Annotated in this window: 52 protein-coding genes (2 of these 52 running past the window's edge); 15 read left to right on the forward strand and 37 right to left on the reverse strand. The window is 69.2% G+C overall.

Annotated elements, in window-relative coordinates:
- Window positions 1-608, forward strand: the 3' portion of a protein-coding gene (nagB, locus tag QRN26_RS02810; protein ID WP_285035178.1) for a glucosamine-6-phosphate deaminase. It extends 178 nt beyond the left edge of the window; only the last 608 of its 786 coding nucleotides appear in the window; its start codon lies off the left edge, out of view; it ends in the stop codon at window positions 606-608.
- A gap of 102 nt (window positions 609-710) precedes the next feature.
- Window positions 711-3,566, forward strand: a complete 2,856-nt coding sequence (locus QRN26_RS02815) for an FAD-binding and (Fe-S)-binding domain-containing protein (RefSeq protein ID WP_285035179.1) — start codon at window positions 711-713, stop codon at window positions 3,564-3,566.
- Window positions 3,567-3,743: 177 nt separating this feature from the next.
- On the opposite strand, the gene QRN26_RS02820 is transcribed toward QRN26_RS02815, so the two are convergent.
- The 5 genes from QRN26_RS02820 to QRN26_RS02840 form a co-directional block, all read right to left on the reverse strand.
- The gene (locus QRN26_RS02820) at window positions 3,744-4,493 is read right to left on the reverse strand and encodes a hypothetical protein (protein WP_285035180.1); all 750 of its coding nucleotides are present in this window, start codon (window positions 4,491-4,493) and stop codon (window positions 3,744-3,746) included.
- A gap of 182 nt (window positions 4,494-4,675) precedes the next feature.
- Window positions 4,676-5,377: an NAD(P)H-dependent oxidoreductase gene (locus QRN26_RS02825; protein WP_285035181.1), complete on the reverse strand. Its 702-nt coding sequence runs from the start codon at window positions 5,375-5,377 to the stop codon at window positions 4,676-4,678.
- 39 nt (window positions 5,378-5,416) lie between these two features.
- Window positions 5,417-5,746, reverse strand: a complete 330-nt coding sequence (locus tag QRN26_RS02830; RefSeq protein WP_285035182.1) for an ArsR/SmtB family transcription factor — start codon at window positions 5,744-5,746, stop codon at window positions 5,417-5,419.
- 60 nt (window positions 5,747-5,806) lie between these two features.
- Window positions 5,807-6,529: an HAD family hydrolase gene (locus QRN26_RS18890; RefSeq protein WP_350223902.1), complete on the reverse strand. Its 723-nt coding sequence runs from the start codon at window positions 6,527-6,529 to the stop codon at window positions 5,807-5,809.
- Window positions 6,530-6,634: 105 nt separating this feature from the next.
- Window positions 6,635-6,949, reverse strand: a complete 315-nt coding sequence (locus tag QRN26_RS02840; RefSeq protein ID WP_157579959.1) for a hypothetical protein — start codon at window positions 6,947-6,949, stop codon at window positions 6,635-6,637.
- Between the two features lie 58 nt (window positions 6,950-7,007).
- Here QRN26_RS02840 and QRN26_RS02845 point away from each other — a divergent pair, with 58 nt between their 5' ends.
- Entirely contained in the window at window positions 7,008-7,271 is a 264-nt protein-coding gene (locus QRN26_RS02845; protein ID WP_157579957.1) for a hypothetical protein, read from the forward strand.
- Between the two features lie 347 nt (window positions 7,272-7,618).
- Here the strand turns inward: QRN26_RS02845 and dnaB are convergent, their stop codons facing one another.
- From dnaB to rpsF, 5 genes are all read right to left on the reverse strand, one after another.
- Window positions 7,619-8,992, reverse strand: a complete 1,374-nt coding sequence (gene dnaB, locus QRN26_RS02850) for a replicative DNA helicase (RefSeq protein ID WP_369796480.1) — start codon at window positions 8,990-8,992, stop codon at window positions 7,619-7,621.
- Between the two features lie 575 nt (window positions 8,993-9,567).
- The gene (gene rplI, locus QRN26_RS02855) at window positions 9,568-10,020 is read right to left on the reverse strand and encodes a 50S ribosomal protein L9 (protein ID WP_056780635.1); all 453 of its coding nucleotides are present in this window, start codon (window positions 10,018-10,020) and stop codon (window positions 9,568-9,570) included.
- A 12-nt stretch (window positions 10,021-10,032) separates the two neighbouring features.
- Entirely contained in the window at window positions 10,033-10,296 is a 264-nt protein-coding gene (rpsR, locus tag QRN26_RS02860; RefSeq protein WP_056010351.1) for a 30S ribosomal protein S18, read from the reverse strand.
- Between the two features lie 65 nt (window positions 10,297-10,361).
- Complete coding sequence (locus QRN26_RS02865; RefSeq protein WP_056010349.1) at window positions 10,362-10,880, reverse strand: single-stranded DNA-binding protein; 519 nt, start codon at window positions 10,878-10,880, stop codon at window positions 10,362-10,364.
- A 5-nt stretch (window positions 10,881-10,885) separates the two neighbouring features.
- Window positions 10,886-11,293 (reverse strand): 30S ribosomal protein S6, encoded by a 408-nt coding sequence (gene rpsF / locus QRN26_RS02870; RefSeq protein WP_228506624.1) that lies wholly within the window; start codon window positions 11,291-11,293, stop codon window positions 10,886-10,888.
- Window positions 11,294-11,497: 204 nt separating this feature from the next.
- Here rpsF and QRN26_RS02875 point away from each other — a divergent pair, with 204 nt between their 5' ends.
- Both QRN26_RS02875 and QRN26_RS02880 read left to right on the forward strand, forming a co-directional pair.
- A complete protein-coding gene (locus QRN26_RS02875; RefSeq protein ID WP_162239358.1) occupies window positions 11,498-12,805 on the forward strand; it encodes a heparan-alpha-glucosaminide N-acetyltransferase domain-containing protein in 1,308 nt (435 codons plus the stop codon).
- Complete coding sequence (locus QRN26_RS02880) at window positions 12,802-13,905, forward strand: hypothetical protein (RefSeq protein WP_285035184.1); 1,104 nt, start codon at window positions 12,802-12,804, stop codon at window positions 13,903-13,905. The genes QRN26_RS02875 and QRN26_RS02880 overlap by 4 nt, the downstream gene beginning before the upstream one ends.
- Before the next feature lie 25 nt (window positions 13,906-13,930).
- On the opposite strand, the gene QRN26_RS02885 is transcribed toward QRN26_RS02880, so the two are convergent.
- Window positions 13,931-15,649: a bifunctional 3'-5' exonuclease/DNA polymerase gene (locus tag QRN26_RS02885; protein WP_285035185.1), complete on the reverse strand. Its 1,719-nt coding sequence runs from the start codon at window positions 15,647-15,649 to the stop codon at window positions 13,931-13,933.
- Between the two features lie 95 nt (window positions 15,650-15,744).
- On the opposite strand from QRN26_RS02885, the gene QRN26_RS02890 reads away from it, so the two are divergent.
- Window positions 15,745-16,059 carry a YbjQ family protein gene (locus QRN26_RS02890; RefSeq protein WP_056780626.1) on the forward strand — a complete coding sequence of 105 codons (315 nt, stop codon included), beginning with the start codon at window positions 15,745-15,747 and terminating at the stop codon, window positions 16,057-16,059.
- Between the two features lie 75 nt (window positions 16,060-16,134).
- On the opposite strand, the gene QRN26_RS02895 is transcribed toward QRN26_RS02890, so the two are convergent.
- The 4 genes from QRN26_RS02895 to QRN26_RS02910 all read right to left on the reverse strand — a co-directional run bounded on the left by QRN26_RS02895 (window position 16,135) and on the right by QRN26_RS02910 (window position 21,809).
- Window positions 16,135-17,856 carry a dipeptide ABC transporter ATP-binding protein gene (locus tag QRN26_RS02895; RefSeq protein ID WP_285035186.1) on the reverse strand — a complete coding sequence of 574 codons (1,722 nt, stop codon included), beginning with the start codon at window positions 17,854-17,856 and terminating at the stop codon, window positions 16,135-16,137.
- Window positions 17,853-18,977 carry an ABC transporter permease gene (locus QRN26_RS02900; RefSeq protein WP_285035187.1) on the reverse strand — a complete coding sequence of 375 codons (1,125 nt, stop codon included), beginning with the start codon at window positions 18,975-18,977 and terminating at the stop codon, window positions 17,853-17,855. Before QRN26_RS02900 ends, QRN26_RS02895 begins: the two co-directional genes overlap by 4 nt.
- Before the next feature lie 2 nt (window positions 18,978-18,979).
- Entirely contained in the window at window positions 18,980-20,053 is a 1,074-nt protein-coding gene (locus QRN26_RS02905; protein WP_285035188.1) for an ABC transporter permease, read from the reverse strand.
- Between the two features lie 124 nt (window positions 20,054-20,177).
- Window positions 20,178-21,809: an ABC transporter substrate-binding protein gene (locus QRN26_RS02910; protein ID WP_056010334.1), complete on the reverse strand. Its 1,632-nt coding sequence runs from the start codon at window positions 21,807-21,809 to the stop codon at window positions 20,178-20,180.
- A gap of 304 nt (window positions 21,810-22,113) precedes the next feature.
- Between QRN26_RS02910 and QRN26_RS02915 the strand changes: the two genes are divergently transcribed.
- Complete coding sequence (locus tag QRN26_RS02915) at window positions 22,114-23,403, forward strand: pyridoxal phosphate-dependent aminotransferase (RefSeq protein WP_285035189.1); 1,290 nt, start codon at window positions 22,114-22,116, stop codon at window positions 23,401-23,403.
- Entirely contained in the window at window positions 23,400-23,843 is a 444-nt protein-coding gene (locus tag QRN26_RS02920) for a RidA family protein (protein WP_056780615.1), read from the forward strand. The genes QRN26_RS02915 and QRN26_RS02920 overlap by 4 nt, the downstream gene beginning before the upstream one ends.
- Before the next feature lie 36 nt (window positions 23,844-23,879).
- Here QRN26_RS02920 and QRN26_RS02925 read toward each other — a convergent pair whose 3' ends face one another.
- Window positions 23,880-24,803, reverse strand: a complete 924-nt coding sequence (locus QRN26_RS02925) for a ketopantoate reductase family protein (RefSeq protein ID WP_285035190.1) — start codon at window positions 24,801-24,803, stop codon at window positions 23,880-23,882.
- An 85-nt stretch (window positions 24,804-24,888) separates the two neighbouring features.
- Between QRN26_RS02925 and QRN26_RS02930 the strand changes: the two genes are divergently transcribed.
- Entirely contained in the window at window positions 24,889-25,440 is a 552-nt protein-coding gene (locus QRN26_RS02930) for a TetR/AcrR family transcriptional regulator (RefSeq protein ID WP_056010328.1), read from the forward strand.
- A gap of 31 nt (window positions 25,441-25,471) precedes the next feature.
- On the opposite strand, the gene QRN26_RS02935 is transcribed toward QRN26_RS02930, so the two are convergent.
- The 11 genes from QRN26_RS02935 to QRN26_RS02985 all read right to left on the reverse strand — a co-directional run bounded on the left by QRN26_RS02935 (window position 25,472) and on the right by QRN26_RS02985 (window position 38,237).
- Complete coding sequence (locus tag QRN26_RS02935) at window positions 25,472-26,491, reverse strand: D-2-hydroxyacid dehydrogenase (RefSeq protein WP_285035191.1); 1,020 nt, start codon at window positions 26,489-26,491, stop codon at window positions 25,472-25,474.
- Window positions 26,492-26,559: 68 nt separating this feature from the next.
- Complete coding sequence (locus tag QRN26_RS02940; RefSeq protein WP_056010324.1) at window positions 26,560-27,444, reverse strand: DUF4438 family protein; 885 nt, start codon at window positions 27,442-27,444, stop codon at window positions 26,560-26,562.
- Window positions 27,441-28,349: a DUF4438 family protein gene (locus tag QRN26_RS02945; RefSeq protein ID WP_082498587.1), complete on the reverse strand. Its 909-nt coding sequence runs from the start codon at window positions 28,347-28,349 to the stop codon at window positions 27,441-27,443. Before QRN26_RS02945 ends, QRN26_RS02940 begins: the two co-directional genes overlap by 4 nt.
- Entirely contained in the window at window positions 28,346-29,785 is a 1,440-nt protein-coding gene (locus QRN26_RS02950) for a metallopeptidase TldD-related protein (RefSeq protein WP_082456014.1), read from the reverse strand. Before QRN26_RS02950 ends, QRN26_RS02945 begins: the two co-directional genes overlap by 4 nt.
- Window positions 29,782-31,308, reverse strand: coding sequence for a TldD/PmbA family protein (locus tag QRN26_RS02955; protein ID WP_285035192.1), 1,527 nt, complete (start codon window positions 31,306-31,308; stop codon window positions 29,782-29,784). The genes QRN26_RS02950 and QRN26_RS02955 overlap by 4 nt, the downstream gene beginning before the upstream one ends.
- Window positions 31,305-32,465, reverse strand: a complete 1,161-nt coding sequence (locus QRN26_RS02960) for a Gfo/Idh/MocA family protein (protein WP_056780607.1) — start codon at window positions 32,463-32,465, stop codon at window positions 31,305-31,307. Before QRN26_RS02960 ends, QRN26_RS02955 begins: the two co-directional genes overlap by 4 nt.
- Window positions 32,466-32,537: 72 nt before the next feature.
- Window positions 32,538-33,473 (reverse strand): ABC transporter permease, encoded by a 936-nt coding sequence (locus tag QRN26_RS02965; protein WP_157579953.1) that lies wholly within the window; start codon window positions 33,471-33,473, stop codon window positions 32,538-32,540.
- A 3-nt stretch (window positions 33,474-33,476) separates the two neighbouring features.
- Window positions 33,477-34,409 (reverse strand): ABC transporter permease, encoded by a 933-nt coding sequence (locus tag QRN26_RS02970; RefSeq protein WP_056010316.1) that lies wholly within the window; start codon window positions 34,407-34,409, stop codon window positions 33,477-33,479.
- Window positions 34,406-35,473 (reverse strand): ABC transporter ATP-binding protein, encoded by a 1,068-nt coding sequence (locus tag QRN26_RS02975; RefSeq protein ID WP_285035194.1) that lies wholly within the window; start codon window positions 35,471-35,473, stop codon window positions 34,406-34,408. Before QRN26_RS02975 ends, QRN26_RS02970 begins: the two co-directional genes overlap by 4 nt.
- Window positions 35,470-36,483 carry an ABC transporter ATP-binding protein gene (locus tag QRN26_RS02980; RefSeq protein WP_056010312.1) on the reverse strand — a complete coding sequence of 338 codons (1,014 nt, stop codon included), beginning with the start codon at window positions 36,481-36,483 and terminating at the stop codon, window positions 35,470-35,472. The genes QRN26_RS02975 and QRN26_RS02980 overlap by 4 nt, the downstream gene beginning before the upstream one ends.
- A gap of 128 nt (window positions 36,484-36,611) precedes the next feature.
- Window positions 36,612-38,237, reverse strand: a complete 1,626-nt coding sequence (locus QRN26_RS02985; protein ID WP_056010310.1) for an ABC transporter substrate-binding protein — start codon at window positions 38,235-38,237, stop codon at window positions 36,612-36,614.
- A 143-nt stretch (window positions 38,238-38,380) separates the two neighbouring features.
- Between QRN26_RS02985 and QRN26_RS02990 the strand changes: the two genes are divergently transcribed.
- Window positions 38,381-39,079: a GntR family transcriptional regulator gene (locus QRN26_RS02990; protein ID WP_285035196.1), complete on the forward strand. Its 699-nt coding sequence runs from the start codon at window positions 38,381-38,383 to the stop codon at window positions 39,077-39,079.
- 62 nt (window positions 39,080-39,141) lie between these two features.
- On the opposite strand, the gene QRN26_RS02995 is transcribed toward QRN26_RS02990, so the two are convergent.
- Together QRN26_RS02995 and QRN26_RS03000 are read right to left on the reverse strand one after the other, a co-directional pair.
- The gene (locus QRN26_RS02995; RefSeq protein WP_056011853.1) at window positions 39,142-40,458 is read right to left on the reverse strand and encodes an ABC transporter substrate-binding protein; all 1,317 of its coding nucleotides are present in this window, start codon (window positions 40,456-40,458) and stop codon (window positions 39,142-39,144) included.
- Window positions 40,459-40,543: 85 nt separating this feature from the next.
- Window positions 40,544-41,995: a CCA tRNA nucleotidyltransferase gene (locus QRN26_RS03000; protein WP_056780599.1), complete on the reverse strand. Its 1,452-nt coding sequence runs from the start codon at window positions 41,993-41,995 to the stop codon at window positions 40,544-40,546.
- Between the two features lie 188 nt (window positions 41,996-42,183).
- Here QRN26_RS03000 and QRN26_RS03005 point away from each other — a divergent pair, with 188 nt between their 5' ends.
- Window positions 42,184-43,824, forward strand: a complete 1,641-nt coding sequence (locus QRN26_RS03005) for a stealth family protein (protein ID WP_369796452.1) — start codon at window positions 42,184-42,186, stop codon at window positions 43,822-43,824.
- 63 nt (window positions 43,825-43,887) lie between these two features.
- Here QRN26_RS03005 and QRN26_RS03010 read toward each other — a convergent pair whose 3' ends face one another.
- Window positions 43,888-44,967, reverse strand: a complete 1,080-nt coding sequence (locus tag QRN26_RS03010) for an SDR family oxidoreductase (RefSeq protein ID WP_285035198.1) — start codon at window positions 44,965-44,967, stop codon at window positions 43,888-43,890.
- A 101-nt stretch (window positions 44,968-45,068) separates the two neighbouring features.
- The gene (locus QRN26_RS03015) at window positions 45,069-46,046 is read right to left on the reverse strand and encodes a phosphodiesterase (protein WP_056010303.1); all 978 of its coding nucleotides are present in this window, start codon (window positions 46,044-46,046) and stop codon (window positions 45,069-45,071) included.
- A gap of 140 nt (window positions 46,047-46,186) precedes the next feature.
- Between QRN26_RS03015 and QRN26_RS03020 the strand changes: the two genes are divergently transcribed.
- Entirely contained in the window at window positions 46,187-46,954 is a 768-nt protein-coding gene (locus QRN26_RS03020; protein ID WP_285035199.1) for a DUF1353 domain-containing protein, read from the forward strand.
- A 117-nt stretch (window positions 46,955-47,071) separates the two neighbouring features.
- On the opposite strand, the gene QRN26_RS03025 is transcribed toward QRN26_RS03020, so the two are convergent.
- The 5 genes from QRN26_RS03025 to QRN26_RS03045 are packed head-to-tail and all read right to left on the reverse strand — an operon-like array spanning window position 47,072 to window position 52,238.
- Window positions 47,072-47,851 carry an ABC transporter ATP-binding protein gene (locus QRN26_RS03025; protein WP_285035201.1) on the reverse strand — a complete coding sequence of 260 codons (780 nt, stop codon included), beginning with the start codon at window positions 47,849-47,851 and terminating at the stop codon, window positions 47,072-47,074.
- The gene (locus QRN26_RS03030; RefSeq protein ID WP_285035203.1) at window positions 47,848-48,678 is read right to left on the reverse strand and encodes an ABC transporter ATP-binding protein; all 831 of its coding nucleotides are present in this window, start codon (window positions 48,676-48,678) and stop codon (window positions 47,848-47,850) included. Before QRN26_RS03030 ends, QRN26_RS03025 begins: the two co-directional genes overlap by 4 nt.
- Before the next feature lie 41 nt (window positions 48,679-48,719).
- On the reverse strand, window positions 48,720-49,601 hold the full coding sequence (locus QRN26_RS03035) for an ABC transporter permease (protein WP_056010297.1): 882 nt from the start codon (window positions 49,599-49,601) through the stop codon (window positions 48,720-48,722).
- Window positions 49,598-50,671, reverse strand: a complete 1,074-nt coding sequence (locus QRN26_RS03040) for an ABC transporter permease (protein ID WP_056010295.1) — start codon at window positions 50,669-50,671, stop codon at window positions 49,598-49,600. Before QRN26_RS03040 ends, QRN26_RS03035 begins: the two co-directional genes overlap by 4 nt.
- Entirely contained in the window at window positions 50,655-52,238 is a 1,584-nt protein-coding gene (locus QRN26_RS03045) for an ABC transporter substrate-binding protein (RefSeq protein WP_285035204.1), read from the reverse strand. Before QRN26_RS03045 ends, QRN26_RS03040 begins: the two co-directional genes overlap by 17 nt.
- A 174-nt stretch (window positions 52,239-52,412) precedes the next feature.
- Between QRN26_RS03045 and QRN26_RS03050 the strand changes: the two genes are divergently transcribed.
- On the forward strand, window positions 52,413-52,973 hold the full coding sequence (locus QRN26_RS03050; RefSeq protein ID WP_056010291.1) for an Lrp/AsnC family transcriptional regulator: 561 nt from the start codon (window positions 52,413-52,415) through the stop codon (window positions 52,971-52,973).
- A gap of 33 nt (window positions 52,974-53,006) precedes the next feature.
- Here the strand turns inward: QRN26_RS03050 and QRN26_RS03055 are convergent, their stop codons facing one another.
- Window positions 53,007-53,390, reverse strand: a complete 384-nt coding sequence (locus tag QRN26_RS03055; protein WP_200921069.1) for an avidin-fold protein — start codon at window positions 53,388-53,390, stop codon at window positions 53,007-53,009.
- Between the two features lie 182 nt (window positions 53,391-53,572).
- Here QRN26_RS03055 and QRN26_RS03060 point away from each other — a divergent pair, with 182 nt between their 5' ends.
- Both QRN26_RS03060 and QRN26_RS03065 read left to right on the forward strand, forming a co-directional pair.
- Entirely contained in the window at window positions 53,573-54,985 is a 1,413-nt protein-coding gene (locus tag QRN26_RS03060) for an aminopeptidase P family protein (protein WP_285035205.1), read from the forward strand.
- Window positions 54,986-55,115: 130 nt separating this feature from the next.
- On the forward strand, window positions 55,116-56,282 hold the 5' portion of the coding sequence (locus QRN26_RS03065) for a SulP family inorganic anion transporter (RefSeq protein ID WP_056780580.1). 312 nt of this gene lie beyond the right edge of the window; the window shows 1,167 of its 1,479 coding nt (coding positions 1-1,167); the start codon lies at window positions 55,116-55,118; its stop codon lies beyond the right edge, outside the window.

Consider the following 56,282-nt stretch of genomic DNA (forward strand, 5'->3'; position numbering starts at 1 on the left):
GTGCCCGCGGGTTCGCGCTGGACGAGTACGTCGGCATCCCGGCGGAGCACCCCGAGTCGTACGCCAAGGTGATCGCCCGGGAGGTGGTCGGTCCGCTCGGCTTCGACCCGTCGCGCGTCCGCGTCCCCGATGGCCGCGCAGCCGACCTCGAGGCCGCCGCGCAGGAGTACGACCGGGCCATCGCCGAGGCCGGCGGGATCGACGTGCAGATCCTCGGCATCGGCGCGAACGGGCACATCGGGTTCAACGAACCCACCTCGTCGTTCGCCTCGCGCACGCGGATCAAGACCCTCGCGCCGAAGACCCGCGAGGACAACGCCCGGTTCTTCGACTCGCTCGACCAGGTGCCCACCCACTGCATGACCCAGGGGCTCGGCACCATCCTCGAGGCCCGAGAACTCGTGCTGGTCGCGCAGGGTGCCGGGAAGGCGGAGGCCATCGCTGCCTCGGTGGAAGGACCGCTGAGTTCCTTCGTTCCCGGGTCCGCGCTGCAACTGCACGAGCACGCGACCGTCATCGTCGACGAGGCCGCGGCGTCGCGACTCAAGCTGGCGGACTACTATCGCTACACCTACGACAATCTGCCGGAGTGGCAACGCTTCGAATGATGGTCGGGCGATGGCCGACGACGCTCCATCCAGCTGAGGCATCGCGTTCCCGCACCCGCATCCCCGCACGCCGCTGACGCCCGATCTCGAGAAGGAAGCCTCGTGGCCCACCCGACCACCGTCCCATCCCCCGCCACCCAGGCCATCGGCGAGGCTGTCGGCGATCCGGCCCGCATCCGGACCCGCGCGATCGACCGAGCCGCCTACGCCGGTGACGCCTCGCACTACCTCCTCACCCCGGAGGCCGTCGTCATCGCGGAGAGCGCGGCCGAGGTCGCCGCCATCCTGCGAGCGGCGAGCCGTTCCGCCGCTCCGGTCACCTTCCGGTCTGGCGGCACCAGCCTGTCCGGCCAGGCGTCGGGCTCCGGTTTCGTCATCGACACGAGGCAGCGGTTCAAGTCCATCGAGGTCCTCGACGGCGGCAAGCGTGTCCGCGTGCAGCCCGGGGCGACGGTGGCCCAGGTGAACGCCCGCCTGACGCGACTCGGCTACCGCCTCGGCCCCGACCCGGCGAGCGAGGTCGCGTGCACGATCGGCGGTGTCATCGCGAACAACTCGAGCGGCATGGCCTGCGGGATCGACGAGAACACGTACCGGACGCTCGAGTCGATGGTGTTCGTGCTCCCCTCCGGCACGACGATCGACACGGCCGATCCCACGGCAGACCGTCAGCTGCACGACGCCGAACCGGAGCTCGCCGAGGGCATCGAGCGGCTGCAACGGCGGGTGCGGTCCGATCCGGCGTCCGTCGCGTCCATCGAGCGCCAGTTCTCGCTGAAGAACACCATGGGCTACGGGATCAACGCCTTCCTCGACTTCGACTCCCCCGTCGACGTCCTCCAGCACCTGCTCATCGGTTCGGAGGGCACGCTCGCGTTCGTCGCCGAGGCGACCTTCCGCACCGTTCCCGTCCTGCCGCTGGTGTCCACGGCGTTGGCCGTGTTCCCCTCGCTCGACGCGGCGACGCGCGCGCTGCCGGAGTTGGTGGCGTCCGGCGCGGCGACGCTCGAGCTCATGGACGCGACCTCGTTGACGGTCGGGCAGCGGCTCCCCGGCAGCCCGGCGGAGATCCAGGGGTTCACGCCGCAGGATCACGCGGCCCTCCTCGTCGAGTACCGGTCCGGTGACACCGTGGAGCTCAGGGACCGCGCGACCGCCGGTGGCGCGTTCCTCAACGGTCTCGACGTGCATGCACCGGTGGCGTTCACGAGTGACGCGTCCCAGCGTGCGCGTGCGTGGGCGCTCCGCAAGGGGCTCTACGCCTCGGTCGCCGGTGCCCGCCCCTCCGGCACGACGGCGCTGCTCGAGGACATCGTCGTCCCCACGGCGGCCCTCGCCGACACCTGCGCCAGCCTGCAGGAGCTCTTCGAGCAGCACGCCTATCGCGACTCGGTCATCTTCGGCCACGCGAAGGACGGCAACATCCACTTCATGCTCACCGACCGGTTCGAGGGCGACGCCGCGCTCGGCCGGTTCGTGGCGTTCACCGAGCAGATGGTCGACCTCGTCCTCGACGCGGGCGGCAACCTGAAGGCGGAGCACGGCACGGGGCGCGCCATGGCACCGTACGTCCGTCGGCAGTACGGCGACGAGCTGTACGGCGTGATGCTCGAGCTCAAGCGGCTCGTGGATCCGGCCGGTGTGATGAACCCCGGCGTGCTGATCGACGAGGACCCGGAGGCACACCTCCGCGGGATCAAGCTGCAGCCGACGGTCGAGGAAGAGGTCGACCGCTGTGTGGAGTGCGGGTACTGCGAGCCCGTCTGCCCGAGTCGGGACCTGACGCTCACGCCGCGGCAGCGCATCGTCGTGCGCCGGGCCGAGGAGTCCGCCCGGGCCCGCGGCGACATCGCGCTGGCCGAGGAGCTGGCGGACGACTACGACTACGCCGGCGTGCAGACCTGCGCGGTCGACGGCATGTGTCAGACCGCGTGCCCGGTCCAGATCAACACCGGCGCCCTGGTGAAGCGGCTGCGACGCGAGGATGCGGCTCCGGTCCCCGCGGCGGGGTGGAAGGCGGCGGCTGTCGGCTGGGGGCCGGCCACGAGGATCGGTTCGGTCGCGCTCTCGGGCGCGAAGCTGTTGCCGGCTCCCGTGGTCGGCGCGGTGACGGATGTCGCCAGGGCCGTGCTCGGCGCGGACACCGTGCCGAAGTACTCCGGCGACCTGCCGGGCGGCGGGCGCTCGCGGAAGGCGCTCGGTCGCAGCGTCGGTGCAGTGGACGGTCCCACGGTAGGCATCTACGTTCCGGCGTGCGTCAACAGCATGTTCGGTGCGGCGGACGGGGGCGACGGCGTCATGGGCGCTTTCACGCGGCTCCTGGAGCGGGCGGGCCTGCAGATGATCGTGCCTGACGGTGTCGAGTCGATCTGCTGCGGGACGCCGTGGTCGTCGAAGGGCTTCGCGTCCGGGGCGGCGGTGAACGAGCAGCGCACGGTCGAGCGCGTCCGAGCGGCGGTCGCCGACAGTGGTCTGGTGGTCGTGAGCGACGCGTCGAGCTGCACGGAGGGTTTCGCGAAGCTGCTCAGCGCGGGTGGCGTCGTGGTGGAGGACGCGGTGGCGTTCGCCGCCCGTGAGATCCTGCCGCGGGTCGAGGTCGAAGCCCGGATCGAGCAGTTGGTCCTGCATCCGACCTGCTCCTCCCGGCAGATGGGGCTCGACCCCGACCTCGTGCTGATCGGCGAGGCCGTCGCCGAGCGCGTCCACGTGCCCGACGACTGGGGCTGCTGTGCGTTCGCGGGCGATCGCGGCATGCTGCACCCGGAGCTCACCGCCTCCGCGACGAAGGCCGAGGCCGCTGAAGTCGCGGCCATCGGTGCCGACGCGCACGCATCGTGCAACCGCACCTGCGAACTCGGCATGACCCGAGCCACCGGCGAGGACTACCGCCATGTGCTCGAGCTGCTCGACGCCGCATCCGCCAGCTCGGCGAGTGGGGTGGGAGCACGCCTGCGATGACGCGCTGAGTCGCGGGTCGGCTGAGCGCCTGTCGCCAACTCACTCGCTAGTGACACTTATACGGCTTAAGTGACACTAAGCCGCGCGACCACGACGCGCATGTCGACCCCGGTTGCGGGATGGTGTTCCGACATGTGCGTCACAGCCGATCGCGAGCTGTCACCGACGAGAGACCGGTCAGTGACCGGGGCCTCCGTAGGCGGCGTCGGCGACGGCGCCGCAGGACGCTTCCCACGTGCTCTGCTCCGACTCGGGGTAGCTGGAGTCGTAACCGGACGAGTCGAGTCGCCACTGGTGGGCTTCCTCAGGAGACAGCCCGTCGGGCATCCCGGTCGCCTGCTGACCCTCGGGGTACGGGCCGACCTGCAGCGTGAGGTCGACGTCGCCGACGAACTGGTGTCCGCGGTCGGCCATGCACGAGCGCATCGCATCGATCCAGCCCTGGTACTGGGTCGCGAACGCCAGCGCCGTCGCACGCTCCTCCTCGCTCGGGACGTAGGTCGCCTCGGCTGCAGCTACCGCGGCGTCGCGCACCTCCCGGCAGGGCTCTGCAGCGGTCTGCCACGCGGCCTGGTCGGCCTCGCTGAGTGCAGACGGCATCCCGTCGAACGTGGTCGCGTCGAATCCGAACCCTGCTTCGGCCATGCAGGACGCCATCGCGACCTGGCCCGCCTCGCGGAACCGCAGCCACAGGTCCTGCAGGTAGAACTCGTCGATGTGCGTGGATGCGGCCGGCGTCGTCGTCGGGGTCGGGGTCGCGATCGGCGTTGCGGTCGGTGATGCCGACGGCGTCTCCGTGGAGGTCGCGGTCGATGCCGCTCTGATCTCCGAGGCGTTCGCCACCGCCTGCGCCGCGACGCCGCCGAGTCCGCCGGCGACCACCAGCCCGGACGCGAGCAGCACCAGGATCTTCTTGCGAGTCATCATCTCTCCAACCTCAGCAGAACGTGTTTATAGGAAGATAGCTTCCGTAAGCCGCTCCCGCAACCCTTCCGGGTGGAGGAGATGGCCGTCACCATGGCCGATGGGCGGTGCGAACCTCGAGTCCGCATGGAGATGACGAATGCCGAGGCGGTGCCCCATGCAGGGCGAGCCGCGGGCAGTGAGCATCAGTCGGCCAGACTCTTCCGGGGCCGCGAGGTGGCGGCGCTCGGCCGATGTTCGATGTCCCGGAAGGCGTCCGCCGCAGCACGAAGGGCGTCTGCTCGAGCCGTGTCGTCGAGGTGCGCGGGCCCGTAGGTGATGACTGGCGTGAGGGCGTCGTACCCGACGAACTCGAACACGCCGCGGTGGATGTGGAACAGGAACTCATCGATGTCGCCGAAGGCGCCGTCCGGCGCGAAGGCCGCTGCTGGGCCTCCGGTCGTCACGAGTGCCACTGCCCGTCGTCCTGCGAGCCGCGCGGTCTCGAAGAGGCCGGCGTCACCACCGGCGACGCCACCCATGACGAAGACGCGGTCCAGCCAGCCTTTCAGGATGGCCGGCATCGAGAACCACCACAGCGGGAAGGACAGTACGAGGAGGTCGGCCGCCAGGACGCGGTCGAGGTCGGAGCGCACGTCGTCGGGCAGGGTGCCGTCGCAGACGGCGCTCCACTGCTCGCGCTGCGGCTTGAACGGGCCGTCGAACGCCGGGAACTCGTGGCGATCCAGGACCGGTTGCCAGGCCTGCGCATAGAGGTCGAGGAGGTCGACGTGGAGGCCCTGTGCCTCGAGGGCCCGGCGGACTCCATGAGCCTGAGCGGTACTGAAGGAGGCGGGTTCGGGGTGCGCGTGCACGATCAGCACGCTTGAGATGGGAGTCGTCGTCACCTGCACATCATATCTACAAACCTCGATACGTAAATATGACTACGAGGAACCGATGGCGTCTCCCACGCGTCGCATGCGGTCTTCGTCGAGTCGGTAGTGCGTCCATTTGCCCACGCGGGTGGGGTGGACGAGGCCGGCGCGCTCGAGGGTTCCCATGTAGGAGGAGATCGTCGACTGCGCGAGGCCGCTCTTCGCCTGGATGTGGCTGACGCAGGCGCCGACCTCGGCGCGATCCGCGATGGGCTCGTAGTCGGCGAAGGCGACCTCCGGGTCGCGGAGCCACTGGACGATCTCGAGCCGCACCGGGTTGGCCAGCGCCTTGAGCGCGTCGATCAGCGCGTCCGGTTCGATCGTTCCCGAATCCTGCACCCTGACCACCTCTTCCATCGACGAACCACTCTATGTCGATTCGTCGCGTTCATGCGCCGGTCAGGCGGGGCTCGCCAGGGCGAATGCGCGCCACATCTGCTCGGGCCGGGCGATCAGGCAGGGCATCTCCAGGACGGCGCCGCCGACGTCGTCGTGTTGCGAGTCGCCGATCATCAGGCACTCCGTCGGGTCGACGCCGAGCGCGTCGGCGGCGAGCTGGAAGATCCGCGGGTCGGGCTTCACGTAGCCGACCTCGTAGGACAGGATGACCGCGTCCAGTAAGGAGTCGATCCCCCACCGCTGGAGGGCGGGACGGATGTCGAGCGCAATGTTGGAGACGATCGCCAGACGCACGCCGGCGCCTGACGCTCGGGCGATGAAGTCGAAGGCCCCGTCGTTCAACACCCACTGGTTCGGCATGACCTCGTACAGCGCTTCGGCGAAGTCGGTCGACACAGATCCATCGTGGCTGAGCGCTGTGACGAAGGCGTGCCGGTGGGCGACGGGATCAAGATCCCACGCCTGGGTGGGGAACAGTCGCTTCGCGTCCACCCACACGTTTCGAATCCGCTCGGTGGACGGCGGCGCTTGGCCGGGAGCCACCAGCGCTCGCGCTTCGTCGATCCAGCCGTCGATCGATCGTGGGACGGCCAACGTGTTGTGGAAGTCGAGCAGGACAGCCCTCGGTCGAGTGGCTTGCCGACCGGCCACCTGCCCTTTGGCGAGCACATCCTCTGGCCCAGATCGGAGCAAGCCTGCTGTGTCGCCACGTCGCTCGTTCATCGAACGAACCTAGCGTGGCTAACTCGAGGGAACTCTCATTCAACCGTTTCATCGGCGTTCGGAGGCGGCGAGGACGACAGCACAACTCGGCTCTTGTCACCTGGTTCAGACGCTGTCGGTGCAGCGCACCTCATCGCGACTTTCGCTTGAGACGAAGAACAAGGGGAGTCGATGACGACCAAGCTGGCCTTCAAAGACGAGCAGGAGATCGTCGCTGCGGCGAAAGACCCCGAGGACTGACAGATCTGCACTTACCACGTCAGTGCTTTTCGCCCTCCACACCGAAGCACACTCACCGACCTGTGGATAACTCGCCAGAACTGCACCGAACATATCTGCGTCGAGCTGTTGAGCGATCGTCGCATACGCACGGAAGCTCGACACCGAGCCGTTAGCTTCGCGCTGCTTAGATGAGCTCATGAGCAACCATCCTCTCCCAGCACCTCGGAACGACCTGCCGCCGGAACCCTTCCCGTGGATGAGCACGAATCGACCCTCCGGGCCGTATCGGATGACCCTGAGGACTCCGCTCAGTGAGGCGCTGCTGGGGTCGTTTCTGCTGGTGATGGCTCTCTGCTTCTTCTTGACCGCGATAGGTGGTGACTCCACCGGCGTCGTGGTGGTGGGCCTTGGCATCTTCGTCATCGCGGGCGGCGGCGGAGTATTCATGCTCATTGTCGCGATAGCGCGCGCACGCTGGTTCCGGGCCTTTGAACGAGCCCACGGCCGTCGACCGTTCTGACCGCCTGTCGCCGAACGGGAGTCACTGAGTAAGGATCGCCCGTACGAAGGGTGGTGGGGTGCTAGCGACTGCGCCGGGGGTCGCGGTTCTGCTCCGGGGAGCGGGCTTCGGGTGCAGCGCTTGGCGGGGTGGGCCAGGCGCGCGAACTGCTCCAAACATCGCAGCTCGTCGACGGCGTGGCCGGCGTCTCGGATCCCGTTGACGACGGAGCTGACGGCCGTGTCGAACCGGCCGGCGTCGAGGTCGGAGGTGAACAGGTCGATGTCCTGGGTAGGACGGTCGACGATGCCGTGCTCTCGGATCGCTCCCGAGCCCGCGAGCAGGTCCACCTGGACCCTACACTCGCCCTACTGCCCCGGCGCCATATCCGCGAAGCGGCTGAAGTGGCCGTGGAAGCCGACGGTGATCGTCCGGGTGGGGCCGTTTCGGTGCTTGGCGATGATGAGGTCGGCCTCGCCCGCGCGCGGGCTGTCCTTCTCGTAGGCGGATTCACGGTGCAGGAGCACGACCATGTCGGCGTCCTGCTCGATCGAGCCCGACTCCCGGAGGTCGGACAGCGCCGGCATCTTGTCGGCACGCTGCTCCGCACCACGGTTCAGCTGCGATAGCGCGATGACGGGGACCTGGAGCTCCTTCGCCATGAGCTTCAGCGCACGCGAGAACTCCGAGACCTCCTGCTGGCGGCTCTCGACCCGCTTACCGGACGTCAACAGCTGCAGGTAGTCGATGACGACCATCTTCAGCCCAACACGCTGCTTGAGCCGACGGCACTTGGCCCGAATCTCCACGAGCGTCATGTTCGGGCTGTCATCGATGTAGAGCGGCGCATCGTTGATGCGACCCCGGACCTGGGCGATCTTCGTCCAGTCCTGCGAGTCGACCGTTCCCTTACGCATGAGCTGCAGCGGCACTGACGCCTCCGCACTCATCAGGCGCATCGCGATCTCGCTGCGACCCATTTCGAGCGAGAAGAAGATCGACGGCTGGTTGTAGTGGACCGACGCCGCACGGGCGAAGTCGAGCGCGAGCGTCGACTTACCGATAGCGGGTCGGGCGGCGACGATGATGAGCTGCCCCGGGTGGAGACCGTTCGTCAGTTCGTCGAGCTCACGGAAGCCCGTCGGCACGCCGGTCATCGAACCGTCGGTGTGCTTCGCCGCCTCGATCTCGTCGATCGCCGCACTCACCGCGTCGGTCAGCGGGACATAGTCCTCGACCTCCTGGTTGCCGGAGACGGCGTAGATCTCCGCCTGCGCGGAGTTCACGAGCTCCACCGCCTCACCCTCGGCCGCATAGCCCATCTGCACGATGCGGGTGCCTGCCTCGACCAGGCGACGCAACAGTGCGCGCTCAGCGACGATGCGGGCGTAGTAGCCGGCGTTCGCCGCGGTCGGCACCAGGCTCGTGAGCGTGTGCAGGTAGTCGGCACCACCGGCACGCGACAACTCACCCGTCTTGACGAGTTCGTCGGTGACCGTGATGACGTCCGTCGGCTCACCGTGCGAGTACAGCGTCAGCAGCGCGTCGTAGATGACCTCGTGCTTGGGGATGTAGAAGTCCACACCGCGGAGCGTCTCGACCACATCGGCGACCGCGTCCTTCGACAGCAGCATGCCGCCGAGTGCGCTCTGCTCCGCCAGCAGGTCGTGCGGAGGGACCCGCTCGTTGCTGCGCGGCTCGTCGTACGAACCGCCGCCTTCCGAGCGGTTGAGGTGAGCGATCGACAAGTGGACATCCCTTCTCGATGTGGACTCGGGTGCAGCGGGTGGTGACGATTCAGGTGTATCAGGGGCGGAGGACATTCGGGCCGCCGCGCGGGTCTCGCGAGCCACGGACGAGGGCTTCGAAGCCTGCTCCCCCGGCTGTTCCGAGACGCCGATGACTCACGATAGGGCCACTCGTCTCCACAACCAACTCTGCCTGTGGATAACTCTGTGGAGAGATCGGGGGAAACGCCGCGTGTCGTGTGCACAAGCTGTGGGAAACCCTGTGGACAGAGAAGTATTTTTGTCGGACAAAGCATCTCTGACCAGGGTTTTCCGATTCCACAGGCTGTGTGTGGAAAGTTCTCTCGATCCTGTGTCGAACGTTGGGGAGAACGGGGGTCACCTGTGTACAACTTGCTTGACTCCGAGGCCGAGAACGGTGTAGCGATCGGCCTCGAGACGCGTGTTCCGCCCCCGTTCAGGGCACAGAAAAGCGCGATGGCGGCAGACCTCTCGGTCCACCGCCATCGCGCTTCACGCGACGTGCATGAGGCGCCCCGACCCGAGGGTCAGGACGCCGCACGGCGGTACTACTTGGCCGCGACCACCTGAAGGGTGATCGTGGCGACGATCTCGTCGCGGAGGCTGATGGTGGCCTCGTGCTCGCCGACGTACTTGATCGGGGTGTGGATCTCGATCTTGCGCTTGTCGACCTCGCCCAGCCCGGCTTCCGCCACGGCCTTCGCGATGTCGGCAGGCTTCACGGAACCGAACAGACGGCCTTCGCCACCCGTCTTGACCGTGAGCTTGACCTTGGTGGCCTGGAGGCGAGCCTTCAGGTCCTGGGCCTCTTCGATCGTGGCGTGCTCGCGCGCAGCGCGGGCCGACTTGATCTGCTCGACCTGCTTCTCGCCACCGCGGGTCCACGGGGTCGCGAAACCCTGGGGAACGAGGAAGTTGCGAGCGTAGCCGTTCTTGACGTCGATGACGTCACCAGCGGAGCCGAGGCCGGAGACCTCGTGCGTCAGAATCACTTTGGACATGTGCGGCGCCTCCTAGCGGCCAGAGCCGGCGTAGGGCAGGAGCGCCATCTCGCGCGCGTTCTTGACCGCGCGTGCGATGAGTCGCTGCTCCTGAACGTTGACACCGGTGATACGACGAGCACGGATCTTTCCCCGCTCGGAGATGAACTTGCGAAGCGTGGCGACATCCTTGTAATCGATGACACCAACGCGGATCGCCTTCGCGGGAGCGACGTTCTTGCCGCCCTTAGCACCGCGGGCAGGCTTGCGGCGGTCGCCGCTCGACTTTCCAGCCATGGTTGTTCCTTTGCGTGTAATGGAGTGATCGACTGAGCCGGCAGAACCGGACCGATCGAATCTGTTTAGAAGGGGGTCTCGTCGCTGTAGCTACCCGGAGTGTTCCAGGCATCTGCACCGCCGTTGCCGCCGGAAGCTGCCGGTGCGCTCTGAGCCCAGGGCTCGTTCTGCTGCACCTGCGGAGCTCCGCCGCCGCGCTGTCCACCGCCGCCGCCACCCGAGGGTGCACGGCTGATGGTCGCGGTCGCGTACCGGAGCGAAGGGCCGATCTCGTCGACTTCGAGTTCCATCGAAGTCCGCTTCTCGCCTTCCTTCGTCTCGTAGGAACGCTGCTTGAGACGCCCGGTCGCGATGACACGGCTTCCCTTGGTGAGCGATCCGGCCACGTGCTCGGCGAATTCACGCCAGACGCTCGCGCGCAGGAACAGCGCTTCGCCGTCCTTCCATTCGTTCGCCGCACGATCGAAGTTGCGCGGCGTGGAAGCGATGGTGAAGTTGGCGACAGCCAGGCCGTTCTGCGTGAAACGCAGTTCCGGATCGCTGGTCAGGTTGCCCACCACGGTGATGACGGTCTCGCCGGCCATGAGCCCTAGGCTTCCTTGGTCTCAGCCGCAGCCGGAGCCGCGTCTGCCTTGGGAGCCGCGGCGACAGCGGCAGCGGGCTTGGCGGCAGCCTTGCGGGCGGCCTTCTCTTCGCTGCGCTTCGTCTCGGTGGCGACCTGAGCGATGGCCTCTTCGGCACGCAGCACCTTGGTGCGCATGACGGCCTCGGAGAGCTTCAGCTGACGGTCGAGCTCCTGCGTGGCAGTGCTCGATGCAGTGAAGTCCACGACGGCGTAGATGCCTTCGGTCTTCTTGTTGATCTCGTAAGCGAGACGACGACGGCCCCAGATGTCGACCTTGTCGATGGTTCCACCATCGTTGCGGATGACGTTGAGGAACTTGTCGAGGCTCGGTGCAACCGTGCGCTCGTCAATCTCGGGGTCGAGGATGACCATGAGTTCGTACTGATGCGTCACTAACCCACCTCCTTCGGACTCGAACGGCCACAGACTTTCTGTGGCAGGAGGGTGTAAGCATCGTTGCTACCGGCCGAGAACAGAGCGGACGCGCCCGGGCAACCTTCATAGTGTACCGGACGGGGACTGCGACCGCCACCGCGGGCCTGTCGCGCGGGCCGCGCACGTGGGATGCTGGTCCGGATGAGCACGCCAGCCAGCCGATCCCGAGCCGACCGACTCGTCGGGCTCGACCTCGCCCGCTTCCTCGCCCTCATCGGCATGATGGCCACGCACGTCTGGGCGTACGACATCGCGACCGGCGGCGACACCCCGATCACGCAGGTGCTGTCGGGCAAGGCCGCCGCCCTGTTCGCCGTCCTCGCCGGCATCGGCATCGTGCTCACCAGCCGACGCGACCTCGCCGCCGGCTCCCCCGCCGCCGCGCGGCTCAACCTCTTCGGGCGCGGCTTCACCCTGCTCGTCCTCGGCCTCACCCTCGGCGTCATCCCCGGGGGCATCTACGTGATCATCGCCTACTACGGCGTCACCTTCTGGTTGGCGATCCCGGCCGTCACCTGGCGGCCGCGCACCCTGCTCATCCTCGCCGGGATCTGGGCGATCGTCTGGCCGATCTGTTCCCAGGCGGTCCGCATGCCGCTCGACGGGGTGGACTCACCGGAGATCGGGAGCGCGTCCTGGTTCGATGTCGCGACCGGAGGATTCGCCCGCGGGCTCCTCATCACGGGCGTATACCCGGCGCTCACCTGGATCGTCTACGTCCTCGTCGGGATGGCGATCGGTCGGATGCTCATGGCTGCGCGAGCCGACGGGACGCTCCGCCGCTTCGCCCTGCTACTCGCCGCGATCGGGCTCGGGGTCGCGATCGCAGCCGACCGGATGGCCGCCCTCCTCCTCGGCCCGCTCGGTGGCGTCCAGGGCATCGCCCGCGGCATGACTGGCGGCCTCGAGCCCGACCCGACGACGATCACCGCCGTCGAGGACGCCCTCACGGAGGGGATGTACGGCACGAGCCCGACGGACTCGTTCTGGTGGCTCGTCGCCCGCTCACCGCACTCCGGCACCACGCTCGACCTCGTCTTCACGATCGGCATCGCCGCGGTCGTCATCGGCCTCTGCCTGGCCCTCGGCACCGTGTTGAACCGCGGCTGGTCGCGCGTGCTCATGCCCGCGACCGGGGCCGGCGCAGCGCCGCTGACCGTCTACTCGGCGCACGTCTTCATGGCATCGGTCGGCGCGCTCATCGCCGCGATCATCGGGTCGTACCAGGACACCGCCTGGCTGATCTCGAGCCCCCAGCTCTGGGTCCTCCACGTCGCCGGTGCCCTGCTGCTCGGCTGGATCATCGCGCTGACCCGTCGCCGCGGCCCGCTGGAGACGCTCGTGCACGCGTCGGGGCGCGCGCTCACCGTCCTCGCGAACCGCAGCACACCGCTGCCCGCAACGCCGCCGCCGGCCCCGCGTCCGGCGGAACACCCCGACCTCCGATGACCAGCTCGGCGACGCGAAGCGCGCAGCTGGACACCCGGCCACTCACCGAACAGATCGACCGCCGCGCGCTCCGCGACTACCGCAGGCGGCTTCCCGGCGACGTCCGTCCGCCACTCGTCTCGGTGGTCTGGCCGGCCGTGGTGCTCTTCGTGCTGCCGGTCGGATTCCTGTCCGCCTGGTGGTTCGTACTCAAGGACGGCTCGATCCCGGCCGAACCGTGGGACGCCTCAGCGCTGATCCTCCTGCCCTACCTCTCGCTCCCCATCGGGATGGTGTTCCTCCTGGTCCGCACGATCCGGCGGCGGAGCGGGCTCCGGCAGTACCGACTGGACCGCTTCGCGCGGGCGAACGGGCTGAGCTACCGGCCGACCGCCATTCCCGTCGCGCTGCCGGGCCTCATCTTCACCATGGGCGGGGCGAGCGTGGTCCGCGACCTCCTCTGGCGCGACGGGCGGTCACCACTGTCCGTCGGGAACCAGCGCACGATCATCGGCTCGGGACGGAACCGCAAGGAGCACCGATGGGGTTACGTCGCACTCCGGCTCCCGGTGCCGCTCCCCCACATCGTGCTCGACGCGGTCGGCAACAACTCCCTCCGGCACCCTCGGCTCCCCGTCACCTTTGCGAAGGACCAGCGCCTGTCACTCGAAGGGGACTTCGACCGTCACTTCGAGCTGTACTGCCCGCGCGGGTATGAGACCGACGCCCTGTACCTGTTCACGCCCGACATCATGGCCCGGTTCATCGACACCGTGGCCGAGCTCGACGTGGAGATCGTCGACGACTACCTCTTCCTCTACGCGCCGAAGGACCTCTCGACCCTCGATCCCGAGGTGTGGACCTGGCTGATGTCCGTCATCGACATCCTGACCGAGCGCATCGCGCAGTGGGAGCGCTGGCGGGATCGACGGCTGGACCCCACCGACACGGCGGCCGTCATCGGCTCGTTCCCGCTGCTCCGTCCGCCTCGTGGTGTGGCCGGTCAGGGGCGGCGCCTGTCCCGGCGGACGGGATGGTGGTGGGTCATCGGACTCGTCCTCGCCGTCTACGGGTGGTACCTCATCGTCGGTGACGCGATCCGCGCGATCACCGGCGGCTGAGCGGGGTCGCCCTCGCCCTCACCGGCTACTTGGCGTCGGCGTAGGAGGTGACGACGGCCGTGGTGACCGGGAACTCGACGGGCGCCGCACCGAAGATGAGGCGCCCGGCCTCGGCCGCTGCTTCGCGCACGAGGGCGACGACGCGCTCGGTCTGCCCCTCCGGGCAGTGGACGACGATCTCGTCGTGGAGGAAGAACACGAGGTGCGCCGATCCGGTGAGCGCGGCATTCGCGCCCCCGATCTCTGCGGCGAGCGCCTGCAGCCGCGTGCGGAGGCCGGCCATCCAACACAACGCCCACTCGGCGGCGGTGCCCTGCACGACGAAGTTGCGGGTGAAGCGCCCCCAGCTGCGTGCCTCCATGCGGGCGCGCTGGGTGGCTGCGGCGTTGGCGCCCTCCATCGAGGCGGCCGACTGGATCTCGCGCCAGGTCTCACCGGGGAGTGGTGAGGTCCGGCCGAGCCGGGTGCTCACCCGTTCGCCGCGTTCACCGGCCCTCGCGGCCGTCTCGACGAACTCGATCGCCCGCGGGAACGCCCTCGTCAGCCGGGGCAGGAGGCGACCGCTCTCCCCCGTCGTCGCTCCGTACATGGCTCCGAGCATGGCGATCTTGGCGTGCGGCCTGGTGTCGACCGCGCCGACGTCGACCATGCCCTGGTAGAGGTCGACCCCGCGGCCCGCATCCGCCATCGCCCGGTCGCCGGACATCGCGGTCAGGATCCGTGGTTCGAGCTGCGCGGCATCGGCGACGACGAACCGCCACCCCTCGTCCGCGAGGACCGCACCACGGACCTGGTGCGGGAGCTGCAGGGCTCCCCCGCCGTCCGAGGCCCATCGGCCGGTGACGACCCCACCGGGAACGTACGTGGGGCGGAACCGACCGTCCTTCACCCAGGTCTCGACCCAGGTCCAGCCGTTGGCCGTGAGCAGGCGCGACAGCTTCTTGTAGCGAAGCAACGGCTCGATGACGGGGTGCTCGATCTCCTGCAACTCCCACTGGCGGGTGGAGGTCGCGTTGATACCGGCCCGCTGGAGGGCCTTGAGCAGTTCGCCGGGCGACTCAGGGCTGAGCTCCCGCACCCCGAGCGCGGCCTTCACCTCTTCGAGGACCTCGACGAGCTTGGCCGGCCGGACGCCTGGCGGCACCTTCGGCCCGAGGGCGTCGGCGAGGATGCGGTCGTGCACCTCCGCGTTCCACGGCAGGCCGGCGAAGGTCATCTCGGACGCGATGAGCGCGCCGGCGGACTCGGCGGCCAGCAGGAGTCCGAGCTGCGAACGCCCCTGCGGCGTCGCCCCGTCGACCGCGGCGCGCTGCAAGGCGAACTCGGCGACAGCGTCGCGCTCGCCACCCGGGAGGTCGAGGTCGAAGAGCGTACCGACCGCCTCCGCGCGCTGGGCGACCCGCGGGTCGAGGACCTCGTCCCAGGGGCCGGGCGGTGCCGTGGCGAGGGCTGAGTCGGCGGTGAACGCGGCATTGCGGAGGATGTTGTGGCAGAGCCGGAGGTCGACGCAGCGCGAGACGCGGACACCCGCGGCGAGGAGCGCCGGGTACCAGAGCGAGGTGTCGTCCCAGACCCAGCGCGGCGGGTTCGGGGTGGCCTCGAGGCGGCGGACGAGCGCGGGGAGTTCGGCGCGCGCGATGGTGGTCGCGGGCGTGGGAGCTGCCTCGCCGGGCGACGCCGGGCGGTCCTCGAGGTGCACGACGCGCACGCGGGCGCCGTCGAGCTGCTGGAGGACGATGTGCACCACCCCAGTCTGCCGTCACCCGCCGACCACGACCGACGCGGGAGGGCGGGACATCCCCCCTATGGGGGTCGGCGGGCCGGTGCCAGACTGCGACCATGCTGATTTCGACGATGAACGATGTCCCCGGCCGACAGGTCACCGAGGTGCTGGGCGAGGTGACCGGGCTGACGGTCCGCGCTCGCAACGCCGGCGTGCAGATCGGCGCCAACTTCAAGGCGCTCCTGGGCGGCGAGCTGTCCGGGCTCACCAGGCAGCTCGCGGAGAGCCGCGAGGAGGCGAAGCAGCGCCTCATCGAAGCGGCCACCGCCCTCGGCGCCGACGCCGTGCTCGCGATGCGCTTCGACGCGGCCGAGGTGGGCCAGAACTACCAGGAGGTCGTCGCCTACGGGACCGCCGTCAAGCTCGGCTGATTCTCGACCGGAGAAACGCCCGAGGGCAGGACCGAACGCGACGTTCGATCCTGCCCTCGGGCAGATCTCCTGCTGTCAGGCGCGGAGGCGGCGGAGCTCCTCGCGACGGACGGCCTGCTCAGCCGGATCCGGCACCGGGAGCGACGCGAGCAGGCGACGCGTGTAGACGTCGCTCGGCGCACCGAGCACCGCCGAACCGGGCCCCTCCTCCACGATGTCGCCGCGGTACAGCACGACGATGCGGTCGGCGAGGATGTCGACCACCGCGAGGTCGTGACTGATGAACAACGACGCGAAGCCGAACTCGCGCTGCAACTCGGCGAAGAGCTCCAGCACGCGCGCCTGCACCGACACGTCGAGCGCCGAGGTCGGCTCGTCCGCGACGAGCAGGGCCGGCTCGAGCGCGAGCGCCCGGGCGAGGGATGCGCGCTGACGCTGTCCGCCGGAGAGTTCGTGCGGGAAGCGGTCGCCGAACGCCTTCGGCAGCTGGACCGCTTCGAGCAGCTCGTCCACCCGACGCCGGGCCGCACGTGCGTCGCCGAAGCGACCGTGCACGATGAGCGGCTCGGCGACGCATTCCGCGATCGTGAGCAGCGGGTTGAAGCTCGTGGCCGGGTCCTGGAACACGAACCCGATCTCGCGCCGCTTCGGCGCGAACTCGCGCTCCTTCACCCGGTTCATCTCCACACCGAGCACCGACAGCGAGCCGCCGGTGACCTTCGTGAGCCCGGCGATCGCGCGGCCGATGGTGGTCTTGCCGGACCCCGACTCGCCCACGAGCCCGAGGACCTCACCGGCGTGGATCGTGAAGTCCACACCCTTCACCGCCCGGAAGCCGGCACGACCGAAGCGCCCGGGGTACTCGATCTCGAGTCCCTTCGCGACGACCACCGGCTCGCCGAGCTGCAGCTGCTTGCCGCGCTCGACCTCGGCCGGCGCGGAGCTCTTGCCGCGGCCGACGTGCGGCACCGAGGACAGCAGCTTCTTCGTGTACTCGGCCTTCGGCGAGGAGAACAGCTCCTGCACGGGAGCCTCCTCGACGATGTCGCCCTGGTACATGACCACGACGCGGTCGGCGAGGTCGGCGACGACGCCCATATTGTGCGTGATGAGGACGATGGCCGTCCCGAACTCGTCGCGGCACCGACGCAGCAGGTCGAGGATCTCCGCCTGCACGGTCACGTCGAGTGCCGTCGTCGGCTCGTCGGCGACGATGAGGCCCGGGTCGAGCACGAGCGCCATCGCGATGACGATGCGCTGCTTCTGCCCGCCGGAGAACTGGTGTGGGAAGTAGTCGACCCGCTCCTCGGGCTCCGGGATGCCGACGCGGCGCAGGATGTCGATCGCCTTCGCCCGCGCTTCTGCCTTCGTGTACGTCCCGTGGGCGCGGAGGCCTTCGGCGATCTGCCATCCCACCTTGTAGACGGGGTTGAGCGCCGTCGACGGCTCCTGGAACACCATCGCCGCGTCACTGCCGCGGATGGACCGCAGCTGCTCAGCCGACGCCGTGACGACGTCCTGCTCCGTCGAGCCGTCGCGCGAACGCAGCACGACCGCGCCGGACGCGGTCGCCGTCTCGGGGAGGAGACCGAGGATGGTCTTCGCCGTGACCGTCTTGCCCGATCCGGACTCGCCCACGATCGCGACGATCTCGCGCGGTGCGACCGACAGCGAGATGTCGTTGATCGCCTTCACCGCGCCGGCGTCGGTCGAGAACGAGACGCCGAGGTCGCGGATGCTGACGATGTCCTTGGTGCCGAGGTCGCGTGGACCGGTGGTCGGCTTCGACAGGCTCATGAGCGCTCGTCCTCTCGTCGGTTCTCCAGATCGCTGTCGGCCGCGGCGTCGCTGACGGCTCCCAGCGACTCGGCGTCCATCATCCCGGCCCCGCCGGGGCTGTCCGGCGTGCCACCGGCGGTGGTGATGCTCGAGGTCGCGGCCACGGAGCCACTCGAGGCGCCGACCCGACGACGGCTGCGCAGACGCGGGTCGGAGAGGTCGTTGAGGCTCTCGCCGACGAGCGTGATGCCGAGCACGACGAGCACGATCGCGAGACCGGGGAACAGCGCGGTCCACCAGATACCGCTCGTGACGTCGGAGACGGACCGGTTGAGGTCGTACCCCCACTCGGCCGCCGCGGTCGGCTCGATGCCGAAGCCGAGGAAGCCGAGGCCCGCGAGCGTGAGGATCGCCTCGGAGGCGTTCAGCGTGATGATGAGGGGCAGGGTCCTCGTCGCGTTCCGCAGCACGTGGCGGAACATGATGCGCGAGCTGGACGCACCGATCACCTTCGCCGACTCGACGAACGCCTCGCTCTTGATGCGGACCACCTCAGAGCGGATCACCCGGAAGTACTGCGGGATGAACACCACGGTGATCGAGATCGCGGCGGCGAGGATGCCACCCCAGAGGCTCGACTGGCCGCGGCTGATCACGATCGACATGACGATCGCGAGCAGCAGCGACGGGAACGCGTAGACGGCGTCGCACACGACCACGAGCACGCGGTCGAGCCAGCCGCCGAAGTATCCGGCGACGAGGCCGAGCAGCACGCCGATGAAGATCGACAGGATGATCGCGGACACGATGACGAAGAGCGCGGTCTGGGCACCCCAGAGCACGCGGGACAGGACGTCGTACCCGCCGACGGTCGTGCCCAGGAGGTTCGTCGCGTTCGGCGCCTGCTGCGTGCCGAACGACCCGTCGTCGCCGCGCAACTGGTTGAAGCGGTACGGCGCGACGAGGGGTGCGAGGACCGCGATGAGCACGAAGACGCCCGTGACGACGAGACCGATGACGAGCATCGCGCGCTGCAGCCCGACGGACTGGCGGAACTGCTTGACGACTGGCAGGCGTTCCCGCAGGGGACGCTTCGCGGGTGCGGTGTGCACGGCGGTGGTGGCTGTCGGAGCACTCATGCTCAGTACCTCACCCTCGGGTCGATGATCGCCGCGATGATGTCGACGATGAAGTTGGTCAGGGCGACGATCACCGCGAGGAGCGCGACGATGCCCTGGACGGCCACGAAGTCACGAGCCTTGAGGTACTCGCTGAGCATGAAGCCGAGGCCCTTCCATTCGAACGTCGTCTCGGTGAGGACCGCGCCGGCGAGGAGCAGGGCGATCTGCAGCCCGATGACGGTGATGATCGGGATGAGCGCCGGACGATAGGCGTGCTTCGTGACGAGTCGGAACTCGCTGACGCCGCGCGAGCGGGCCGCGTCGACGTAGCCGGAGCCGAGCGTGCCGATGACGTTCGTGCGGACGAGACGGAGGAAGACACCCGCCGTCAGCAGGCCGAGGGCGATGGCAGGGAGTACGGCGTGCGCGAGGACGTCGCTGATCGCCGTCGGGTCACCGAGCCGGATCGCGTCGACCAGGTAGATGCCGGAGGGGCTGGAGATGGTCTGGAGCGTCAGCTCCGTGCCGGTGCTCGCGCGACCGGCGACCGGGAGGATCCCGAGCCACACGGAGAAGATGAGCTTGAGCAGCAGACCGGCGAAGAACACGGGAGTGGCGTAGCTGAGGATCGCGAAGACGCGGAGGCCGGCGTCCTGCCAGCGGTCGCGGCGGGCGGCGGCGAGCATGCCGAGCGGGATGCCGACGATGAACGCGACGATGAGCGCGTAGATCGCGAGTTCGAGGGTCGCCGAACCGTAGGTGAGGAGGACCTCGATGACGGGCCGGTTGTCGGAGATCGTCGTGCCGAAGTTGCCGACCGCGATCTGTCCGAGGAACTCGAAGTACTGGACGAAGAGCGGCCGGTCATAGCCCGCGGCACTGATGCGTTCCGCGAGCTGGTCGGCCGGGAGCCGTCCTCCGAGCGCCGCGGTGATCGGGTCACCGGTCAGGCGCATCAGGAAGAAGACCATGGTGACCAGGATGAACACCGTCGGGATGATCAACAGGAAGCGGATGACGAGGTACCGCCAGAGTCCGCCACCTTCAGACCGTCTGGCCGCCTTGGGGGGTGGGGTTGCGACAGCTGCCGTCATTGCAGTGGATCCTCCTCGATCACCGACTCGGTAGAGCCCGGACACACGATCGGGGCGGCTCTGTGGAGCCACCCCGATCGCGACGTCCGACTCACCATAGTCGGATATCAGTTGGTCAGGCTACTCAGCCCTTGCTGATGGGTGCGTAGCGGAACTTGAACGACGCGTCGAGGACGGTGCCCTCGACATCCTTGCCGACGACCGCCACCTGAGCGCCCTGGAGCAGCGGGATGGTCGACAGGTCGGCCGCCTCGAGGTCCTGGATCTGCTCGATGAGCTTCGTCCGTGCGTCGGCGTCCGTCGTCGAGCGCTGCTGGTTGATCAGGTCGTTGACGGCCGGGTTGTCGTAGTGGTTCGCGAGGAAGTTGTCCGTGGCGAAGAACGGCGACAGATAGTTGTCAGCGTCGGAGTAGTCCGGGAACCAACCCAGCTGGTAGGCCGGGTAGACGTCCGTCGTACGGTCCTTCGAGTACTGCACCCACTCGGTCTGCTGCAGGTTGACGGTGAACAGACCGTCCGCCTCGAGCTGGTCCTTGATGAGCGCGTACTCGTCGCCGGAGCCGGAACCGTAGTGGTCACCGTTGTACTGGAGGTTGAGCGCGACCGGAACGGTCACACCGGCTGCCTCGAGCGTCTCCTTGGCCTTCGCCGCGTCCGGGCCGCCGTCGCCGTCGCCGTAGAGGCCCTTGAGGGACTCGGTGGCACCGGTCAGGCCGGCGGGCACGTAGGAGTAGAGCGGGGTGTAGGTGTCCTTGTAGACGTCCTTGGCGATCGCGGCGCGGTCGATGAGGTCGGCAGCGGCCTGGCGGACGGCGAGCGACTTGGCGGGGTCGGCGTCGGCGGTGGTCGCACCGTACGGCATGGTGTCGAAGTTGAAGACGAAGTAGCGGATCTCGCCACCGGGGCCGTCGATGACCTTGACGTTCTTGTCCTTCTTCAGGTCTTCGATGTCGGTCGCGGAGAGGCTGCGCGACGCGACGTCGATGTTGCCCTGCTTGACGTCGAGCTTCAGGTTGGACTCGTCGGTGTAGTACTTCACGTTGACGGTGTCGTTCTTCGCCTCGCCGAGGAGGCCCTGGTAGTCCGCGTACTTCTTGTACGAGATGAGCTCGTTGAACTTGTAGCTGTCGATCGTGTACTGCCCGGCGAAGGCCTTGCCCTTGACGATGTCGTTGTCCGGCGTCAGCTCGGTGGCCGAGAAGACGTCCTCGTCGACGATCGGGCCGACGGGGCTCGAGAGCACCTGCGGGAAGGTCTGGTCGTTCTCGGTCTTCAGCGTGAAGACGACGGTGAGGTCGTCGGGCGCGTCCGTCTTCTCCAGGTTGCCGAGGAGCGACGACGGGCCGTTGTCGTCGGCGATGGCGAGCTGGCGGTCGAAGCTGAACTTCACGTCGGAGGAGGTGAGCTCGTTGCCGTTGGCCCACTTGAGGCCTTCCTTGAGCTTCACCGTGTACTCGGTCGGCGAGGTGAACTCGGCCGACTCGGCGATGTCGGGCTCGACGTCGGGGCTGTTGTACGGCGTGTTCAGCAGGAAGGGGTAGATCTGGTTCATGACGGCGAACGAGCCGTTGTCGTAGGAACCGGCCGGGTCGAGCGTGGTGACCTTGTCGGTCGTACCGATGACGATCGTGCCGCTGGCACCGCTGCTGGAGCCGCTGCCGCCACCGGCGGCGCAGCCGGCGAGGGCGAGAGCGGAGATGGAGAGACCCGCGAGCGCGACGGCGCTCTTCCGGAATCCACTACGTGGGGATGACATTGATGTCGACCTCATTTTCTGTGTGTGAGAGACGGCACGGCTGTGTGCAGGTTCTTCGCACGTGCTTGTAGAGGATTACAGCACGGTCCGAACAACTCCCTCAAACTCAGGAGGCTTCCGGTGCAGATTCGTTACGAGCACGAAACGTGCGCGCGCGGCTGTCGCGACGCAACGACTGCGCGTTTCCGCCGATCCCGACGAGTGTCGGCTTCGAGACGGATCATGGATCACCGGTTGTCGATAGTATACAGTCTACAGATGACAGGTCCGGATGAGGCGGACCTCATCGTTCTGAGGAGCTCGTATGTCTGTGCACCCGCCTGCGGCCACCACCGCTCAGCTCGGCGGCGACACGCCCGCCGCTCCAGGCCTGCGCCCCGCCCAGAGCGCCCGCGTGGCGCGAACACACCTCACCTACCGGGATGCCGCGCCTGGGCTCTCGGTCCGCGAGGCCGACCTCTCGCTCCGCCTGGACGGCGGTGGCCACGGGCTCCTCGACACGACCCACTTCGACACGGTCCGCTTCCCGCCACCGGCCTGGGCGGACGAGGCCATCCGTGAGGCGGTCGCGACCGGCGCCTGGGCGTACACCCCCTACCGCGGCGACCCCGGCGTGCTCGCCGACCTCGCGACGGCGATCGGCGGTTTCCTCGGCAGCCCGGTGGGCCCCGGCAACCTGGCGCTGACGCCAGGCACGCAGGGAGCGCTCTTCACCACGCTCTCCTCGCTCGTCGACGAGGGCGACCTCGTCCTCCTCGCCGACCCGGACTACCTGTTCTGCGAACGCATCCTCGCCTTCCTGGGCGCGCGGGTCGAGCGCATCCCGCTCATCCTGGACGGAGGACAACCGAGCCTCGACCTCGAGGCAGTCGAACGGTTCCTCCCCGAGCAGCCGAAGCTGCTCATGTTCTCGCACCCCAACAACCCCACCGGCGCCGTGTACCCCGCGGACATGATCTCCCGGGTCGCCGACCTCGCCCTCGCCGGCGGGTTCCGTGTCCTCGTCGACGAGCTGTACAGCCGACTCCTGTACACAGATGTCCCGTTCCCGCACCTCCGCTCGGAGCCCGGCATGGCGGATCGCACCATCACGCTCCTCGGCCCCTCCAAGACCGAGTCCATGAGCGGGTTCCGGATCGGCGTCGTCGTCGCCCCGGAGGACGTCATCGCGTCGGTCGAGCAGACGCTCGCCATGACCTCGCTCCGCGCGCCCGCCTACGCCCAGCGCATGCTCGCCCGGTGGCTCGTCGACGACGACGACTTCCTCCGGGAACGCATCGCCGACCTCGAGGCGATCAAGCGGACCACCGTCGAGAGCCTGTCGCGGGTGCCGGGGCTGCGGATGACGCCGCAGGACGGGACGGCCTATCTGTTCCTCGACGTCTCCGCCTTCGGGGTGTCGGACGTCGAGGTGGCCGGAGCCCTGCAGCGCGAGGCTCAGGTCGTCGTGTCTCCCGGGTACCAGTTCGGCCCCTCCGGAACCGGCCACTTCCGGATCTGCTACGCCCGCGACGAGACCGAGTGGGCGGCGGCGCTCGAGCGGATGGTCGCCTGCCTGACCGGACTCGCGACCGCGGCCGGCATCGAGGCATGATCGATGCGACGGTCCGGCCGGCCGGCGCCTACTCGGTCGCCCGGCTCGTCGACGACCTGGTGCACACGGCCGGCATGACCCCCCGCGTCGACGGCGCGCTCCTGGCGACCGGGCGGATCGGCCGTGAACTGGACGACGTCGAAGCGCTGGCAGCCACCCGAGTGGCAACGGAGCGAGCCCTCGCGGCCGCCGCGAGCGTCGTACCCGAGGGCAGAGCGCTCGGAGAGGTCGTCTCACTGACGGTGTACCTCGCGGTGGCCGACGGGTTCGTCCGGCTGAGCGAGATCGCCGACGCGGCGAGCGCCGTCGTCGTCGAGCGTTTCCCGGACGCCGCCCTGCCCGTCCGGGCCGCACTCGGTGTCGCTGCGCTTCCCGGCGATGCGCCCGTCGAGATCCAACTCATCGCCCGCTTGCAGCCGGGTTCGGACGCCTGGGACTGAGGCTGCCCTCCACCGGGAATCGGGCCATGCCGACGCTCAGGGTTCGAGACGCGGGATCGGGACGCCGAGCCGGCGCGCCTCCAGGCGGGTGTCCGCCAACACGGCGAGTGCTTCCGCGGCGCGAGGGTCGGTGTGTGCGGCGAGGCTTCGACCGGCCATCGGGACGAGCTTGGTCACCCACGCCGATGCGGCCGCCATGGGGCCGGGGAACCTGAACGGCAGGGTGGCGCTCCGATGCCGTCCGAGGTCGACCCCTCTGGCCTCGAGGATTGGGAGCAGCGCACGCGCGGTCGCGAACGCGGTGCGGAACGCCTGGCGGTCGCCGATCATCCGGGCGAGCGATCCACTCCGAAGCGCCTGGGCGAACATGCCGGCGTCGGCCACGAAGTGCAGCCACAGCCATCCGCGCATGTCCGGCTCCCGACGGACCGAGAGGCCCGTCTCCCGCAAGGCGGCGACGACCGCCGCCTCCCGCATCGAAGCGGATGCGCCGTCGGTGCCGACGACGACCGAGGGGAGCGACGCCACCTGGAGGACGCCGTCCTCGCCGAATCCGCCACCCGCCTGCGGGAAACCGAACACGACCTGATCTGCGGGCAGTGGTGCGACCGCGTCGAGTGGTTCCTTCCAGACGTTGCCGAACACCAGCACGCTCGCCTCGCCGATGCGTGGGGCCAGGAACGCCGCCGCTTCGGCGAGCCGATGGTGGCCGACGCTGAGCACGATCAGCTCGAACCCGTCCACAGCATCGAGCGTCTCGCGCAACGACGTCCGGAACGTCTCCTGCCGTCGCCGCCCGAAGGGCTTCCGCCGTCCGTCGATCCAGTCCAGCCGAACCTCGTCGCCATACTCCTCGGCGCGTCCCGGCCGCACGTAGAACTCGACGTCGTGCCCGGCCTCGTCGAGCATGCGGCCGTAGACGGTGGCGATCACCCCTCGCCCGAACATCAAGATCCGCATCGTCGACTCCAGTCATAAGATGGAGATCGTCTCCATGTACACAAGATATGGAGATTACCTCCACTTGTCAACGGAAGGCGGCCCGATGCCGGAATCACGCCCGCTCCGGGCCGACGCACGTCGGAACCGCGACGCGATCGTCGCTGCGGCCCGGGAAGCCTTCGACCAGGACGCGCAGCTGCGGTTCGACGACTTCGCAGCACGGGCGGGCGTGGGTGTCGGCACGCTCTACCGGCACTTCCCCACCCGGGCGGCGCTGGCAGCCGCGGTCTACGAGGGCGAGGTGGCGACCCTCTGCGCCGAGGCCCAGGACCCGGCACGGACCTCCGCAGACAACCTGGTCGCCTTCCTGCGCGGGTTCGTGGAACACGTCGTGGCCCACACCGGCCTCGCCCGCGCTCTCGCGGCCTTCGTCGACCCGGACGTGCAACGGACCGGTGGCGGCGAACTCGAGCGCACCGTCGCCGAGCTCCTCACCCGCGCTGTCGCCGACGGGGACATGCGCGACGGCGTGCCCGTCGGTGCCGTCATGGTGGTCCTCCACGGCATCGGCTCATCGACGGACCGCCCCCACTGGCCGTCGGAAGCCCGGGCGGCCGTCGAGGTGCTCGTCGCCGGCCTGCGGAACGTCGCCTGACGAACGGTCCGACCGGCTGCGGATCCGCCGGTCAGTACCCCCGCTCGGCGTCGAAGCGGTTGAGCAGGGGTTCCCCCGCGCGATATCGGGCGAGGTTGTCGATGAACAGCGCCGTGAGGGTCGCGTTCTCGCTCTCCACCGTGGACGCCGAGTGCGGCGAGATGAGCACGTTGTCGAGGTCCCAGAGCGGCGAGTCCGCGGGCAGCGGCTCCTCGCGGAAGACGTCCAGGGCCGCACCGCCCAACCGGCCCGAACGGAGGGCGTCGATGAGGGCGTCCTCGTCGATCACCTGTCCGCGCGAGATGTTGACCACGGCGGCCCCCTCGGGGAGGAGCGCGATCCGCTCGGCGCTGATGAGGTTCTCGGTCTCCGGCGTGAGCGCCGTGCACAGCACGAGCACCTCGGTGCCCGGCAGCACCTCCTCGAGGCGGTCCACATCGCTCAGCTCGACGCCCTCGGGCAGCTCGTAGGAGCCGCCCACGCGACCCACGGCGGTCACCCGGGCACCGATCGCGTCGAAGGTCCGCACCACGTTCGATCCCATGCCACCCACGCCGACGACCGTGACCCGCATGCCGGCCAGCTGCCTGGTGGTGTAGCGCTCGAACCGGTGCTCGCGCTGCCGACGCTGCAGATCCGGCAGGCCCTTCACGACGAAGAGCGCCCCGGTGAGGGCGAACTCGGCGAGCGGCACGGCATGGACGCCACCGGCCGTCGTCGCGACGATGCCGCTCCGGTCGAGGCCGGTGCGACGCATGAACGCGCCGATGCCGGCGCTCGTCGCCTGGATCCACCGCAGCTTCGGAGCGCGCTCCGGCAGCGCAGCGGGATCCTGCCAGTCGAAGTCGAACGCGACCTCCGCCCGCGCGAGCATGTCGTCCCACCGTTGCTGGTCCGCTGGGGACAGCTCGGGGGTCGGGCCGTGATGATCGGCGACGTATTGCGGGACACCGATGAGCGACGGGTCGTAGAGCACCTCGACGTCCGGGTGGGAGGCTGCGATGGCCTCGACGTGCTCCGGTTCGAGGTAACTCGTGATGAGGATCTGCATGATGGTCCATCCTGCCGCGGGCGCGGCGGTGCGTTGGTCGTGACGCGGCGTGCCGCGATGTCGTCCGGTCAGGCGGTCGGCCAGGGGGCCACCGCTGCGAGCCGTTCGGCGGTGAGCGCGGGCCGGACGCCGTCCGTCCCCTCGGTCACCGCACGAACCCGCAGGACCGAGCTCGGTCCACACGCGATCGGGACGAAGCCGGGCCCGTGACCGGGCATGGGTGAGCCACCGTGCACGATGATCCCGACGGTGATCCAGTCGCGCCGGTACCCCATGTTGTGGCGGACGTCGAGGTGCTCGACCGCGAACAGGTCCCCGAGCCGCATGTCGATCCCCGCGAGTTCGGGCGAGTCCGGGACGACGGCGAGGTCCACGTCCCACTGGTGCGCAGGCCGACCGATACCGTTCCCGGCCACCTTGCCCGGCAGCACACCGACCACGTCGAAGCCCATGACGCCGTCCTCGACCGTGAGTGGGAGGACGGCGAGGAGCGCGGGGTCGATGTTCAGCAGGACGATCTCCTCGGGCAGGTCCTCGCGTCGCAACCCCTGGCCCATGGCGTGCACCGCGACCCGGTCCCCGGGCAGCAGGGCCGCCATCGTCTCGTCGTCGAAGGACACGATGACCCGTCCCGCCTCGCCGCGTTTGCCGATGACGGACCCCGTCGCCCCTGCCGCCGCGCCCGACCGAACGGTCGCACGGTTCCCGATGCAGGCGAAGGAGGTCAGTCCGAAACGCGACCCGGCGTCCGGGTGCACGAGGGTGACCCCCGGGGCGACGTGGTCGGTGTCGGTGCCGAACACCGAGTCCCCGAGGTGCACGCCGAGCACGACCCCACCGTCGCCGATCGGCACGTAGGGGTGCCCGTCGCGGTCGATCCGATACGACACCATCGGGGTGAGGCCGGCGTGCTCGACGAAGCCGAGCAGGTTGTTGGCGATGATCGAGCTCATGCGTCCGTCTCCGTCGTGGTCGTGGTCGTGGTGGTCGCGCGGCCCATCCCTGCGAGCGCGACGCCGAGGTTCGCGGCCCGGTCGTCGACGACGGTGAACGCCGACGCCGGTCCGGACAGCAGGGTCGACGGCCCCGGACCGTGCCCGAAGAGCCGACACTCGCCCGTGGAGATGACGCCGATCGTGATCCAACCCGGCCGGTAGCCGCGGCCGTAGGAATGGTCCTGATCCTCGAGGACGACGATGTCGCCGATGCGGAGCGACTCGAGGCCGAGCGAGAGGTCCTCACTGAGCCCGGGGTAGGCGCCCATCAGGTCGGTGTTGGCGAACTCCGAGAGCATGCCGCCTCCTGCGCCCGCCGCCTCCGCCGGGACGCGCATGGCGACACCGACCTGGAGCGTCCCGTCGGTCGCCGTCGAGAACGGCAGATGCGGGAGCAGCCGCGGGTCGAGGTTCTTCACCCGGACGTCCGGGTGGTCGAGGAGGCGCAGGCCCTGACCGCGGGCCTCCACACTCACGGCGTCACCGGTGGTCACCTGGCGGAGCGAGCCGTCGGCGAAGTCGGCGAGGACATAGGCATGCTGACCGATGACCACACCCTCCGCTCCGACGGCGGCACCCGAACGCACCGTCACGACGTTGCCGACGCAGCTGAGGAACTGCAGTGCGGCGTTCGCCTCACCGCCCGCATGCCGGATCGACAGCCCGGGTTCGAGGTGGTCGCTCGCGTAGCCCGTGGCCGCCTCGCCGACGTGCGCACCCATCGTCACCCCTCCCATGCCGGGCAGGATGAAGGGGTGGCCGTCGGGGTCGACCCGGTAACCGTGTCGGTCGGCCTGGGGCGGCCAGACCTCGCCGGTCAGGATCTGCGTGACCAGGCGGTCCTCGTTCGTCCTGAGACTCATGCCGTCGTTCCCTTCGGGACCGGTGCGGTGCCGAGGGCGAAACCGCGGATACGGAGCGGCGGCGCGGTGGCGGCACCGTTGAACACGTTCATGAGCGGCTGGCTCAGGGAGACGGAACCGACGCCGTCGACCCGGGCGAGACTCTCGAGCACGCTCACCGTGAACCGCTGCGACTCGACCGGGCGCGTGATCCGACCGTTCTCGATGAGGAAGCACGCATCGCGCGTGACCCCGGTGATCGTCGAGCGGACCGGGTCGACGGTGCGCGTGTACCAGAAGCGCTGCAGGTAGACCCCGCGCTCGACACCCGCGATGAGGTCGAGCTCGGTGGTGTCGGCGGCGCGGAGGATGACGTTCATCGGGATCGCATGCGGCGCCTCCTCCCGGGCGATGTGGAAGTTGCCGCTCGACGCCGTCCCGAGGGCGAACGCGGTCTCGCGGTCGGTGACGACCTCGGCCACCCGCCCCTGGTCGAGGAACGGGACGTCGCGCTTCGTGGTGCCCTGGAAGTCGAACGGGAACGGGAGACCGAGGTCGGCCGTCGCGTCGTCGTGCACGGAGACGAGCGATGAGGCTGCCTGCTCGCCTGGGCGGGTCGCTGCCGTGCCGAAGCCGGATGCCAAGGCTCCGCCCGTGAAGCCGAACGCTCCGAAGAAGTCGAGGAACTCACCGGCGGCGAGCGCCCCGAGCACCACGTCGTACTCACCCGGGGCGAGTGGAGCACGGCCCCGCGCGGCGGACGCCTCCGCAAGCGTCCGCTCGACCGACTCCGCCGCGAGCAGACGGTCGGAGGATCGGGAGAGGTCCTTCCAGTGGGACGAACCGTCCTCGATGCGGACCGTGAGGGAGCCCTGCGCCTCGGTCGCCGCGGCGTACCGGGAGGTGCCGCGCTCGCGGTCGTGGAAGGCGACCTCGGTGACCGCGCGGCCGAACATGCCCGCAGCAACGCCACCGGCCCGGTCGGCCTCAGACATCGCGCGGTCGGCGAGGGCGACGTGTTCGCCGACGTCCCAGGCCGCCGTGTCCTCACCCCAGAGCAGGGCGCCGGACGCGGTGCGGCCGGACACCTCCGGCTCGTCGACCGGACCGGGATCGGCTCGAGGAGCAGCGGCGGGGAGTCCTCGCTCGGCCTGCTCGCGCGCGGCGGCACTCGCGTTCGCGACCGCCCGACCGAGCCCGGCGATCGAGCTGGCGGCAGCGAGTGACGCCCGCCCGTCCACCTCGGCGCGGACCATGATCTGCACCTCGTCGATGGCCTGGCTCTGGTGCACCCGGCGGCCGGCGAAGCGGGTGAAGTCCCCGCGCCGACCGGTGAGGAAGGCTTCGATGCGGTCGGCCGGGGCGTCGCGCAGGGCGGCCTCGAGCGCCTCCGCGGCTCGCTCGCCGCCCACGACGGGCCTGAACGCGGTGGTGGTCGTGCTGTCGGTGTCGCTCATCGGTCCACTCCGATCCGGAGGTTCCGCACGAGCGTCGGCGAGGCGCCGTGCCCGAGGAAGCCCCATTGCTTGGGTTCGCCCTTGCCGCAGGGCATGCCGAAGGCCTTGAACTCCTCCGGCCCGGCGACCGCCTCGACGGACTGCCAGAACTCGGGCGTCGTGCCGCCGTAGGAGAAGCCACGCAGCAGGCGACCCCGCCGACCGTGCTTCACCTCGTACGCCACCTCGGTGCCGAACTGGAAGTTGTGGCGCCGTTCGTCGATGGACCAGCTGCGGTTGTCGTCGATGTAGTACCCGTCGCCGAGGCGCTCCTGCAGTTCCTCGGTCGACCCACTGCCGGGTTCGAGGAACACGTTCGTCGCGAAGCACACGGGGGTGTAGCCCCAGCCGTCCGAGCGGGCTGCGCCGATCGACGGCACCCCGATCCGGGCGGCCGAGTCCCTGGTGGAGAGGAAGTTGCGGATGATGCCCTCGGAGATGAGCGGCTGACGGGACGCCAGGACGCCCTCGTCGTCGAACGCGAAGGAACCTCGCGTGCCGGGCACCGTCGGGTCCGAGGTGATGTTCACCGCCTCGGAGCCGTAGCGGAGCGAGCCGACCGCGTCCGGTCCGATGAAGGAGGTGCCCGCGTAGTTCGCCTCGTCGCCGAGGATCCGGTCGAGCTCGAGCGCGTGACCCGTGGACTCGTGGATCTGCAGCGCCATCTGGGCGGGGCCGATGATGACGTCGGCCGTGCCCTGCGGCGCGAGCGGGGCGGTCAACAACTCGACGGCCTCCCGACCGATGCGGTCGGCCTCCTCGACCATCCGGAGCCCCTCGACGTACTCCCAGCCCGCCTGCGCGGTGTTGCCGTGGAACGAGTTGGGGAAGGAGCGACGTTGCATCGTGCCGTTGCCGACCGCGTTCACGAGCGCCATCGCGCCGCTCTCGATGAGGTGCTGGTGCTGCATCGAGCCCTCGGTGTTGGCGAAGTGCCGGTGCTGCCGCTTCGCGTTCAGGCCGGCCTGCGCCATGACGACCTCGACGGGGGCGCTGGCGGCGCTCAGGATGTCGCCGAGCAGGGCCTGGCGCGTCGACGCCGAGACCGCGAACGGGTCGAGGACGACGTCGGTCGCGTACCGGCCGCTCACCGGTGGCATCGGCGGCAGCTCGGTGCGGTGGGCGTCCGAGACCCGGTCGGCGTTCCGCGCGTTGGCGAGGGCACGATGGGCGGCGAGCGTCAGGTCGTCGTCGTCGTCGATCGGCACGGAGGCGAACCCCCAGCTGCCGTTGAAGAGCACACGCACACCGACGCCGAGGTTGTGCTCGATCCGCTCGTCGAGGCCGGACTCCAGCGTCGAGTACAGGCGGACCTCCTCGGCTTCGATCAGGCGGGCGTCGGCATAGCTGACGCCCGGCACGTCCACCGCGGCGAGGACCGTCGTGAGCATGGTCGCGGCGGCCTGGTCGTCCGCGAGCTCGCCCCACGCATGAGCCGCAGCGTCGACCGCGGCGAGCGGCGCGACCGTGTCGGCGCTCGTCACGCGCGGACCGCCTCGGTGTCGTCCGCGTCCGACGGGGCGAGCGCGAGCGGGAAGTCGCACCATGCGCGGGTGCGGAACGACAGCTCGAACGCGTTGATCGTCTCCTGGACGAGCGCGCCCTGGTCGAAGTTGCCCTGGTTGAAGTCCTCGCCGGACAGGATCTCGGTGGCGAAGTCCTTACAGAGGTTCGAGTAGAAGAGGAACGGCCACGGCTCCGTGGACGCCCCGCCCTCGGGGAAGAACTCCTGCGGGATCTCGAGCTCCTCGAACTCGACCTGGTCCTTCTTCGCGACCTTGATCGTCTGGCAGATCCCCGCCTCCTCGACCAGGCGGACGATGATCGCACCCTCCGAGCCGTAGATGCGGGCCTCGATGCCGGGGAAGTTGCCGACGGTGACGTAGGACGACTGGATCGATGCGAGACGACCCTGCTCGAACTCGGCGATCCACATGTCGCCGTCGTCGATGTTCATGCGCTGCATGGCGCCCGTGTCGCGCACCATCCGCTCGGGGACGAAGTTGCGCATGGTGCCGACGACACTCGTCATCGGGGCGTCGAGCCACCAGTGCATGATGTCGATGATCGGTGCACCGTAGCCCTCGATGGAGGACACGGCGATGACGTCGGGGTCGGCGTCCGGGTCCACCTGGCGCAGCGGCGTCTTCGGGTCGATCCACTGGCTGTTCTGCTCATAGCCGTTGAAGATGTAGGGCTCGCCGATGAAGCCCTGGTCGATGAGGTGCTTCGCGTACTGGATCGCCGGGGCGAAGCGGAAGGTGAAGCCGAGCTTCGTCTTCACGCCCCGTTCGGCGGCGAGCGCCGCGGCACGCCGGGTCTCGGTGTAGTCGCTGTTGACGGGCTTCTCGCAGAGCACGTGCTTGCCCGCGGCGATGGCCGCCATCGAGATCTCGAAGTGCATGGCGTTGCCGGTCGCGACGTCGATGACGTCGATGTCGGGGTCGTCGATCAGTTCGCGGTAGTCGGTGACGGCGCGCTCGATGCCGAACTCCGCGGCCGCCGAGGCGAGCGCCTCCTCGTCGATCTCGGCCAGCGCGACGACCTCGACGCGCGGGTCGCGCTGCCAGCCGGGGATGTGGGAGCGGACGGCCCATCGGCCGGCACCGACGACGGCGACTCGGAGCTTGCGATCGGACATGGTGGTTCTCCTTCTGCGGGTGCCGGCATCGTGCGATGCGCGGACGGTGGTGGGATCGGTCGGAGGTTCAGGTCACGCGCGCTGCAGGCGGACGCGTGGGTCGATGACGGAGTAGAGGAGGTCGACGATGAAGTTGACGACCACGATGAAGAGGGCCGAGAAGAGCACCGTGCCGACGATCATCGGGGTGTCGAGGTTCGAGATCGCGTCGAAGGCGAGCCGGCCGATGCCGTTCAGCCCGAAGACGGTCTCGACGATGACGACGCCGCCGAGGAAGTAGCCGAAGTCGAGCCCGATCATCGTGACGAGCGGGATGGCGACGTGTCGGAAGCAGTGGCGCCAGAGGATGGTGCGCTCCGGCATGCCCTTCGCCCTGGCCATACGGACAAACGGCGAGTCGAGGGTCTCGATCATGTTGGTGCGCGTCATGCGGGCGTACCAGGCGCCGCCGCCCGAGCCGAGGGTGAAGGTCGGGAGCACGAGGTACCAGATGATCGGATCGCCGAGCCCGTTGAGCGGGAACAGTCCCCAGCTGAAGGCGAAGTAGTAGATGAGGAGCAGGCCGAGCCAGAAGGACGGTGCCGAGAGCCCGATGAGCGAGACGAAGGTCACCGTGCGGTCGACCCAACCACCGCGACGGTAGGCGGCGTAGATGCCGGCCGGGACGCCGAGGATGATCTGCCAGATGAGCCCGCCGATCGCCACGAGCACCGTCGTCGGCAGGGCGGAGACGATCCGCTCGAACACGCTCGTCTCCCGCAGGACGTAGGAGGTGCCGAGGTCGCCGCTCAGGAGCCGCCCGATGAATCCCAGGTACTGCTCCCACAGTGGGGCGTCGAGGCCGAGCTGTGCGCGGATGGACGCGATCGTCTCGGCGCTCGCGTTCGGCCCGGCGAGCGTGGCCGCGGGGTCCGCGGGCACGGCGTAGACGAGGAGGAACGCGAGGCTGACCACCCCGAAGAGGACGAGGGCCATCTGGCCGAGTCGTCGTGCAAGCCACCAGAACACGGTCTACCTCGCCATCGGTGCTGCGGAGTCGAGCATCTCGGACAGCCAGTCGCCGACCAGGTTGAACGCCATCACCGTGACGATGAGGCAGATGCCGGGGATGAAGAGCATCCAGGGTGCGATCTGGAAGTAGGTGCTGCCGTCCGAGATCATCTGGCCCCAGGAGGCTTGCGGGATCGGGACACCGATGCCGAGGAAGGACAGCGCGCTCTCGATGAGGATCGAGGACGCGACGCCGAGGGTGGCGTACACGATGATCGCCGGCAGCAGGTGGGGAATGATGTGCTTCCACATGATCCGGAGGTGACTGACGCCGAGCGTGCGGGTCGCGACGACGAACTCGCGGTGCTTCAGCGAGATGACCATGCCGCGGATGATGCGGGCGAGCGTCGTCCAGTAGATGAGGGCGATGACGATGATGACGTTCGTGGTGCTCCGGGTGGTGACCGCGATGAGCGCGGTGCAGAGGAGCAGGATCGGGAACGAGATGACGACGTCGGTGATCCGCATGAGGACGGCCTCGACGATGCCGCCGAAGTAGCCCGCGATGACACCGACCGTCACTCCGACGATCGTCGCAAGCCCGTTGGCGACGATGCCGATGACGAGCGAGACCTGCGTCCCGGAGATGAGTCGTGAGAGGACGTCGCGGCCGAGGGCGTCGGTGCCGAGCAGGAAGCCGGGCGTGCCGGGCGGGAGGGGCTGCCCCTGGGGCCCGAGCCCGATGTCGTTGTAGGTCTGGAGCGGGTCGTGCGGGGTGATGAGCGGCGCGAGCACGGCGATCAGGGCGATGAGCAGGAGCACGACGAGCGACACGAGGGCCGCGGGGTCGCGTCGGAGACTGCGCAGCACCTCGCGGGCGCGCATGGGCCGGTCGTCGTCGGTGGCCGCCAGGTCGACGCCCTGGCCGATCACGGGCGGGAGTGCTTCGCTCATGCCTCGGCTCCGATCCGGACGGGTTCCGGCACCAGCACCGGATCTGCGAAATGACAGGCAGCGTCCTGGCCCGAGCTCGTCGTCCGCAGCGGCGGGGCGACCGTGCGACAGACCTCCTGGGCCATCGGACACCGCGGGTGGAAGCTGCAGCCGCTCGGCGGGTTCGCGGCGCTCGGCGGTTCGCCGGTCAGGCGGACCCGCGGGAGGCGCGTCGAGCGGTCGCGGACGATCGGCTCCGGCACGGCCGACAGCAGCGCCTTGGTGTACGGGTGCTGCGGGTTGTCGAAGATCTCGTCGCGCGTCCCGATCTCGACGAGGCGACCGAGGTACATGATCCCGACGTGGTCCGCCATGAAGCGCAGGGTCGACAGGTCGTGGGAGATGAACAGGTACGCGAGGCCGAGGTCCTCCTGCAGGTCCTTCAGCAGGTTGAGCACCTGGGCCCGGACGGAGACGTCGAGGGCGGAGACCGCCTCGTCGCAGAGGATGAGGCGTGGGTCGACGCAGAGTGCCCGCGCGATCGACACGCGCTGGCGCTGACCGCCCGACAGCTCGCGTGGACGCCGCTCGATGAAGCTCCGGGAGAGGCCGACCTGGTCGAGGATGCCCTCGACCGCCCGTCTGGGATCGGTCGCCTTCGTGGTCCGGAGCGAGATCGCCTCGAGCAGCGTCTCCCCCACCTTCATCCGCGGGTCGAGCGAGTCGTACGGGTCCTGGAAGATCATCTGCATCGTGCGCCGGTACTCGGCGAGCCGACGTCCGCGCAGCGCTCCGACGTTCTCACCGTTCAGGCGCATGCTGCCGGCGGACGCCTGGTTGATGCCCATGAGCGTCCTGGCGATGGTGCTCTTTCCGGAGCCCGACTCCCCCGCGATGCCGAGGGTCTCGCCCGCTCGCAGCTGGAAGCTGACACCCTGCACGGCGGGGACGCGCGTGGCACGGCGACCGATGCCACCGGAGCGTCGGAAGGTGACCTCGAGGTCCTGCACCTCGAGCAGCGCCTCACCGGTCCGCGACCGGCTGCTCGGACCGTTGACGAGGTCCGAACCGTCCAGCCGGCTCATGCGGCCGACTCCTGCTCGACGGCGAACGCCTCGGGGGCGACGACCCCGCACGCGACCCGCTGTCCGGTTCCGCCGAGTGGCGCTTGGACGAGCGCCGGGTCGTTCGTGAGGCACGTGTCGATCGCGGCCGGGCAGCGCGGCGCGAACGAGCAGCCTCGCGGGCGGCGGCCGGCGGTGGGCGGGGCGCCGGAGATGGTGCGGAGGCGTGGCGGGATCGGCTCCGAGAGCTTGAGGATGGAGCCGAGGAGTGCGTGGGTGTACGGGTGCTGCGGGTCGCCGACGATCTGCTCGGCCGTGCCCTCCTCGACGATGCGGCCCGCGTACATCACGAGGATGCGATCGCAGAAGCTCGAGATCACGCCGAGGTCGTGGCTGATGAGGATGACGCCCGTGTCCTGCTCCGAGACCATGTCGTCGAGCAGGTCGAGCACCTGGGCCTGCACGGTCACGTCGAGCGCGGTGGTCGGCTCGTCGGCGATGAGCAGCTTCGGCGAACAGGCCGTGGCGATGGCGATGCAGACGCGCTGCCGCATGCCGCCCGAGAACGCGCCGGGGAAGTCGTTCATGCGGGCCTCGGCGTCCGGGATGCCCACGCGGCGCAACAGGTCGACGGCACGTGCCCGGGCGGCGACCCGTCCCATACCGAGGTGCGTCTCGAGCGACTCGGTGATCTGACGACCGACCCGCATGAGCGGGTTGAGGCTCGACATGGGGTCCTGGAAGACCATGGCGACCTGCGAGCCGCGCCACTGCTGCAGCGCCCGATCCGAGTACCCGAGCACGTCCTCGCCGCCGAACCGGACCGAGCCACCGGCGATGACCCCCGGGTCCGACACGAGCCGCATGATGGCCTGCGAGGTCAGGGACTTGCCGGAACCCGACTCCCCCACGATGCCGACCCGCTCACCGGCCGAGACCTGGAACGAGACGCCGTCGACGGCGTGGAACGGGTCTCCCGACGAGGTCGGGAAGTCGACCACGAGGTTGGAGACGTCGAGCAGCGCACTCATGTCGCGTCCTTTCGGTGGGGGCGCCGCGGGTGGTCCGTCGAGGGACCACCCGCGGTTCGGGTGCCGTGGTTCCGTGGTGCGGTGATGCGGTCGGCGCGCCGGTGCGCCAGGTGCTGCTGGACCGGTGACTACCGCTTGGCGGTGCCGTCCGACTTCCAGTACTCAGCCATGTCCCAACCCCAGATCGGCTGCGGGAAGTACCCCTCGATGCCGGTGCTGTGGAGCTCGGTCTTGGTGCCGAAGTACAGCGGCACGATCGGGTTGTCGGCGAGCATGAGCTTCGACGCCTCCTCGTACTTCGCGGTCGCCGCGTCCGGATCGGTCTCGGCGAGCGCCTGGGCGACCAGCTCGTCCATCTCCGGGTTGCAGTAGTACGCGTAGTTGTGGCCCTGCGGGACCGCCGACGCACACGACATGAGTGCCTGCAGGAAGTCCGAGCCCTCCGGGTAGTCGGCCACCCAGAAGGTCAGGGCGAGCGGGGCCTTGCCGGCTCCGGCCAATTCGCTGAAGGTGTTCGGGGCGAGCGTCTGCAGGTTCACGTCGATCCCGATGGCCTTGAGGTCCTGCTGCATCTGCGGCGCGAGGGCCGAGAAGGGCGGGACGTTCCAGGCGTACATGTCGGTCGAGATGCCGTCGGCGAAGCCCGCCTCCGCGAGCAGCTTCTTGGCCTTCGCGACGTCCTGCTCGTGGGTCATCTCGTCACCCGTGTAGCCGAGGACCTTCGGCGGGATGAACTCGGTCGCCGCGGTGCCCTGCCCGTTGACGAGCTTGAGCAGCGCCTTCCGGTCGAAGGCGAGGGAGACCGCTTCACGGACCTTCGGGTTGTCGAAGGGAGGCGTGTTGACGTTCATCGTGAGGTAGTAGGTGCTCGGCTTCTCGATCTCGACGAGCTGGTCCTTGAGCTTCGGGTCCGAGGTCACCTGGATGAACTTCGCGGGCGGGATCGGGCTGCCCATCAGGTCGATGTCGCCCTTCTGGAGCATGAGGACCTGGTTGTCGGGGTCGACGCCGAGGATCATGCGGATGTGGTCGGCGTAGGGACGCGGCGAGTCCCAGTAGTCCGGGTTGCGGTCGAGCGTGATCTCCTTGCCCGCGCTGAAGGTGTCGAGCGTGAACGGCCCGGAGCCGACGGGCTCGGTCGCGACGGTCCCGCCGCTGCCCTCGGGGATGATCGAGCCGGCGGGCATGGCGAGGATGTACTTGAACGAGGAGTTCGGCGTCGCCAGCGTGATCTTCAGGGTCTGGTCGTCGACGACCTCGATGCCGCTCGGCAGTCCGGTCGGGTTGGCGGCGTACTCCTCGGCACCGGCGATGCCGCGCCAGAACTCCGCGAGGCCCGCCTTCGTGGCGGGGTCGAGGACGCGGGCGTAGGAGTAGGCGACGTCCTTCGCGGTGAGCGGGTCACCGTTGCTGAAGGTGAGCCCCTGCTTGAGCTTCATCGTGTAGGTGAGGCCGTCGTCGCTCACCTCCGGGAAGGACTCGGCCGCCTGGAGCTTCAGCTCGCTGGTGTCGCGGTCGTAGTCGTAGAGGCGGTCGAACATCATCCGCATCATGTTCCAGCACGTCGCGCCCGTGCAGACGGCCGGGTCGAAGGTCTCCGGATCGGATGCGGCCGCGGTCGTGATCGTGCCGCCGTACTTGGGGTCGCCGCCTGCGGCGGACGTACTCCCGCCGCCCGCACCGCCAGCGCTGCACGCGGTCAGGGCGACCGCGAGCGCTGCTCCGAGCAGCGCGCCTCGCAGTGTCTTCTTCACTGAGTACTCCTGTCAGGGTTGTGCCGGACCTCCTGAGGAAGCGAGCCGCCGACGGAACGTTCATGTGCTGTTGGTGGACAATATCACAGACTGCACACTGTCGACAATCGACAACAAGGAATGGCTTGAGCTAGGATTCGGGCATGGAAACTCTCGAACGAACCGGGTTGACAGGGGCCGCGGTCAACGAGCTCCGGGAGGCGATCCTGGAGGGTCGTCTCGTCCAAGGGGAGCGTCTCAGCGAGGTGAACCTCTCGACCACGCTCGGTGTCAGTCGCGCGCCGGTCCGAGAAGCGCTGCTCCACCTCGAGCAGGAGGGTCTCGTCGTGTCGCTGCCCTACAAGGGCGCGTCCGTCGTCACGCTGTCACCGCAGGACTTCCTCGAGCTGTCCACACTGCGGACCGCGCTCGAACGACTCGCCTGGTCACGCGCGATCGAGCGAGCCGGCGAAGACGAGGTGAGCGCCATGCGCGCCATCATCGAAGAGATGCGCGTCGCCGTGGAGACGGATCAGAAGGCCAAACTCGTCCGCCTCGACATCGACTTCCATGATCAGGTGTTCCTGCTCGCCGACCATTCGCGTCTCTACACCGCCTGGCAGGCCATCAAATGGCAGGTCGCGCTCTTCCTCCTCACGCGACGCGTCAAGGTCGACGACTACCACAGCATCATCGTGCAGGAGCACACCGAACTCCTCGACCTGCTCCTCGAACGACGGGCGGCCGAGATCGACGAGACCGTCGAACGCCACATCGGCTCCGGCTACGGGCGCGTCAGTGAGCGGCTCGCCGGAGACGCCCGAGCCGCGCAGCACGACGACCCGGCCGCCGGAAGGGCGTGAGGCCCCGAGCGCGCTGACCGCTCCGCGATGCGGGTGGCGTCACGCGCCTGCGGGGCGCAGGCTCAGTCGTTCATGGCGGCGTTGGCCGCCTCCTGCGCCTTCTTGAGTCCGTCGGCCACGGGCGTCGTGCCCGCGAAGATCTCCTTGAAGATCGGGTCGTACGCCGCGAGGCCCTTGGCGTAGCTGGCGCCCGTCGGAGGTGCGATCGTCTTCGCGTCGTCGTCGATCACGTCGAAGAAGGGCTGCACGTCGACGTCCTCACCCTTCCAGTACGAGAAGTACTGCTTCTGGGCGGCGGTCACCGCGGGGACGGCCGCGCCGGACGAACCGACGGGCGCGTTGCCCTCGGTGCTGCCGAGCCAGGCGAGCACCTTCTTCACCTGGTCGCGGTGTTCCGTCGCCGCGTTGCCCGCTGCCGCAATGCCGTTCGTCACGCTCACCCGACCGGCGGGACCGGACGGGAGTTCGGCCACGCCCCAGCGGAAGTCGGCGCCGTCGTGCACGGCCTTCAGGCTGTAGAGCCCCGACTGGAACATCGCGACCTTGCCCTGGATGAACGCGTCGCGCGCGAAATCACCGTCGGCGTTCGTCGACGCGGCCGGCGGAGCGACCTTGGCACCGTTGATCGCGTTCACGAGGTAGCTGATGGACTCACTCGTCTTGGGGTCGTTGAAGGCGAAGTCGTCACCGTCCTGGTACGTGCCGCCGTTCGAACCGATGAAGGGCAGCAGCACCGCCTGCAGGTCGTAGCCGAGGCCGGTGCCGTAGGTGGCCGGAGCCGCCGGGTTGAAGCCAGGCTGGTCGGCCGAGACACCGGCCGCGTCCTTCGTCAGCTTCTTGGCCAAGGGCAGGAACGTGTCCTTCGCCGTGTCGGGTGACCAGGTCGCCTTCGTGAGCTCCTCGGGCTTCACGCCGGCCGCGTCGAGCAGGTCGGCGTTGTAGTAGACCGCGATCCCGGCGTCCGACAGCTGGGGCACCGCCCAGAGCTTGTCGTCGCGGGTGAACTGATCGACGACGCTCGGCGCCCACGCCTTCGAGGCGTCGTCCCCGAGGGTCTGCCCGACGTCGAGGAGGCTGCCGCTGTCGGCGTACCCGGCGAGGTAGGTGTTGTTCAGCCAGAAGACGTCCGGTGCGGTGTCGGCCGCGACGTCGGTGCGGAGCTTCGTCCAGTAGTCGGCCCACTCCACGACGTCCACCCGGACGCGGATGTCGGGGTTCTCGCGCTCGAACGCGGCGAAGGAGGTCTCGTAGGCGTCGGCGACGGCCGAGTCCCAGACCCGGACCGTCACGGTCGTGCGTTCCGTCGACCCGGCGGCACACCCGCTCAACAGCAGGGCCGAAGCGCCCGCGATCGCAAGGGCGGCGTGTCGCTTGTGCATGAGCATCCTTCGTTCCGGGGACCTCAGGGAGGCTAGCAGTTCAGTCTGAAGGCCCGCGAAGTGCCAGGGACGGGCTGTGACGAGGTCAGCGTGAGGACCACCACTCGAGGAGCCGACGCGTGGCCTCCTCCTCGCCGAGCGGGCCCTCGTCGAGGCGCAGCTCCAGCAGCCAGCGGTAGGCCTCGCCGACCTCGCGACCGGGCGCGATGCCGAGCACCTCCTGGATGCGGTTGCCGTCGAGGTCCGGGCGGACCGATTCCAGCTCCTCCTGCTCCTGGAGCTCGACGATGCGGTGCTCCAGGTCGTCATAGGCGAAACCGAGCCGGTCGGCCTTGCGGCGGTTGCGGGTCGTGACGTCGGCCCGGACGAGCATGTGGAGCCGTTCGAGCAGCGGGCCGGCGTCGCGCACGTAGCGCCGCACCGCCGAGTCCGCCCACACGCCCTCCGAGTACCCGAAGAACCGCATGTGCAGCTCGACGAGCCGCGCGACGCTCTTGATGGTGTCGCCGTCGTAGCGGAGCGCGGTGAGGCGCTTCTTCGCGAGCTTCGCACCCACGAGGTCGTGGTGGTAGAAGGTCACCGCGGCGCCGGGGCCGATCTTCTTGGTGGCCGGCTTGCCGATGTCGTGCAGGAGCGCGGCCCAGCGGAGGACGAGGTCCGGCGCCTCACCGGGGTGGCGCGCGTGCTCGTAGCCGATCGCCTGCTCGAGCACGGTGAGCGAGTGCTGGTAGACGTCCTTGTGGTGGTGGTGCTCATCGGGCTCCAGCCGGAGCGCGGGCAGCTCGGGGAGGACGAGGTCGGCGATGCCGGTGTCGACGAGCAGCTCGAGGCCGGCCCGCGGACGGTCGGTGGCGAGCAGTTTGCCGAGCTCGGCCTGGATGCGCTCGGGGCTCACGATGGAGATGGTCTCGCGACGCTCCTCCATCGCCTGCACGACGTCGTCCGCTGGGTGGAACCCGAGCTGCGAGGCGAACCGTGCGGCCCGGAGCATGCGCAGCGGGTCGTCGCCGAAGGAGACCTCGGGGGCGCTCGGCGTCCGCAGCAGCTGAGCGACGAGGTCCTCGACCCCGCCGGAGGGGTCCACCAGGGTGATCTCGGGCACGCGGAGCGCCATCGAGTTGACGGTGAAGTCGCGTCGCCGCAGATCGTCCTCGAGGGTGTCGCCGAACGCGACGACGGGCTTCCGCGTCACGCCGTCGTACGCGTCGGCCCGGTAGGTCGTGATCTCGACCGTGTCGGCGTGCTCGACCCCGGCGTCGTCGACGACGGACACCTTCGCACCGATTGTGCCGAAGTCGCGGCCGACGTCCCACCACGCGCTCGCGATCGGCTTGAGGACGGAGAGGATCTGATCGGGTGAGGCGTTCGAGGTGAAGTCGAGGTCGCTGACCTGCCGACCGAGCATCGCATCGCGGACCGGACCGCCCACGAGGGCCAGCTCGAAGCCGGCTTCGGCGAACACCGTCGCGACCCGGGCGACCACGGGCGACGAGGCCAGGTCCCGCAGGCGCACCAAGGATTCCGCCACGCTCACCATGGGATCAATCGTAGCCGGACGGCACCGGAGGCCCCGTCGCCGACAAGCTGACGCCGCGAGTGGACGACGGCCGTACAATAACGAGGAACCCACTCCCCAGCAGACCAGAGGCGGACACGATCACGAACGAACTCGACGACCAGCGGATCACCGTCGGCACTCAGGCACCGACGGCCTTCACCAGTACCGTGAAGGACTCCAATCCGCCGGAACTCCCGTTCACCACGGCTCCGGAACTCGTGCTCGTCACCGGCGGCTCCCGCTCACCGCGGTTCGAGCGCCCCGACGTGGTCCAGCGCAAGGGCATCTACACGCTCATCAACGGGCACCTCACTCCGCAGCAGTCGATGGTCGAAGACCTCCTCGCCGTCGCCGAGGCGCTCGACGCGGCGGAGATCGAGTACCTCCTCATCCGCGGGGAGCACGACCGCCCCGTCATCGTCATCGACCGCTCGCTCCGGAAGCGCCTGCAGGCCGCCCTCGCCGAGGCGTTCGCCGACGAACCCTTCTACAGCGTCCCGATTAAGGCGCGCATGGACTCCATGAAGCCCGCCGGCGAACCGCACCTCCTCTCCGACGGCCTGCTCGCCGGCTCGCGCAAGGCCGAGGTGTTCCGCCTCTACCGACCGCGCATCGAACCGCTCGGCCGCCTCCGCTACGGCATGGAGACGGCGCTGCAGCTCGAGTTCTGGCGGTTCGGCGACGAGGAGATCACCGCTCCGGTCGAGAACGTCCTCATGCGCACCTACATGCCGCGCACGGAGGCGGTCGAGACCACCGTCGAACGGTACGGCCGCACCTGGCGCACCCTCGAGCACATGTTCGGCGCGCTCGCGAGCGACGTCACCTTCGACATCGACCTCGTGTTCTCGTGGGTCGACGGCTCGTCGGAGGAGTTCCAGCGCGCCAGGGCGAAGCGCATGCAGAGCTACGTCGTCGGCGACGGCGATGACTCCGACGCCCGGTTCCGCCAGATCAACGAGCTGAAGTACGCGCTCCGCAGCGTCCACACCTTCGCCCCGTGGATCCGGCGCATCTTCATCGCGACCGACTCCCCCGCGCCCGAATGGCTGGCGGAGCACCCCAAGGTCACCATCGTGCGCAGCGAGGAGTTCTTCGCCGACCTCGATGCCCTCCCGACGCACAACTCCATGGCCGTCGAGAGCCAGCTCCACCGCATCGAGGGGCTCTCGGAGCACTTCCTGTACTCCAACGACGACATGTTCCTCGGCCGGCCGATCAGCCCCGAGCTGTTCTTCTCACCCGGCGGGATCAGCAAGTTCGTCGAGGCGACGACCCGTATCGGTCTCGGCGCGAACGACCCGTCCCGCAGCGGCTTCGAGAACGCCGCCCGCGTGAACCGTCGCCTCCTGCACGAGCGCTTCGGACGCGTCACCACGAGGCACCTCGAGCACTGCGCCGCACCGCTCCGCCGCAGCATCATGGCGGAGATGGAACAGGAGTTCGCCGAGGAGTTCCGTTCGACGGCCCACAGTGCCTTCCGCGCGGCCGACAACATCTCGGTGACGAACTCGTTCTACCACTACTACGGCCTCATGACCGGGCGAGCGGTGCAGCAGACCCAGGCGAAGGTCCGCTACATCGAGACCACGCTCAAGCAGTCGCTCGGACAGATGGAGCGGCTCCTGAAGCGACGCGACCAGGACATGTTCTGCCTGAACGACGGCAGCCGCCCGGAGATCTCCGTCGAGGAGCGCACCACCGCGGTGATCGACTTCCTCGACCGCTACTTCCCGTTCCCGGCTCCGTGGGAGCGCGAGGCCGCCGTGCCGAGCACCCTGGAGATCGAACCCGCCAAGCTCAGCTGAGCGGGCGCCCGCCCTTCGACAGGCTCAGGGACCGACGCGGTCACCGAGCCTGTCGAACCGGACTCACGGGACGATGCGCTCCTCGCGGAGGCGGTCGAAGATCGCCGTGAACGCGTCCAGGGTGCGCCGGTAGCCGGTGAACCCGGCGAGACGGCTCTTGCTCATGTCGGTGACGACCTCGATGTCGCGCCCCAGGTCGCCGTCGGTGTGCCACCAGGACGCCACCCGCGCGAGGTCGGGCTCGACCAGACCGTGTTCGGCCACCAGCTCGGCCCACTCGCCTTCGAGCCCGACCATCTGCTGCTCGAGCGGACGCGGTGCGTCGCGGAACCCCTCCGCCTCGACGCCGAAGTACGCGGCGAGGCGAGGCCACATCCAGCGCCAACGGAAGACGTCGCCGTTGACGATGTTGAACGGCTCGTTCGCTCCGGCCGGCGAGGTCGCCGCCCACAGCATCTGCTCGGCGAGGAGTCCGGCGTCCGTCATGTCGGTGAGCCCGTTCCACTGGGTCTCGGAGCCGGGGAACACAAACGGCCGGCCGAGCCGCTTGCAGAGCGCAGCCTGTACGGCGATCGTCGACGCCATGTTCATCGCGTTGCCGACGGCGTGCCCGATCACCGTGTGCGAGCGGTGCACCGACCAGGTGAAGCCCGACCGCGCGGCCGCCGCGAACAGCTCGTCCTCCTGCTCGTAGTAGAAGTTGGGCGTGTCGAGGCGCGGCTCGTCCTCGTGGAACGGGGTGTCGGGCATCTCGCCCGCCGCGTAGGCCTCGAACGGGCCGAGGTAGTGCTTGAGGCCGGTCACCAGGGCGACGTGCTGCACCGGCTCGTCCGACAGCGCGGCGAGGAGGTCGCGGACCATGCCGCCGTTCACCCGGATGTTCTCGGCCTCGGAGTCCTGCCGCGACCAGGCCGTGAAGAACACGTGGGAGACCCCGCTGCCACCGAGGACCCGACGGAGGTCGTCCGCGTTCCGGAGGTCGGCGGCGACGTGCTCGACCTGCGGGTGGGACACGGGAGCACTGCGGGAGAGGGCCAGGATGCGCCAGTCGCCGTCGGCCAGAAGGTGTGACACGATCGCGGCGCCGGTGATGCCACTGGCGCCGACGACGAGTGCGGTGCGACGGTTCGGTGAAGAAGTCATCCGTCAACGATAGGCGCGTCCGCGCGACGGTCCTCCCGCAACGGCGAGGTCGCAGCCCTTCGGCAGGCTCGGAAACCAGGGGCGTCGCGGTCCGGAGGGGCCTAGGCCATCACGCCGATCGGCATCGTGAGCGGCGGCTCCGGCTCCACGCGGACCGTGTCCGACACCGGGAGCTCGACGCCCGCGAGCGCGAGGCGGCGGGCGCTCTCCTCGGGGTCGATGTAGTGGAGCGGGGGCGTCTCGCCGAGCGGGACGACGGAGTGCAGCACCGTCGACCCGTACACGTGCACGAGGTTGAACGCCCGGGCACCGTCGCGTCCTCGGGTCCCACCGACGGGCACGTTGAGGTCCTGGGTGTAACACGTCGCCGATGCGACCGAGACGGGGATGCCGGCGAAGGTCGCGGTCGAGGAGTAGTGGAGGTGTCCGGCGAGGATGCTGCGGACGTCCGAGCCCTCGAGGACCTCGGCGAGCTTCGGCTGGTCGCGCAGCTCCACGCTCACGGCCAGGTCGAGCACGCTCGGCACCGGCGGGTGGTGCATGGCCAGGATCGTCCCGTGCGGAGCCGTGGTCGCGAGCTCCTCGGCGAGCCAGTCGAGCTGGGCGTCGGACACCTCGCCGTGGTGGTGGCCGGGCACGCTCGAGTCGAGACTGATGACCCGGAGGCCGTTCACGTCGTAGACGCGGTCCACGGGGCGGGTCGTGGGGACCTCACCGAACAGCCCGGCGCGGAACGCCTGGCGGTCGTCGTGGTTGCCCATGACCCAGATGATCTGGGAACCGAGACGCGCGGCGACTGGTTCCACGATCGCGCGGATGCGGTCATACGCGTCGGGTTCGCCCTTGTCGGCGAGGTCGCCGGTGAAGATGATCGCCTCCGGACGCCCGCCGGACGCCTCGAACTCCGCGAAGAGCTGCCGCAGGTGCGTTTCACTGTCGACCGCTCCGTACAGGCTCCCCCCGCCGGCGAGGAGGTGCGTGTCGCTCACATGGAGCAGGAAGTGATCAGGCCTCGGGTACTCGGCCGTGCGAAGACTCACGTGACAACTCTCGTTCGAGCGATGCTCTCCGAACCGCATCGCAGCTGTTCGACCATCTGACCAGACTCTGTTGAACGGCAACGGAACGCCACGCTACGACGTGGGAAACGCAACGGCAAGCGGAGGGGCCGACATCCAGGTGACTCACACCTGACGGTGGGCTGCGGGATGATGTCCGCATGCCGTATCTCGACGACGACGAGCAGCCGCTGCAGCGGATCGACCTCGCGCAGATCCCCCCGACCGGCCGCCTGTTCCGGCTCGAACGTCGGATCGGGTTCCAGGAGCACGCACCCGACGGCCCCGTCGTCTGGGCGCCGGCGCACGACGACGCGCGTGACACGGACGACGCGCGTCGACGGACGGACCTCGCGTCCGTACCCGGGGTGCTCTGGAGCTTCATCGGCAGCTACGGCCGCCAGTCCGCCCCCGCGATCGTGCACGACCACCGGGTGTCCCTCGCACTCAGGCTCCCGTCGGAGGAAGCGCTCACGCAGCGCTTCGAGGACGACCGGCAGTTCCGGGTCGGTCTCCGGCAGCAGCGGGTGCCGCTCCTCCGCGCCTGGCTGATGTGGGCCGTGGTCTCCGTGGAACGGTACCTCCGGCACGCCCCGCGCCTCGCCTCGGTGCTCATCGGGCAGTCGGTCCTCGGCGTGCTGGCGATCGCGACCGCGACGATCGGCCTCGTGACCCCGCTGCTCGGCGTGCAGAGCCCGGCTTGGCTCGCCCTCGGGATCGCACCCGCGGTCCTGGCGGTGTTCTGGCGCGAGGAACGCAGGCTGCTCGTCTGGTTGCCGTATGCGGGCGCACTGCTGGCACCGCTGCTGCTCGTCCAGCTCGTCGCCGTCGGCGCGTTCCGCCTGCTCGAGCTGCTCGTGCGGGAGACGATCGACCGCCCGTTCCTCGACGACTCCCCCGGCCCGGTCGTCTCGCCGACCCTTCGCTGACCCGCGCCGGGCGAGGGTCGCTCCGAAGGTGCAGTGCTCCCTGTCTCAGGAACGCCCCGGCGTGTCGGAGAGGGGGGGTCCGACACGCCGGGACGCACCTGAGACAGGGAGCGCTGCCTAAACGCCCGGGAGCGTACCGAGCCCGTCGACGACCGGGATCGCGGCCAGGAGGCGCTGCGTGTACGGGTCCTGCGGGTCCGACCAGACGCGGTCCACCGGGCCGTGCTCGACGATGCGTCCAGCACTCATCACGGCGACGTCGTCGGCTATCACCCGCACGACGGACAGGTCGTGGCTGATGAACAGCAGCGCCGCGCCGGTCTCGACCGCCAACGTCCGCATGAGCTTCGCCACCCGCGCCTGCAACGAGGCATCGAGCGAGGCGATCGGTTCGTCACCGATGAGCAGCTCCGGCCCCGCCGCGATTGCCCTGGCGATCGCGATGCGCTGCCGCTGCCCTCCGGAGAACTGGTGGGGGTAGCGGGTCCGGCTGGCGGCGTCGAGCTCCACGTGTTCGAGGAGCTGACCGACGTCCCAGGCGTCGCGGACCGGGTTCACCCGGAGGCCGTCCTCGATCTGGCTCCCGATCGTCCGTCGCGGGTTGAGCGAGGCGTAGGGGTTCTGGAAGACCATCTGGATCCGCAGGAGCTCCGGCGGGCGCTTGCGGAGACCGAGCTTGCCGATGGGCGTCCCGTTGAACGTGATCGATCCACCCGAGGTGGGTTCGAGCCCGCACACGGCACGGGCGAGCGTCGACTTGCCACAGCCCGACTCCCCCACGAGCCCGAGGACCTGGCGCGGCTCCAGCTCGAAGCTCACGCCGTCGACCGCGTTGAGCGAGCCACGACCGGGCAGCTTGTACGTCACACGGACGTCGTCGAGGTGCAGCAGCGTCATGACGCCGCCTCCGTTCCCGTGTCGGGCAGCGCGTCGATGAGCGCCTTCGTGTACTCGTGCTGCGGATCGGTGATGACCTGGAAGCGGGTGCCGTGCTCCACGATCTCGCCGAGGCGCATGACCGCGATCGTGTCGGCGAGGGCGGACATGACCCCGAGGTCGTGGGTGACGAGGATGATCGCGATGCCGAGCTCGTCGCAGAGCTTGCGCAGCAGCCGCAGGATGCCGGCCTGCACCGTCACGTCGAGTGCCGTGGTCGGCTCGTCCGCGATGAGGACGGACGGGTCGCACATGAGTGCCGAGGCGATCGCGATGCGCTGCAGCTGTCCGCCCGAGAACTGGTGCGGATACCTGCGCAGCGCCGCCTCCGGATTCGGGACCGCGACCAGGCCGAGCATCTCGAGCGCCCGCGCACGCGCCGCCGCCTTCGACGCTCCGGTGTGGTGCCGGTAGTGGTCGACGAGTTGCGCCTCGACGGTCAGCATCGGGTGCAGGCTCGCGGTGGGGTCCTGGAAGATCATCGCGATCTCCGTGCCGCGGTACCGGTTCATCGTGCGCTGCTTCAGCCCGACGAGTTCGGTGCCGTCGAAGCGGATGCTCCCGCCGAGGTCGGCGCCCGCGGGCAGCAGGCCGCAGATGGCGAGGCCGGTCATGGTCTTCCCGGAGCCGGATTCACCGGCGAGTCCGGTGATCCGCCCGGCGGGGACCTCGAGGTCGATGCCCCGCAGGATCTGCTTGGCCGCGGCGCCGCGGCCGAAGCCGAGGGTGAGCCCCTCGATCACGATGCCGCCGCCCGTTCCGCCTGCCGCGCTCGCTCCGGGTGTCATGTCGTGTCCCTTCGGTGCGTCGGTCCCGCCGTGCCGGCCGCTCACAGGGCACGCCCCTGGACGGCTTCCTGCGAGCGCGGGTCGAGGGCGTCGCGGAGGGCGTCGCCGAGGAAGTTGAAGGCGAGCACCACCGTGAGGATGGCGAGTCCCGGGAAGACCGCGATCCACCAGGAGGAGAAGTTCTGCACGCCGTCTGACACCATCGCACCCCAGTCGGGCGTCGGCGGCACCGCGCCGAGACCGAGGAAGGACAGGCCGGACAGCAACAGGATGGCCGTGCCGACGTCGAGGGTCGCGAGGACCACGACGGGCGAGACGACGTTGGGCAGGATGTCCTTGCCGAGCGAGGTGAACGGCCCGTTGCCGAGCAGCCGGCCAGCGATGACGTATTCGGCACCGCGCGCGCCGATGACGAGCGAACGGGTGACGCGGGCGTAGGCCGGCCAGGAGACGATGAGCATCGCGATGACCGCGTTCGTGAGGCTCGGGCCGAGCGAGGCGGCGATGACCATCGCGAGGATGATCGTCGGGAACGCGAACACCAGGTCGGCGATCCGCATGATCGTCTCGTCGAGCGCCTTGCCGAAGTATCCGGCGATCGCCCCGAGCAGGGACCCGATGAGCATGGCGAAGACCACGAGCATGAGGGCGAGCGGGATCGAGACCTGGGCACCGCTGATGACCCGCGACAGGACGTCACGGCCCACCTGGTCGGTGCCGAACCAGTGCTCGGCACTCGGCGCCTGCAGGCGGTCGAAGTCCTGCGCGAGCGGGTCGAACGGGCGGATCCACGGCGCGAGCACCGCGACGAGCAGCCAGAAGAGCACGATGACGCCACCCGCGACGGCGAGCGGGGTGCGCAGCTGCTTCGAGACGCGGAAGCGGCCCTTGCGCCTGGTCTGGACGGCGAGGACGTCGGTCATGCCACCCTCACTCTCGGGTCGATGAAGCCGTACAACACGTCGACGAGGAAGTTCAGGCCGATGTACACGAAGCCGACGATGAGCCCGACGCCCATGATCGCGGGCAGGTCGAGTTTGGTCGCGGCCGAGTACGCGTACTCACCGAGGCCGTGCCACGAGTACACCTTCTCGACGAGCACCGTGCCGGACAGGAGCGAGCCGAAGGCCACACCGAGCACGGTGATGATCGGGACGAGCGCCCCGCGGAGGACGTACCTGGTCACGACGACGTGCCCCGGCAGGCCCTTCGCCCGGGCCGCCCGCACGTAGTCGAGGTCGAGCACCTCGAGGATCGCCGACCGCGCGAAGCGGGTCAGCAGACCGATCGTGTAGAGCGCGAGCACGGACGCGGGCAGGATCAGGTGGGCGATCGCGTCACCGAAGGTCGACCACTGCCCGGCGAGCAGGGCGTCGATCGTGTACATCCCCGTGACCTTGGGCGGCGGGATCGCGGCGGGCGAGAGGCGGCCCGAACCCGGGAACCAGTGCAACTGCGAGAAGAAGACGAAGTAGACGACGAGCGCGAGCCAGAACGACGGCACCGAGATGCCGATGAGGCTCACGACGCGGATGACCTGGTCGGTGATCGTCTTCCGGCGGAGCGCGGCCCACATGCCGAGGCCGACGCCGATGATGATCGAGATGACGATGGCCGTCAGCGCGAGCTCGGCGGTCGCCGGGAAGGCCCGCCCGAGTTCGTCCGCGACGGCGCCGCGGGTCTGCTGCGAGGTCCCGAGGTCGCCCTGGAACAGGTTCGCGACATAGGTGACGTACTGGACGGGCAGCGGCTTGTCGAGGCCGGCGTTCTCGCGGAACTGCGCCACGATCGCCGGATCCGCCGCAGCCTGCTCACCGAGGGCCGCCTGCACCGGGTCGGCGGGGACGAGGTTGGTCAGCGTGAAGGTGACGAGCGTCACCCCGAACATCAGGAGGACCGTGAGTCCGAGCCGGATGCCGAGGTAGCGCGCGAGCGGGTGGAGACCCGCTCGCGCGCTGGACGTCGTCGGTGCGACGCTACTTGATTCCGGCAAGATCGACGGTCCACGTCGGGTTCAGCGGAACCTCGGTGATCGTGGTCGCGGTGACCACGTTCTGCGCCGGCTGCAGGAGCGGGATGAACGGTCCGCTCGCGTTCTGCGCCTTCTGGAGCTCCTGGTACGCGGCGGCACGGGCATCCGTGTCGGTCGCGGCGAGCGCGGCGTTCGCCAGGTCCGTCACGGTCGGGTCGGCGCCTGCCGCCCAGCCGGCACGGAGGCCGACGAGCTCACCCGGGGTGAACGCGAGGTAGTTGGACGGGTCCGGGAAGTCCGGGCCCCAGTACCAGAGGCCGACGGTCTCCTTGCCGTCCCGGTAGGCGTCGAGCTCGGTGGCGACCGGCGCCGGGGCGAGCGTGACGGTGATGCCGACCGACTTCAGCTGCGCCTGGACGGACTCGGCGATGCTCTGGAGTGAGAGGCCCTGCACGGTGATGTCGTTGGGGAAGTTGAGGGTGACCGCCTCCCCCGCGTAGCCGGACTCCTTCAGCGCCGCCTTCGCGGCGTCGGCGTCGAACTGGTTGCCGTCGGCCGCGTCGAGCGCACCGTTGAAGATCGACGGGATGAACCCGCCGGGGCGGACCGAACCGTCACCGGCGAGGTCGACGATCTTGTCGTAGTCGATGCCGAGCTTGACGGCTTCGAGGAACTTCGGGTTGCTCGTGATGTCGCTGACCGCGGGGTCCTGGTTGAGCAGGAGGAAGATCATGTACCGCGAGGGGTTCGCGATGATCTTGACCTTCGAGTCGTCGAGTTCGGCGACCTGGTCGGGGTTGAGGTCGAGGGCGACCTGCGAGTCACCGGCCTCCACGTTGAGCTTCTGCGTGGGTCCCTGCACGTTCCGGAGGACGACGCGCTCGTAGGCGGGCTTCGTGCCGGTGTACTCCGGGTTCGCCGTGAAGACGACCTGTGAGGCGGCGTCGAACGACTCGAGCTTGTACGGACCGGAGCCGGCGGACGTCGTGTTCAGGAAGGATTCGGCGTCGTCGTCGGCGGTGGCGGTGCCGCCGTTCTCCTCGACGACCTTCTTGTTGACCACACCGAGGGCCGGGTTCGGGAGGATGAACGGCAGCGCAGGGTTCGGCGTCGCCGAGGTGAGCGTGAGGGTCGTGTCCGAGGTCTTCTCGATCGTGACGCCGTCGAGGAGGAAGGACGGGTTGCCCTTCACGCCCTGGACGCGCTGCAGCGAGAACACGGCGTCGTCGACGGTCACGTCGGATCCGTCGGAGAACTTCTTCCCGTCCTTCATCGTGAGCGTCATCACCGTGTTGTCGGCGTTCATCTCGTAGCTCGCGAGGCCGTCGACGGGAGCGGTCACGTCGTCACCCTTGAAGGTGAGCAACGTCTCGTAGAGCGCCTTGGCGACGATCGAGCCGGTCGTCTCGTACTCGCGGTTCGGGTCGGCGGTCTTGAGGTCGAAGGACGCGTCGACGACGAGCGACTTGCCTGCCGAGGAGTCGGAGCCACCTGAGGGGGAGCAGGCGGCGAGCGCGAGGCCGGCGGCGAGGGCGAGGCCGAGGGCCGCCATGCCGCGCCGACTGGTGCGGCTGAAGGATCGTGACAAGGTGGAGCTCCTTATCTGCTTGGAGGGATGAGCTGAAAGTAGTGTCATCAGCGATCATTCGTCAATCTACAAGCCGTTACCAAAGAAGAATTGTCTCGATCTCGCGCGCGAATTGGCATATCCTCTCAATCAGCCGCCAGGACCACCGCTGAATCTGGACGTTTGGAGCATTCGATGCAACTCGACGACACCCACATCCGCATGTTGGAGCTCCTGCGCGAGGACGGCCGGGCCTCGGTCGCCGCCCTCGCCGAGCACCTCGGGATCTCGCGCTCGAACGCCTACGCGCGGTACGAGGCGATGGTCAGGGCAGGCGTGCTGAAGGGCGTCCACGCCGACATCGAACCGGCGACCGTCGGGCTCGGCGTCGCGGCGATGGTGTTCATCACCCTGCGGCAGAGCCAGTGGGCGGACTTCCGCGCGCGGCTCTCCTCGGTCCCCGAGTTGGAGTACTTCGCGGTCACCACCGGCGAGCACGACGCCATGATGCTCATCCGCGCCCCCGACGTCGCGGCGATCCACGAGCTCGTCGCCACGAGGCTGGCCCAGTGGCCGTCGATCAAGGCCACGACCACCGTGTTCCTCATGGACGAGGAACGCTCGGACGTGTCGCTCCGCATGGCGCGGTCGGAGCGGACGAGCGTCGAGGACTCCGGCGAGCGCTTCGGCATGACGCGGTTCGTCCGCACGAGCGACGAGCGGGCTCAGCGGGTTCCTGAGCGACGCGGCCGCTGACGACCGGAGCCGCGCCGACCTCGCGCGGAGTCGTCAGGCCGCGACGATCTCCCGGCACACACTGACGTGGGCCTGGCCGTCGGGGCCGATGAAGTCCTCCGTGAGGATCAACGCGCCATCCTCGCCACGGGAGATGATCGAGCTGGCCTCGCCCCTCGTGGTGCGGTCTCCGGCACGGTTGCGGTGGACGAACGAGATGTCGATCCGCTCGCCCGTCCGGACGCCGCAGAACCGCCCGACGGAGACCGTGTCGCCGACGTACTCCCCCCACAGCACCCCATGCGCCTCGTGGTAGACGAAACGGGTCGGGGCGTCGGCGTCGACGACACTCGCCGACGAGGACACCATGTCGAACACCCGCGCATCGAGGTCGACATCGAGCGGGGTGGTGGTGCCGGCATCGGCGGTTCCTGTCATGCCGATCATTGTGCGGAGGGGCCCGAACAGGTGTCAATCCGTCGACGATCCGTCCACTGACACCACGGTCGCCGCCCGAGCTTCGGGACGAAACGTCGGTTCCGGCCGACCGGACAGGATGTTCCGCTGCGTGGTACCGCGTCGCCTTGACGCCGTCCACCCACGGTGGCTAACTGATCTCCATGTGTCCAGACAGCATCGAATTCCGTGACCCTCGCACGCAGCCACTCCCCCAGGACGACGTCTTCCGGGACTTCCTGGCGAGCGGCTGGGGCGAGGTCGACCGCTCCGTCGACCTCGCGGAGGGCGCCGGTGCTGCCGCCGGACGACACCGCGCGATCCTCGGCGCCCAGTTCGCCGGTCGTTGGATCGTGGTCACCGCCGGGCGCGCCGTCACCCGTGCGAACGACACCGAGTTCCCGTTCCGTCCGGACAGCGACTTCGTGTGGTTGACGTCCTGTCAGGCCGAGGGCGCCGTCCTGATCATGCGCCCGACCGCGGGCGGTCATGACGCGACGCTGTTCCTGCCGGAGCCGGTCGGCCCCGGTGAGGAGGCGTTCTACGCGGACGCCATGCGCGGCGAGCTCTGGATCGGGCCGTCCGCCGGACTCCGGCAGTGGGCCGAGGCACTCGAGGTCGAGGTGCGGTCCCTGGAGGCCCTGGACGAGGCGCTCGCGCTCGTTCCGAGCGAGGCAGCCAGGGCAGGAGCAGCGGAACCCCGTGTCGACGGTCGCTTCGGCGCCTCCCGCGAACTGCTCGTCGCCCTGTCCGCGGCGAAGCTCGTTAAGGACGAGTGGGAGATCGGGCAGCTGCGGGCGGCGGTGGACGCGACGGTCGGCGGGTTCCGCTCGGTCGTGCACGAGCTGCCCGCCGCGATCGACTTCGGTGGCGAGCGCTGGCTGCAGTCGACCTTCGAGCGCCATGCCCGCACCTTCGGGAACGGCGTCGGCTACTCCACCATCATCGGCAGCGGCCCCCACGCCCCCACCCTGCACTGGACCCGGTGCGACGGGCCGGTGCTGCCCGAGCACCTCATCCTCATGGACGCGGGGGTCGAGGCCCGATCGCTCTACACCGCGGACGTCACGCGCACCTTCCCGGCCGGCGGTACGTTCACCACCGCCCAGCGCGAGGTGCACGACCACGTGGAACGCGCCCACCGGGCGGCCATGGCCCAGGTCGGCCCGGGACGCTCGTTCCTCGAGATGCGCAACACCGCCTACGAGCACATCGCGACGAGCCTCGTCGAGCTCGGGATCCTGCAGGTCTCGGTCGACGAGGCGATGTCCCCGAACGGTCAGCAGCATCGGCGCTACCTGCCGAGCGGCACCGGGCACCACCTCGGTCTCGACGTCCACGACTGCGCCCGCATCGGCGACGAACGCTACCTCGACGAGCCGTTGCAGCCGGGGGCAGTGCTGACCGTCGAGCCCGGGCTGTACTTCCACGCGAACGACCTGACGGTCCCGCCCGAGCTGCGCGGGATCGGGGTCCGCATCGAGGACGACCTGCTCGTGACCCCGACGGGCCACGAGGTGCTCTCGTCGGCACTGCCGATCAGCGCGGACGGACTCGAGGCCTGGCTGCGGGGGTGACCCTCGGTTCACAGCTCAGGACCGTCGCCGCGGGTCGCGGCCCGTCCGGCCACATCGGCGGCGACTCGCCCGGTGCGTCCTGAGCTGCGAACGAGCCTAGGCTGGCACGGTGAGTCAGCCCGACGCGCCCATGCGCACCGCCGTCCGCCCGAGCCCCGGCGTCATCGCGACCCTGCGCAACCCGAAGGCGTTCAGCGTCGAGATCCTCGCGGGGATCGTGACCACGCTCGCGCTCATCCCCGAGGTCATCTCCTTCTCCATCATCGCCGGAGTCGACCCCAAGGTGAGCCTCATCGCCTCGGTCGTCCTCGCGATCTCGATGTCGATCCTCGGTGGTCGCCCGGCCATGATCACGGCCGCCGCCGGAGCCGTCGCGCTCGTCGTCGCACCGCTCGTGAAGGAGCAGGGCGTCGAGTACCTGCTGCCCGCGGTCGTCCTCGCCGGGCTCATCCAGATCCTCTTCGGGGTCACCGGGCTCTCGCGGCTCATGCGCTTCATCCCCCGCTCCGTGATGATCGGCTTCGTCAACGCGCTCGGCATCCTCATCTTCGTCGCCCAGGTGCCCCACCTGCTGGGCGTCCCGTGGCTCGTGTACCCGCTCTTCGTCGTCACGGTGCTCATCGTGCTCCTGCTGCCGAAGCTCACCGCGGCGGTGCCCGCGCCCCTCGTCGCGATCGTCGTGGTCACCGCGATCACGATGATCGCCCACGCGGCCGTGCCGACCGTCGGTGATCAGGGTGACGTCTCCGGCGGGCTGCCCGGCCTCACGGCACTCCTCGTCCCCCTGAACCTCGAGACGCTCGGGATCATCTGGCCGACCGCCCTGAGCGTGGCGTTCGTGGGACTGATGGAGACGCTGCTCACTGCGAAGCTCGTCGACGACATCACGGACACGACGTCGTCGAAGGGGCGCGAGTCGTGGGCGCTCGGCGTCGCCAACATCCTCGCCGGTTGGTACGGCGGGATCGCCGGGTGCGCCATGATCGGCCAGACCGTCGTCAACGTGAAGCTCGGTCGGGCCAGGACCCGGATCTCGACCTTCGTCGCCGGGATCTTCCTCCTCCTGCTCGTGACGGCGCTCAGCCCCGTGATGGCGCAGATCCCGATGGTCGCCCTCGCTGCGGTCATGATGATCGTCGCGATCAAGACCGTGAACTGGCACAGCGTGCGCCCGGCCACCCTGCGGCGGATGCCGATCCCCGAGACGCTCGTCATGGTCGTGACCGTCGCCGTCGTGGTGATCACGCACAACCTCGCGATCGGCGTCGCCGCGGGCGCGGTCCTCGCGATGGTGCTG

It is taken from the genome of Plantibacter sp. ME-Dv--P-095, assembly GCF_030209365.1.
Taxonomy (GTDB): domain Bacteria; phylum Actinomycetota; class Actinomycetes; order Actinomycetales; family Microbacteriaceae; genus Plantibacter.

What these genes read in the sequence shown, in the direction of transcription:
- QRN26_RS02935 (WP_285035191.1), bottom strand. Translation starts at nt 26,491, where the DNA reads ATGCAGATCCTCATCACGAGTTACCTCGAACCGGAGCACGTCGAGGCC.
- rplI (WP_056780635.1), bottom strand. Translation starts at nt 10,020, where the DNA reads ATGTCCAAAGTGATTCTGACGCACGAGGTCTCCGGCCTCGGCTCCGCT.
- QRN26_RS02890 (WP_056780626.1), top strand. Translation starts at nt 15,745, where the DNA reads ATGCTGATTTCGACGATGAACGATGTCCCCGGCCGACAGGTCACCGAG.
- QRN26_RS03035 (WP_056010297.1), bottom strand. Translation starts at nt 49,601, where the DNA reads ATGACCGACGTCCTCGCCGTCCAGACCAGGCGCAAGGGCCGCTTCCGC.
- rpsR (WP_056010351.1), bottom strand. Translation starts at nt 10,296, where the DNA reads ATGGCTGGAAAGTCGAGCGGCGACCGCCGCAAGCCTGCCCGCGGTGCT.
- QRN26_RS03055 (WP_200921069.1), bottom strand. Translation starts at nt 53,390, where the DNA reads ATGACAGGAACCGCCGATGCCGGCACCACCACCCCGCTCGATGTCGAC.
- QRN26_RS02910 (WP_056010334.1), bottom strand. Translation starts at nt 21,809, where the DNA reads ATGTCATCCCCACGTAGTGGATTCCGGAAGAGCGCCGTCGCGCTCGCG.
- QRN26_RS02945 (WP_082498587.1), bottom strand. Translation starts at nt 28,349, where the DNA reads ATGAGTCTCAGGACGAACGAGGACCGCCTGGTCACGCAGATCCTGACC.
- QRN26_RS02880 (WP_285035184.1), top strand. Translation starts at nt 12,802, where the DNA reads ATGACCAGCTCGGCGACGCGAAGCGCGCAGCTGGACACCCGGCCACTC.
- QRN26_RS02895 (WP_285035186.1), bottom strand. Translation starts at nt 17,856, where the DNA reads ATGAGCCTGTCGAAGCCGACCACCGGTCCACGCGACCTCGGCACCAAG.
- QRN26_RS02840 (WP_157579959.1), bottom strand. Translation starts at nt 6,949, where the DNA reads ATGAGCTCATCTAAGCAGCGCGAAGCTAACGGCTCGGTGTCGAGCTTC.
- QRN26_RS02875 (WP_162239358.1), top strand. Translation starts at nt 11,498, where the DNA reads ATGAGCACGCCAGCCAGCCGATCCCGAGCCGACCGACTCGTCGGGCTC.
- QRN26_RS02995 (WP_056011853.1), bottom strand. Translation starts at nt 40,458, where the DNA reads ATGCACAAGCGACACGCCGCCCTTGCGATCGCGGGCGCTTCGGCCCTG.
- QRN26_RS02915 (WP_285035189.1), top strand. Translation starts at nt 22,114, where the DNA reads ATGTCTGTGCACCCGCCTGCGGCCACCACCGCTCAGCTCGGCGGCGAC.
- QRN26_RS03060 (WP_285035205.1), top strand. Translation starts at nt 53,573, where the DNA reads ATGTGTCCAGACAGCATCGAATTCCGTGACCCTCGCACGCAGCCACTC.
- QRN26_RS03030 (WP_285035203.1), bottom strand. Translation starts at nt 48,678, where the DNA reads ATGACACCCGGAGCGAGCGCGGCAGGCGGAACGGGCGGCGGCATCGTG.
- QRN26_RS03015 (WP_056010303.1), bottom strand. Translation starts at nt 46,046, where the DNA reads ATGCGGTTCGGAGAGCATCGCTCGAACGAGAGTTGTCACGTGAGTCTT.
- rpsF (WP_228506624.1), bottom strand. Translation starts at nt 11,293, where the DNA reads ATGGTCATCCTCGACCCCGAGATTGACGAGCGCACGGTTGCACCGAGC.
- QRN26_RS02990 (WP_285035196.1), top strand. Translation starts at nt 38,381, where the DNA reads ATGGAAACTCTCGAACGAACCGGGTTGACAGGGGCCGCGGTCAACGAG.
- QRN26_RS03020 (WP_285035199.1), top strand. Translation starts at nt 46,187, where the DNA reads ATGCCGTATCTCGACGACGACGAGCAGCCGCTGCAGCGGATCGACCTC.
- QRN26_RS03025 (WP_285035201.1), bottom strand. Translation starts at nt 47,851, where the DNA reads ATGACGCTGCTGCACCTCGACGACGTCCGTGTGACGTACAAGCTGCCC.
- QRN26_RS18890 (WP_350223902.1), bottom strand. Translation starts at nt 6,529, where the DNA reads ATGAACGAGCGACGTGGCGACACAGCAGGCTTGCTCCGATCTGGGCCA.
- QRN26_RS02925 (WP_285035190.1), bottom strand. Translation starts at nt 24,803, where the DNA reads ATGCGGATCTTGATGTTCGGGCGAGGGGTGATCGCCACCGTCTACGGC.
- QRN26_RS02905 (WP_285035188.1), bottom strand. Translation starts at nt 20,053, where the DNA reads ATGACGGCAGCTGTCGCAACCCCACCCCCCAAGGCGGCCAGACGGTCT.
- QRN26_RS02975 (WP_285035194.1), bottom strand. Translation starts at nt 35,473, where the DNA reads ATGAGCCGGCTGGACGGTTCGGACCTCGTCAACGGTCCGAGCAGCCGG.
- QRN26_RS02845 (WP_157579957.1), top strand. Translation starts at nt 7,008, where the DNA reads ATGAGCACGAATCGACCCTCCGGGCCGTATCGGATGACCCTGAGGACT.
- QRN26_RS02950 (WP_082456014.1), bottom strand. Translation starts at nt 29,785, where the DNA reads ATGAGCGACACCGACAGCACGACCACCACCGCGTTCAGGCCCGTCGTG.
- QRN26_RS02940 (WP_056010324.1), bottom strand. Translation starts at nt 27,444, where the DNA reads ATGAGCTCGATCATCGCCAACAACCTGCTCGGCTTCGTCGAGCACGCC.
- QRN26_RS02980 (WP_056010312.1), bottom strand. Translation starts at nt 36,483, where the DNA reads ATGAGTGCGCTGCTCGACGTCTCCAACCTCGTGGTCGACTTCCCGACC.
- QRN26_RS02900 (WP_285035187.1), bottom strand. Translation starts at nt 18,977, where the DNA reads ATGAGTGCTCCGACAGCCACCACCGCCGTGCACACCGCACCCGCGAAG.
- QRN26_RS02960 (WP_056780607.1), bottom strand. Translation starts at nt 32,465, where the DNA reads ATGTCCGATCGCAAGCTCCGAGTCGCCGTCGTCGGTGCCGGCCGATGG.
- QRN26_RS03000 (WP_056780599.1), bottom strand. Translation starts at nt 41,995, where the DNA reads ATGGTGAGCGTGGCGGAATCCTTGGTGCGCCTGCGGGACCTGGCCTCG.
- QRN26_RS02920 (WP_056780615.1), top strand. Translation starts at nt 23,400, where the DNA reads ATGATCGATGCGACGGTCCGGCCGGCCGGCGCCTACTCGGTCGCCCGG.
- QRN26_RS03050 (WP_056010291.1), top strand. Translation starts at nt 52,413, where the DNA reads ATGCAACTCGACGACACCCACATCCGCATGTTGGAGCTCCTGCGCGAG.
- QRN26_RS02820 (WP_285035180.1), bottom strand. Translation starts at nt 4,493, where the DNA reads ATGATGACTCGCAAGAAGATCCTGGTGCTGCTCGCGTCCGGGCTGGTG.
- QRN26_RS02865 (WP_056010349.1), bottom strand. Translation starts at nt 10,880, where the DNA reads ATGGCCGGCGAGACCGTCATCACCGTGGTGGGCAACCTGACCAGCGAT.
- QRN26_RS03010 (WP_285035198.1), bottom strand. Translation starts at nt 44,967, where the DNA reads ATGACTTCTTCACCGAACCGTCGCACCGCACTCGTCGTCGGCGCCAGT.
- QRN26_RS02970 (WP_056010316.1), bottom strand. Translation starts at nt 34,409, where the DNA reads ATGAGCGAAGCACTCCCGCCCGTGATCGGCCAGGGCGTCGACCTGGCG.
- QRN26_RS02930 (WP_056010328.1), top strand. Translation starts at nt 24,889, where the DNA reads ATGCCGGAATCACGCCCGCTCCGGGCCGACGCACGTCGGAACCGCGAC.